Origin of the sequence: Polaribacter sp. HL-MS24 (assembly GCF_032758595.1) — a bacterium.
Classification (GTDB): domain Bacteria; phylum Bacteroidota; class Bacteroidia; order Flavobacteriales; family Flavobacteriaceae; genus Polaribacter.
On the sequence record NZ_CP136415.1, the window covers coordinates 1,350,760 to 1,408,430 of the forward strand.

A 57,671-nucleotide genomic window follows, 5' to 3' on the forward strand; every position below is an offset into this window, starting at 1 on the left:
GAAATTCTTGAGGGTGGTATTTATGATAGAAGCAATTTTGTGCATCAGCAAATAGCCTCAGCGAAAACACAAATCGTAAAAATTGGATATCCTATTCTTTGGGGAATATGTTCTTTTATATTTCTGATTATCGGTATTAGAAAAGAATGGAAAAATATTCGAATTATTGCATTGACATTGTTGGGGATTACGATTGTAAAACTATTTTTGTACGATATTAAAAATGTTTCAGAAACTGGAAAAATTATTGCCTTTATTCTATTGGGTGTTTTAGTTTTGGTAATTTCTTTTGTATATCAAAAAATTAAAAAATTAGTCGTGGATGAAACCACCGAAAGAAAGATTGAAGATGAAAAAAATTAGCCTTTTATTCGCATTTTTTACTGCTTTAGTAGGATTTAGTCAAGATTTTACGGGGAGAATTTCTCCTGTTTCGAAAGAAGGGCTGCACCGTTTACTTCTGGGACCAGAAATTCGATCTGCTGCTCAGGAAGCGCTCCATACGATCCGAATTGTGGATTCTCAAAATGTGGAAGTTCCCTATGTATTAATTTCCAATACAGACAAGCGCTTTTCTACCTTTCAACCAGTTTCGATTTTTTCTAAAAAAATGGTTAAAGACTCCATTACCTCTATTGTGATCAAAAACACAGCGGGTATTTTTCAAGAAAGGATTGCTTTACAAATAGCCAATACAAACAGTTCAAAAAATTATACGGTCTATGGCAGTAATGATCAACGCACTTGGTATGGATTGATCACAGAAGGTCAGCTGACGGGGTTGAATTCTCAAAATAGTACCACAGTTGAAAAATCAATTGATCTTCCATTGCATTCCTATCAATTCATAAAAATTAATTTTAAGGATCATCAAACACTTCCAATAAATATTTTGAATGTTGGAGTCTATAAAAGTTCTTTTTTCATCTCAAAGCCCATCGAAATAAGTGCTTTTAAACAAGAGGTGCTTCCTAAAACAAAGAACAAAAGCACTCGGATAAAATTTAGGGCACCAACAGCACACAAGGTCAATCAGATTTCGTTTGACATTCGGACTCAGTTTTTTTCTCGAAATGCCAGATTGTTGGTTCAGAGAACCCGAAAAATAAAAAAGCGTGAAGAAGTCATCGAAGTTGAGGTTGCTCAATTTCAGTTGCATTCAGAAAATGACAATACTTTTGTACTGTATAACTTGAATGAAAAGGAATTTGTTTTGGAAATTGACAATCAAGACAATCCACCCCTACAGATAGAAAGGGTTCGCTTGCTTCAGAAACCCATCTATTTGATTGCTCAGTTACAACCTCAACAAAACTATCAGCTACATATAGATCCAACTTTAAGTAAACCTTCTTATGATTTGGAAAATTTTATTTCTAGCAATACCAAAGTGATTGGCGATAGTACCGTAGATCGTTTCTCTAAAAGTTCAACTGAAAGTGAGGCCTTGCAGCCACTAGCATTTTGGCAAACTCCTCTTTTTATGTGGATTTGTATTGCCTTTGGTGTTATTTTTATTGGTTACTTTGCCTTCGGATTATTAAAGGAAATGAACAATGAAGATGCAGCCTAAGCAAGAATGTTTTGTAAATTTTAGAAAGCCGAATTAATAGGAAATGCCAACAAAATATAAAGTATTAAAGAAAATCCTCATCTGGAGGTATAAACATATTTCAGAAAGACAGTTCATTTATGTGTTGAGTGTCTTAGTGGGCCTATTGGCGGGTTTAGGAACCTATATTTTAAAAGATTTAACCTTTTTAATCGAAAGGTTGTTGCAGGGAAAGCTCATCAAAGAATATCAATATTCATTGTATTTTATTTTTCCAATCATTGGGTTGTTTTTAGTCTACCTCATCAAGAAGCTGGTCATTAAAAAAGAAATCGGTCATGGAATTTCTACCACCCTACATGCCATTTCAAAACGAAACGGAATGATAGAACGGTCTAAGATGTTTGCATCGCTACTTACTGCTCCTTTAACAGTAGGTTTTGGAGGATCTGCGGGGCTACAAGGGCCAGCTGTAAGTACAGGAGCTGCTTTGGGATCCAACATTGCACAACTGTTTCATATGAATGCTAAAACCAGAATGCTACTCATTGGTTGTGCCACTGCTGGTGCCATGTCTTCCATGTTTCAAGCACCGATTGCTGCCATTATTTTTGCGGTAGAAATTTTTAGTTTAGACCTTGCTTTTGCCTCTTTGGTGCCCCTGTTGTTGGCGTCTGTTGCTGCAGTAATTACCTCCTATTTTTTTGTGGGAACCGATGTGTTGTTTGGGTTTCAATTGGTAGATATTTTTCAAGTTCGTGACATTCCTTTTTATATCGTTTTGGCATTTTTAACTGGAATGGCCTCTGTGTATTTTTCTAAAATGTATTTTCAAATTACACGTTTTTTCGACTCATTCAAAAGCCCCTTCAAAAAGTTATTGATTGGCGGAGTTGCCATTGGAATCATGTTGTATTTTATTCCTCCATTATATGGGGAGGGCTATGGTTTGATGACCAATTTGTTGGAAGGAAACACTGCAAAAGCACTCAAAGACATTCCCTATAATATCGATTTACAAAATGTCTATATGGTGGTTGCAATGTTGCTAATCATTGCAATTTTTAAAGCCATAGCAATGACAACGACCTTTGCCGCTGGAGGTGTTGGAGGAATTTTTATCCCGACCTTGTTTATGGGTTCTGCCCTTGGAAATGCAATTGCAAAAATCATTAATCAGTTGGGCTTTTCGGTTTCAGAGTCCAATTTCACTCTAATTGGAATGACCGGTTTAATGGCAGGGGTTTTACACGCCCCCTTAACGGCCATTTTCTTAATCGCTGAAATCACAGGAGGGTACGAGCTTTTTGTGCCCTTAATGTTGGTGTCGGCCATTAGTTTTGCCTTTACAAAGTACTTTATATCAAATTCGATTTATACTGTAGAATTGGCAAAAAGAGGAGAGCTCATTACGCACAACAAGGATAAAAATGTTTTGATGATGATGCGAATTGATACCTTGATAGAAAAAAATTTCAAGCCCATTTCACCCGAAATGAGCTTGGGAGAAATGCTTAAGAAATCGGTAGCAAAATCACAAAGAAATATTTTTCCAGTGTTGGATCAAGAAAAACGATTTTTAGGAATTGTTTTGTTGGACGATATCCGTTCCATCATGTTTCATCAAAAAGAGTATGAAACTACCTTTGTTTCCGATTTCATGAAGTCTGCCCCAGAAATTATTTTCCATGACGACTCTGTAGAGGAGGTCATGAAGAAATTCAAGGAGAGCAATGCGTGGAATTTACCTGTGGTAAAAAATGAAAAATATGTTGGATTTATTTCAAAATCGAAATTGCTAACCGCTTATCGAAATAAGTTGATAGCAGTAACAACATAGGATTGCAGCTGATTGTAGAGAATTAGAGCGGGAACTCCTCAAACCCGAATAATTTCATTTTGGTTTCAGCATTCAATAAAGAAAGAACTTTTGTAAATTTGTAGGATGAAGTACCTTTTAAAAATAATGTTTATCATTTTTGTTGTTTGGATTGCTATTGGAATCTATTTGATACAGATGGAACACCCAAAAGCACACATTGTGATGGGGTTAGGGATTTTCTATTTTTCCTTTCTATTGATGCCAATTTTTATTTATCACAGATACAAAGATGGCAAGTACAAGAAATACATTTTAAACGATCAGAAACTTCGAGATGCCTTTCAAAAGCAAGGGAAAAACTAACTTCTTCTGAGTATATTCACTACGGAACTCATTTTTCTACAAGCCTTTTTGATCTTCACCAAAGAACAGTTGTGGGTTCGAAAACACGATTTCATAACCCTAGGGGTGCATTTTGGTAACATTAAGATTACTTGAAACTTCAAATGAAGGCGTATGTTTGCACTGTAATGTTAGCCTGATTGATAAAAAAGGAATTAAAAAAGAAGAATAGAAAGAAAAAGTACCCTTTGAGTTCGTTCAAAAAACCCCAATATCATATTGGGGTTTTTTGTATTGAAATAATAAGATTTGGTTTACTTTTGTAGCCTATGATAGATCAAAGAGAAGCAATCTCCGAAAAAGCCGTTTTAATTGGTGTTATTACTCAATTACAAGACGAAACAAAATCTGAAGAGTACCTAGATGAGCTAGAGTTTTTGACTGAAACTGCTGGAGGGCTTACTGTAAAACGCTTTGTTCAAAAGATGGAAAAACCCAACCCGAAAACATTTTTAGGAACTGGAAAATTGGATGAAGTGAAAAGCTATATTGAAGCACACGGAATCGGTACCGCTATTTTTGATGATGAACTGTCTCCTGCTCAATTAAGGAATATTGAAAAAATTCTAGATTGTAAAATTTTAGACAGAACCAATTTGATCTTAGACATTTTTGCACAAAGAGCACAAACTAGCTCTGCAAAAACTCAGGTTGAACTAGCACAGCACCAATATCTTTTACCTCGTTTAACAAGGCTTTGGACACACTTGGACAAGCAAAAAGGAGGAATTGGTTTGCGTGGACCTGGAGAAACAGAGATTGAAACAGACCGACGTATTATTCGAGACAAAATAGCCGTTCTTAAAAAGAAGTTGCTCACCATTGACAAACAGATGGCTGTGCAAAGAAAAAATCGTGGACAAATGGTTCGGGTTGCATTGGTAGGCTATACCAACGTTGGAAAATCGACTTTGATGAATGTTATTAGTAAAAGTGATGTTTTTGCAGAAAACAAATTATTTGCAACTTTAGACACTACGGTTCGGAAGGTCGTGATTAAAAACATTCCTTTTTTAATGACCGATACTGTTGGATTTATTCGAAAATTACCCACCCAATTGGTCGAATCGTTCAAGTCTACTTTAGACGAGGTTCGAGAAGCGGATCTCTTGTTGCATGTGGTTGATATTTCGCATCCCAATTTTGAAGATCATATCGCTTCAGTAAATGTTGTGTTGGCCGATATTAAGTGTGCAAACAAACCTACTGTAATGGTCTTTAATAAGATAGACGCTTTTGAACACGAAACGATTGATGCCGATGATTTGATTACCGAAAAAACGAAAGAACACTACACTTTAGAAGATTGGGAAAAGACCTGGATGAATGATTACGAGATCGAAAGCATTTTTATTTCTGCACTGAATAAAGACAATTTGGAGGATTTTAAAGAGAAAACCTACAATGAGGTCAAAAAGATTCACATTGAACGCTTTCCATACAATAACTTTTTATATGACGAATTTTCTGAGTAAATCGAATTCAGAAGCTACTCAGATCAACGTGATTTTTTAGAAAGAATAACTCATTCCTAACAACCAATAGGATTGTAACTTATTGGTTACAGTATTGAAGTCAGCATTTGGATTTGTCATTAATGCGTTGTTCAATGCCTCTTGCTTATTTTGACGAAGTCCAAGCTCAAAGCCCAATCCAATACCTTTATACAAATTGTACCCAAAAGTGTTTGTCCATGTCCAGTTAGATAAATTATCTGTTCTATAACTTTGATACATCGATAAATTCGATTGTATACTCAGTTGATCAATTTTGGTCTCATAGTTCGCTACCAATTTAGCTCCTAAAGAAGATTCAAAAACAGTCTCTCCTTTGCTGAAAACAAAATTGTAGTTTCATGGGTGAATTACCACCCTCAATTGATTCATAGGAGTCCATGTAAAACCAACTCCAAAATCTAAATATCCAGGATCGTTAAAGTTGTCAATAATGGATGTTCGATATTCCATCAAAGCAGAAGCTGCCCACTTTTTATTGATGCGTTTTCCATATAATGACGAAATGGTAAACACGTCGGTTGCAGTTTCAAAATCTTCGTCACCTTTTATAGATTTATCATTCAATTTGACCCATCCTAAATTTAAGGTTCCCGAGTTTTTCCAAAAGAATCCTTTTTGAATTAAATTTGCATAGCCGTTCACTGTAATTCCAATATTTCCGGCTGCCGCATTGGGTGCTGTTCTCGAGTACCAATTGTTAAATCCAGAGAGGCTTCCTCCAATGGTTCCAAAAGCACCAATTCTCCAGCCTGGTAGGGCGTCAATTTTTGCTTGTAAAGCGGCAACTTCTCCTTGTAGTTTTTTGATTTCTAATTTTTTAGGAGCTTGTTTTTGTTTCAATTCTAGGACGGTTTGTGCCTGTATACAAAAACTACTGCCTACCAACAAAAGGGAGCATAGGTATTTTTTCATTTTTCAGTTTTAAAATCGGCAACAAAATATTTTTTTTAAAAAAACGAACAAAGCAATTTAGACTTTTTTTACTGAAACGATTTCGTGTGTTTCTAATACAATTTAGAATAAAATCAACACCAACTTATTTTTTTGATTTGTAAAGCGGAACGGTAGAGCATGCCTCCCCGAATAAGATAGAGCTTGCGAGGGGTTGTAATTTTCCTATTAAAAATGCAAAAGCACTATTGGGAATCGGTTTTTCAGCGCATCCTTTGATGATTACCGGTGCATCTGTAAAGGGTTCAAAATCGATAAATTCGATCAGTTCTTGATACAGAACCGTTTCTAATAGTTCCAAATTTCCAATGACTACTTTGTTTGCAAAAGGAGTAACTTCAGCGGCAATCAACATAAACGCCCAGGAAGGGATGATGGCATCAGCAGAGCATTGAATCGCCACAAAACAATTTTTGTATTGAGACCAATCGTGGTTTTTTACTGAAATTCTGAAATCAACTTCTTTTAAAATAATTTCTTCAAACAACCAGTCTTTGATATCAAATTGCACTCTTTTTCCTTCGGGATATATTTCCTCTAAATCAAAGGTTTTTAATTTGCTGTTTGCGACTCTATTGATAATTTCTTTTTTCATGGAGGCTTGAAGTACGAGGTTTGAAGTATGAAGTTTGAAGTACGAAGTTTGAGGTTTGAAGTAGGAGTTTTTTTTGAAAAAAATTACCTACAGCATTCCCAATTCTAATTTTGCTTCTTCGCTCATCATTTCTTGTGTCCAAGTAGGGTCGAACGTGATTTCTACTTCACAACTATTGATTTCTTTTATCGACGCTACTTTTTCTTCAATATCAACTGGCAAACTCTCGGCTACTGGACAGTTTGGAGAGGTTAACGTCATTAATATTTTGGCATTGTTTTCTTCCGAGACAAACACGTCATAAATCAAACCCAATTCGTAAATGTCTACAGGGATTTCTGGGTCATAAATGGTTTTTAAAACGCGAACAATTTTATCACCAATCTCTTCTAATTCTTTGTCTGTCATTGTGTAAGGAATTTAATTTATAATCGCGTTTGCTGTGCAATTGCGTACATTTTTATTTGTTTGATCATCGATACCAGTCCATTTGCTCTGGTAGGGCTTAAGTGTTCTTTGAGGCCTATGGCATCAACAAAATCGGTCTCTGCGCTTAAAATATCTTTGGGTTGTTGTCCCGAATACACACGTAGCAATAGGGCAGCGATTCCTTTGGTTAAAATTGCATCACTATCGGCAGTATACTTGATCACCTCGTTTTCTAACTCAGAATACAACCAAACTTTGGATTGGCACCCTTTGATTAAATTCTCATCCAATTTAAATTTTGGATCAATAATCGGCAAAGATTTCCCAAGATCGATGATATATTGGTAGCGATCCATCCAATCGTCAAACATCGAAAACTCGTCAATAATTTCTTCTTGTATTTCTTTGATAGTCATTTTTAAAACTTATTTTTGTGTCTTTAAAAAAAGCGTTTATTCTGCTTTGCAAAATTACGTATAAAATCTAAGAAATGAGTAAATTATTAGCAGTAGGAACTGTCGCTTTTGATGCAATTGAAACCCCTTTTGGGAAAACAGACAAAATCCTAGGAGGTTCTGGTACTTTCGTTGGTTTGGCAGCCAGCCAGTTTGGGGTACAAACGGGAGTGGTTTCTGTAGTTGGTGGAGATTTTCCTGCTTCTTATCTAGAGATGATGAATGCGAAAGGAATCCATACCGAAGGAATTGAAATCGTAAAAGATGGAAAAACTTTTTTCTGGAGTGGGAAGTATCACAACGATATGAATTCTAGAGACACCCTTATTACAGAACTCAATGTCTTAGAAACATTCTCGCCGATAGTTCCTGAAAGTTTTAAAGACGCTGGAATTGTAATGTTAGGTAATTTACACCCATTGACACAGGCATCCGTTTTAGATCAAATGATTGAAAGACCCAAATTAGTTGTTTTGGATACCATGAATTTTTGGATGGACATCGCCTTAGCAGACTTGCATACCGTATTGAAACGCGTAGATGTGATTACGATTAATGATGAAGAAGCAAGACAACTCTCGGGAGAATATTCTTTAGTGAATGCCGCAAAGAAAATCCATGCAATGGGCCCCAAATATGTGGTCATTAAAAAAGGAGAACACGGCGCTTTGTTATTCAACGAAGGAAAGATGTTTTACGCACCTGCCTTACCATTGGCAGATGTTTTTGATCCAACAGGAGCTGGAGATACTTTTGCAGGAGGTTTTTGCGGATATCTAGCCAAAACACAAGATGTCTCTTTTGAAAATATGAAGAATGCCGTGATTTTTGGGTCGAATCTTGCTTCTTTCTGTGTAGAAAAGTTTGGTACAGAACGCATGCAAACCCTCACTCCAGACGAAGTAAAAACACGTTTGGAAGCTTTTAGAGATTTAACCCAATTTGATATAAAAATAGCTTAATTTTAATCCGTAGTTTCGACTGCGGATTTTTTTTTTAACAACATAAAGACTAACAACACCCAACTAAAACGAAATGACTGATGAGTGACGCTATTAAACACGAATGTGGAATTGCACTTGTTCGATTAAAAAAACCTTTACAGTTTTACAAAGACAAGTACGGAACTGCTTTTTACGGAATCAACAAAATGTATTTATTGATGGAAAAGCAGCACAACAGGGGTCAGGATGGTGCTGGTTTTGCGAGTGTAAAATTTAATGTTGCACCTGGGACTCGATATGTAAGTAGAATTCGCTCTAACAAATCGCAACCCATTCAAGATGTTTTTGGACAAATCAACGACCGACTCAATGGTGTTTTAGAGCAGTTTCCCGAGAAAAAGGACGATGTAGACTGGCAAGAACAAAACATGCCTTATGTGGGAAATTTATTTCTTGGACACGTTCGTTACGGGACCTTTGGTAAAAACAGCATCGAAAGTGTGCACCCTTTTATGCGTCAGAGTAATTGGCGACATCAAAATTTAATCGTTGCGGGAAATTTCAATATGACCAATTCGAAGCAATTGTTGGAAGAACTGGTTGAATTGGGACAACACCCAAAAGAATTTACGGACACGGTGACCGTTATGGAGAAAATTGGACACTTTTTAGAAGATGAAGTTGCCAATTTGTATGCAAGAGCAAAAGAAAAAGGATTTAGTAAGAAAGATGCTTCTCCCTTTATTGAAGAAAATTTGGACTTGCAAAATGTTTTAAAAAGATCTGCAAAAAACTGGGATGGGGGCTATGCCATGGCAGGATTGGTAGGTCATGGAGATGCTTTTGTCTTGAGAGACCCTAACGGAATACGCCCAACGTATTTTTATGAAGATGATGAGGTGGTCGTGGTAGCTTCTGAAAGACCCGTTATACAAACGGTTTTTAATGTACCGATAGCAGCAGTGAAAGAGCTGGAGAGAGGGCATGCCTTGATCATCAAGAAAAATGGAAAAACCTCCATCCAACCTGTTTTAGAGCAAAAAGAAAAAAAAGCCTGTTCTTTTGAACGTATTTATTTCTCAAGAGGAAGTGATGCGAGCATCTATGAAGAGCGCAAAAATTTGGGAAAATTGGTTTTTCCTAAAATTTTAAAATCCATTGATTCAGATATTTCCAACACTGTTTTTTCCTACATTCCCAATACTGCAGAAACCTCATTTTATGGAATGACAGAGGCTGCAGAAGATTTGCTCAATCAACAAAAAACAGCTAAAATATTAGCTGGAGGCAAAGCCTTGTCTGCACAAAGAGTCACAGAGATTTTATCGGAAAGAGCTCGTTTTGAGAAAATAGCGATCAAAGACGCAAAACTACGAACTTTTATTGCTGACGATAGCAGTAGAGACGATTTGGTAGAGCATGTCTATGATGTGACCTATGGAGTTGTCAAATCGACAGACAATTTAGTCATTATCGATGATAGTATCGTTCGAGGTACCACTTTGAAGAAAAGTATTATCAAGATATTAGACCGACTGAGTCCAAAGAAAATTGTAGTTGTTTCTTCTGCGCCACAAATTCGATATCCAGATTGTTACGGCATCGATATGGCAAGAATTGAAGCCTTTATTGCTTTCAAAGCAGCAATTGAGCTGTTGAAAGAGACCAATCAATATGCAATTGTAGATGAGGTATATCAAAAATCAAAAGCACAGCAATCGTTTCAAGATGAAGACATTGTCAATTTTGTAAAGGAAATCTATGCCCCTTTTACCACCGAAGAAGTGTCTGAAAAAATAGCAGCAATGTTAAAAACCAATGACATCAAAGCCGATGTTGAGGTGATTTACCAATCGGTTGAAAGCTTGCACGAAGCCTGTCCTGACAATTTAGGAGATTGGTATTTTACAGGAGATTACCCAACCCCCGGAGGAAATAGAGTGGTCAATCAAGCCTTTATTAATTTTTATGAAGGAAATGACAAAAGAGCCTATTAGTTCGATTTGACGCTTTGATGGAAATTTGCTATCTTTGAATAAACTTAAATTTATATCATATGACGCCAACAATTATCATTATAGGAGTTATTGCGATTGTACTTGTCCTATTGGTTTCACTGTACAACCGATTGGTAAAACTTCGCAACAATCGAGAAAGTGCTTTTGCAGATATTGATGTTCAATTGAAGCAACGGTACGATTTAATTCCTCAGTTGTTAGAGACCGTTAAGGGCTATATGAAACACGAAGAAAAAGTGTTAACTGCGGTTACAGCTGCCAGAGCAGGAGCTTTAAATGCCTCCACGATTGACGAGAAAATTGCTGCAGAACACCAGATGTCCTCAGCATTAAGTGGACTGAATATTGCGGTAGAAGCCTATCCTGATTTGAAAGCAAGTACAAATTTTTTACAATTTCAGGAAGAGATTTCCGATATTGAAAATAAATTATCTTCTGTCAGAAGGTTTTTCAATTCTTCTACAAAAGAGTACAACAATGCCGTTGAAACCTTTCCATCCAACTTGATTGCTGGAATGTTTTCTTTTCAAAAAGGATCGATGTTTGACTTGGGGGGTTCGCAAAGAGCCAAACTCGATGAGGCACCTACTATTGGCTTTTAACCCATGAAATATGTTGGTTTACAATCTCAAATAAATCGGAATAATTACAAGTCCATTGCACTCCTTTTAGCCTTTCCACTCTTGCTTTTGGGATTGGTATGGCTCTTTTTTTCTTTACCTATTCAGGAAGCACCGATGCTGAACTTCCGATGGCTGCCATTCACGAAGCTTTTTGGGGAGCGACCCCCTTTGTTTTGTGCATTGTTGGGATTTGGTTTTTAATTGCATGGTTTTCCCATTCTTCAATGATTCAACGTGCAACAGGTGCCAAACCTTTAGAGCGGAAAGCCCACAAACGCGTATACAATTTGGTAGAAAATCTGTGCATGTCGCAGGGGATGAAAATGCCCAAAGTTTATGTGATTGAAGACGGTTCATTAAATGCGTTCGCTAGTGGACTCAGCCAAAAAACCTATGCGGTGACCTTGTCAAGAGGGATCATCGAAAAATTAGACGACAATGAATTGGAGGCTGTCATTGCCCACGAACTCACCCATATTATCAATCGAGATGTCCGACTTTTGATTGTGTCAATTATTTTTGTAGGGATCTTTTCTTTTGTTACCGAGTTGGCCTTCCGTTCTGTGTTGTACGGTGGAGGAAGAGGTTCAAAAAAGAAAGAAGGAGGGGCAATTCTCCTTGTTTTAGGACTCGGTATTTTAGGACTCATTTTGGCCTCTTTGTTTCGATTTTCACTTTCTCGAAAACGAGAGTATCTGGCCGATGCTGGAGCTGCTGAAATGACCAGAAAGCCCTTGGCCTTGGCGAATGCGTTGCGTAAGATTTCGGAAGATCCTGGATAGAGGCCGTCAAAAGAGACGATGTTGCTCAGATGTTTATCGACCATCCAACAAAGAAAAAAGATCAGAAATCGCTGGTTTCATTTTTTAATGGAATGTTTGCAACCCATCCACCCATCCAAAAACGAATTCAAATTCTCGAACAATTTTAACAAAAAACCCGAAGCAGTGCTTCGGGTTTTTGGAACTTGTAAAGTTCAAGAGGGTACTGCTTATTTTGAAGCTGCATATCGAGTTGCTACTTCATTCCAGTTTACTACATTAAAAAATGCATTGATATAATCAGGTCTTCTGTTTTGATAGTTTAAATAATATGCATGCTCCCAAACATCCAATCCTAAAATTGGAGTTCCTTCGCAACCCACACCTGGCATTAAAGAATTGTCTTGATTTGGAGTAGCGCAAATGCTTACTTTTCCACCTTTGTGAACACACAACCAAGCCCATCCAGAGCCAAATTGCGTTGCAGCAGCATTTGAAAATGCTTCCTTGAACGCCTCTTCAGATCCAAAAGCAGCTTCAACAGCCTCTTTCAATTCTCCGGCAAGTGTTCCTTTGTTGTTGGGATTCATTACAGACCAGAATAATGAGTGATTGTAAAAACCACCCCCATTATTTCTAACAGCTCCATTGCTCAAGTCCAGGTTGGTTAAAATTTCTTCTATAGATTTTCCTTCTAAAGCAGTTCCTTCAATCGCTGCGTTTAATTTTGCAGTATATCCACCATGGTGTTTTGTATGGTGAATTTCCATTGTTCTTGCATCAATATTTGGTTCTAATGCGTCATATGCATATCCTAATTCGGGTAATTGAAAAGCCATTTTTTTATCGTTTAAAAGTTAGTATCATTTTACGAGTGTAAATTTAGCCATAATTAAACGGTTTGACAAGTAGTTTGTTTTTTGAAAATTGATAGTGACATAGAAATCTCTTATTCTTGAAATGCGTTCATAAATTCTTCGGCTTTGGCAACCATGTTTTTACTACCACAAACAAAGGGAACGCGTTGGTGTAATGCGGTAGGTTCAATTTCTAAAATTCGCCGATACCCGTCAGAAGCCAATCCATTGGCCTGTTCTGCAATAAAAGCAATCGGATTGCATTCGTACAACAAACGCAATTTTCCTGTTGGATTTGTAGAACTTTTCGGGTACAGATAGATGCCTCCTTTGATCATATTTCGATGAAAATCGGAAACCAAAGACCCAATATATCTGCTGGTATAGGGTCGATTGTCTTCTACTGCTTGGCAGTATTTGATGTATTTTTTGATGCCTTCTGGGAAATCCAAGTAATTTCCTTCGTTCACAGAATAAATTTGGCCATCCTCGGGGAACTGTATGTTGGGATGCGATAAATACCAACTTCCCAAAGCAGGATTTAGGGTAAAGCCATTGACTCCTTTTCCAGTGGTATAGACCAACATGGTTGAGGTTCCATACACAATATATCCTGCAGCAACTTGTTGCGCTCCCCGTTGTAAAAAATCCTTCGGTTGTACTGGAGTTCCTACGGGAGTGACCCGCCTAAAAATTGAAAAAATAGTTCCTACAGAAACATTCACATCAATATTGGAAGAGCCATCGAGCGGATCGATCAACACCACATATTTATTTTGATGATTGGCATCTTGACTATTGATTGCAATAAAATCGTCCTCTTCTTCACTGGCAATTCCACAAACAATATTCCGATCGGTGATGGTTTGGATAAAGGTGTCGTTGGCATAGACATCGAGTTTTTGTTGGTCTTCGCCTTGAATATTGGTATCTCCTGCTGCTCCTGTGATGTCCACCAATCCGGCCTTGTTTACTTCGTGGTTGACCACCTTTGCCGCCAGACGAATTGCGTTTAACAATCGGGAGAGTTCTCCGGAAGAATAGGGGAAATCGTTCTGATTTTCAATAATAAACTCCCCAAGGGTTTGATTTTTTTTAGCCATTTTGAACTGCCTTTTCGTTCCACAAAGATGCTATTTATTTTTCAAAACTACATCGATTTCGTTCCGATTTTAAATTTTAAACAAAAGTTTTTTTCTTGTTATTATTCTGTAGAAATTTTTGTTTGCTTCCAAATCGATTACCTTTGATTTTTAAAAAGTATCCCATGAGTTTTACAACCCGAGAAGCGACCCGAAACGATGTCCCTTCTGTCCTCAGTTTAATCAACGAATTGGCCGTTTTTGAGAAAGAACCCAACGCCGTAGAAGTCACCATTGCCGATCTTGAAAGAGATGGTTTTTCGGACAGCCCAAAATTTAAGATTTTTGTCGCAGAAGAAGGTGCCACCATTATTGGTATTGCCTTCATTTACATGCGATATTCTACCTGGAAAGGACCCATTGTGCATTTGGAAGATCTCATTGTAACTCAAGAAAAAAGAAAATTGGGCGTTGGCATGGCCCTGTACACCCAAGTGATGAAATATGCCCACGCCCTAGGAGCCAAAAGAGTTTCTTGGGAGGTCATTGATTGGAACACCAATGCCATTGAATTTTATAAGTCTACTGGAGCAAGCATTTTAAATGATTGGTCTGTAGTGCAAATGAACGAAGAGAATTTAGAAAAATTTGTACAAAATCATTAGCAATGAGAATTTTTAAGTTTGGAGGCGCCTCTGTAAAAGATGCACAGGGCGTTCAAAATGTGGCCAAATTATTACAAGATCAAGGCGTAAAAAATACTTTGGTAGTGATTTCTGCCATGGGAAAAATGACCAATGCTTTTGAAGAGTTGATCGATGCCTATTTTTACAAAACGGAGGAATTGAACAACAAGAAAGCTCAGATTGTTGCCTTTCATCAAGAGCTGATGGACGACTTGTTTGAAAAAGGACACCCTGTGTTTCATACCGTTGAGGTCCTCTTTGACGAGTTGGATTGGTTTTTAGAACGAAACACTTCCCAGCGCTACAATTATGTCTACGATCAAATTATTTGTTTTGGAGAACTTCTTTCCACTCGAATTGTCAGTGGCTATTTATCGCTGTTAGATATTGAAAACCACTGGTTGGATGTGCGAAATTTTATCAAAACCGACAGCAATTACAGAGATGCCAAAGTCAATTGGGAGTTGACACAACAACTGATCACCGAGCAGATCGATGTGCAGAAGCTCCATATTACCCAAGGTTTTTTGGCAGGAAATGATACTGAAAACACGACCACGCTAGGAAGAGAAGGTTCCGATTATACTGCGGGAATTTTCGCCTATTGCTTCAATGCGGAAAGCGTTACGATTTGGAAAGATGTTCCGGGCGTCCTCAATGCAGATCCGAGAGTTTTTGAAGAAACCACCTTATTGACACAAATTTCCTACGAAGAAGCCATCGAGATGGCATTTTATGGCGCTTCGGTGATTCATCCAAAGACCATACAGCCTCTTCAAAACAAAGAGATTCCCCTGTATGTCAAATCCTTTATTCAGCCCAATGCATTGGGTACTCGAATTTCAAAAGGCACCCATTTGGAACCCGATATTCCTTGTTTTATCATCAAGAAAAATCAAATTTTGCTGTCCATTTCTGCCAATGACTTTTCGTTTATGGTCGAAAATAATATCAGCTATATTTTTAAAAAACTCCACGATTATAAATTGTCTGTAAATTTAATTCAGAATTCTGCCATTAGTTTTTCTGTCTGCGTCGACAACAAATATGGAAATTTTGATGCCTTCTATATTGAACTGAAAAATGAGTTTGCCATTGATTTTCAAAAGGAGGTCGATTTGTACACCATTCGTCATTTTAACGAAGCGACAAAAGCGGCCATTTCACAGCGTGGAACCACTTTGTTATCGCAGACCAACAAAGAAACCATTCAGATTGTTTTACAAGAGTTTTAAATAAAAAAACAGTATTTTTGCTGGGGTTTAATATAAACATATGGCATTAGTAACAGCAAAAGAGGTTTCTCAAGTAATTGGTTTAAAGCGTTTTGGGTTTGTAGGCAATTTTATAGGTTGGTTGTTGCTTCGTGTTTTGCGGATTTCTGCCATCAATGCAATTTACAACAAGAACAAACACAAAACATCCCTGGATTTTTTAAACGGAATTTTAGAAGACTGCAATATTGATTTTGAAATTCCTGAAGAAGACCTCCAAAGAATTCCCAAAGAGGGGCCTTTTATTACGATTTCCAACCACCCCCTTGGTGGGATAGACGGGGTCCTTTTGTTGAAACTCTTGATTGAAAAAAGAGCCGATTATAAAATCATTGCCAATTTTCTTTTGCATCGCATTGCGCCGCTCAAACCTTATGTGATGCCGGTCAATCCTTTTGAAAACAGAAAGGATGCCCACTCCAGTATTGCGGGTGTCAAAAGTGCACTCCTGCACCTGAGAGAAGGTAAGCCCTTGGGAATTTTTCCAGCAGGGGAGGTTTCTACCTACAAAGATGGCAAGTTAAAAGTAGACAAACCTTGGGAAGAGGGTGCAGTTCGGTTGATTCAAAAAGCCAATGTGCCGGTCATTCCAATTTATTTTCATGCCAAAAACAGTCGCCTTTTTTATGTCTTGTCGAAAATTAGCGACACCCTGCGAACGGCAAAATTACCTTCCGAAGTAATTTCTCAGAAAAATAGGGTCATTAAAGTCCGAATTGGGAAACCGATTTCGGTTCAGGATCAAAGCGCCTATCCCGATATTCCTTCGTTGTACGAATTTCTTCGCAAGAAGACCTATATGCTGGCAAACCCTTTTGAAAGCAAGAGCCCCTTGCTTTCTACCCAGCATATGAAAATTAAAAAACCAGTAAAAAAGATCACTCCTCAGAAAAACAACGCAATGTGCATTCAAGAAGTTGATGCCCTGCGGGCTTCCGATGGGCGCTTGTTGGAAAGCAAAAACTATGAGGTGTTTTTTGCAAAAGCCACCCACATTCCCAATCTTTTGCAAGAGATTGGACGCCTGCGCGAAGTGACGTTTAGGGCCATTGGCGAGGGAACCAACAAAGCGATCGATTTGGACGTCTATGACCAGTACTATTCCCACCTATTTTTGTGGGACCGAGTTGCACAGTGTTTGGTGGGTGCCTATCGAATGGGGATCGGGAAGGAGATCTATAAAAATCATGGGATCAAAGGGTTTTACATTCAAACCCTCTTTAGAATTGAACCCGAATTGCATCCCATGATGCAAAAAACCATCGAAATGGGGAGGGCCTTTATCATTCAGGAGTACCAACAAAAACCCATGCCTTTGTTTTTGTTGTGGAAGGGCATTGTACATGTTACCTTGCGGTATCCAGACCATACCTTTTTAATGGGCGGTGTTTCGATCAGCAATCAGTTTTCTGATTTCTCCAAATCCTTAATGATTGAGTTCATGCGATCGCACTATTACGATCCGTATTTGGCGCAGTACATACAGCCCAAAAAAGAATACAAGGTAAAGCTCAAAGATGCCGACAAGGATTTTGTTTTTGATGCCAGCAAAGCCGACCTGCAAAAGTTTGACAAAATCATTGACGAAATAGAGCCCGGTGCACTGCGAATTCCTGTATTGATTAAAAAATATGTCAAACAGAATGCCCGCTTGGTGGCCTTCAATGTAGACCCTAAATTCAACAATGCCGTCGATGGCCTGATGTACATTAAAGTGTCCGACATTCCCGAGAGTACGGTACGACCCGTAATGGAAGAATTTCAAGCAGCTCTGGAGGGCAAATCCAACAACAGCAAAGCCTAAAACGTTCCTGGCCGTTCTCCTTCTGCAGGGCAGTAAAGCGGTTTCAGCAGTGCCCCACAACAGCCTGAAACGAAACAGCCCCTCCACCTGGAGGGGCTGTTTTCTTAGTCTTTTTGAACGGCTTTTTCCAAAGCCTCAATTCGTACTGGTAGTGAATGCCTGCTAAAACCTGTTTTACACTACAAAGCGACCTAAAGTAGAGAAAAAAATCCATCAACAACGGTTAAACAGTCGATTACTTAAAAATTAATAGCTTACCCCAATTACTATGCAGAGAAACACTACTTCCCAGTATATAACTGGATTGTATGACAGTATCCAATTCACTCTGTTTAAAAAGAAAGCGAACTATCGTCGTATCATCTCTACGAGCGACAATATTAATTCCATAAGTCCCTGAAAACTGAAGTGTAACTCCTAGTATTCCAGCTATTTTATTTAAGGTATCTGAATTGGAATTTGCAATCAAATCGAGTAATTCATCTTCTGAAATTAAGTCATTAATTGTCTTTCCTGATGCATCTAAAGCTGCTTGAAAGGTGCCTGAAGCTGTTGTTAGAAAGCTAGTATTAGCATTAGTCAAAGTATAAGATGATTCAGTCTGGGTTGCATTGGAACATACTGCGCCAAAATTACTCCAATCACCGTTCACATCAAGTGCCCCAGTAGTTGCTGCAACACCAGAAAACGAATAGGTGATGATCTGACTTTGTCCGGCTGATAAAGTTACCAATGTGCTGGGACTTACCCCAGAAACAGTCACTGTACCCAAACCAGGACCACTCAGCGTAAGATCCGTAATACTTGGGGTAAGTGACAAGGTTGCAAAGCCAGTATTCGTGATTTCAACACGAAAATCAACACCCGTTGCATCGGTTGGACCTAAAGGAAATGCATCCGAAAAACCAGTACAGTTGGTCACAGTCAATTGCTGATTGAACAACAAAAGAGCACTATATTCTGTCCCGTTATGAATGTATGGCGCAGCAGGAGCACAGTCCGTAAAATAGACCATCAAACCTGCAACGGGGTTGATAATGGCTAGCATTTGAGCTTGTGTCATCCTAGGTGGTAAAAAGCCTTTGTGGGTAGAACGAAGTTCTAAAATCGCAGATTCATTCGGAGTGTTGGTCCCTATCCCTTTTTGGGCAAAAAGCCCAATGTTCGTGATCAAAACGAAAATTAAACAGCTCCTTTTCATCATTTAAAGTTTCTAAGTAGCATCGATTTCAATCGATGCTGGTATGAACATAGAATTCAGTTATTACAATTTGATACAGCGAAACACTACGGATACTAGAGCTAGTCTTTCAGAGCTTTTTCCAGAGCCTCAATCCGCGCTAGTAGTGAATGCCTGCTAAGCACCTGTTTTACATTACAAAGTATTTCAATATCCGATAGAAAACAAAGCCAACAGGAATGATGGAACAGTCGATTACTTAAAAATTAATACCTTAGCCCAACCACTTGTTAAATTAACACTATTTACATTTAAGGGTATTATGTCTGTTATGATACTATTCAATTGGCTTTGCTGAATTATATAGCGTACTATCGTCGTATTATCTCTACGAGCGATAAGATTAGTCCCATCAGTCCCTGAAAACTGAAGTGTAATTCCTAGAATTCCAGCTATTTCATTTAAGGTATCTGAATTGGAATTAGAAAGCATATCGGCCAAATCACCTTCTGAAATCAAGTCATTAATTGTGTTTCCTGATGCATCTATAGCTGCTTGAAAGGTGCCTGTAGCTGTTGTTTGAAAGCTAGTATTAGCATTAGTCAAAGTAAAAGGTGGTTCAGTCTGAGTTGCATTGGAACATACTGCGCCAAATCTACTCCAATCACCGTTCACAGCAAGACCCCCAGTAGTTGATGCAACCCCAGATAACGAAAAGGTGATGACCTGACTTTGTCCCGAAGTCAGTGAAACCGGACTGGGACTTACCCCAGAAACAGTCACTGTACCCAAACCGGCACCACTCAGCGTAAGATCCGAAATGTTTGGTGTAAAAGTCATGGGTGCAAAGCCACTATTCGTGACTTCAACACGAAAATCAACACCCGTTGCATTGGATGGGCCAGTAGGTAAGGTCTCTGAAAAACCAGTACAGTTGCTCACAGTCAATTGCTGATTGGCCAACAAAAGAGCACTATATTCAGTCCCGTTATGCATGTATAGCGCAGCAGGAGTACAGTTCGTACAATAGACCATCAAACCTTCAACGGGGTTGGCAATGTTTAGCATTTGAGCTTGTGTCATCCTAGGGGGCAAAAAGCCTTTCTGGGTAGAACTAAGTTCTAAAACCGCGGATTCACTTGGGTTGTTGGTTCCTATTCCTTTTTGGGCAAAAAGTCCAATGTTCGTCATTAGGAGTAAAATTAAATATCTAGTTTTCATAATTTGAAAATTTTTGTTTTATGTTAATCTATTTGTATCCATTCAGTTCCCGTGTTTACGATCCGTATCCGTTGATAGCCATAGTTCAAAGAAAGTGTTGCAATACCATCTATCGTTTCACCACCATTCGGGTCTATTGTAATATTATCATTGGTACCAATATATGTTCCTGAGCGCTTAATGACCAATTCAAAGCCTGTGGGATAGCTGGATACAGAGGCCAATGCTACTGTTGTGTCTGCCCCTAGGTTTACCAATACCACACTACTTTCAATAGCAGGTGTGCCAGTGCTGGTTAGGGTTTCAATTAAATGTATCGTACCCAATTTGACAGCCCCAGAAGCTTCGGTCGCGTTAAAAAAGTAACTTGTTAAGTTTTTTGTAATATGGCAGAGATAGCGGGTATTGGCTTTTAGGGTGAGTCCACTAACTTGTTCAGTGATGTCCCCCCCGTTTCTCAAGTAGGCTCCCGCAAATCCGGTAAAGTTCAGTGTACGGTCTGCAGCCGTGGTGTTGGTGATGTAGAAATTGGTTGCGTCGTTCACAAAGGTATTGGTAATACTCAAATCTCCTGTACTTTCTATGTGGATGTCGGCATTGTTGTGACTTTCTTCGGTAATGGCCAGTACGGTGGCAACGTTATGGTGAATGGTTCTGTTTCCAAGAAAGTTGTTTGAAACAACATCCCATTTCACTGTACCAGCGTTATCCGTCGTCAATACCTTATTAAAAGTCGTAGAGGGCTTTATTTTTGTGGTGGTGACGGCAGCTGCTTTGATATCTTCAGTTTGAATGGTTTCATTCAATATTTTATCAGTGGTGACGGCATCGTCAGCCAATTTCTCCTTAGTTACATTTAAATCTAGAATTTTTGTGGTGGTGACGGCATCGGCAGCCAATTTCTCCTCGGTTACATTTAAATCTAGAATTTTTGTGGTGGTGACGTTGGCGTCCAAAATCTTCGCGGTAGTGACGGCATTGTCAGCAATCTTTACCGTAGTAACAGCATTGTCAGCTAGTTTTCCTTCGGTTACATTTAAATCTGCAATTTTCGCGGTGGTAACGTTGGCGTCCAAAATCTTCGCGGTGGTAACGGCATCGTTAGCCAGTTTCCCATTGGTCACATTTAAATCTGCAATTTTTGTGGTGGTAACGTTGGCGTCTAAAATCTTCGCGGTGGTAACGGCATCGTTAGCCAATTTCCCATTGGTTACATTTAAATCTGCAATTTTTGTGGTGGTGACGTTGGCGTCCAAAATCTTCGCGGTGGTAACGGCATCGTTAGCCAGTTTCCCATTGGTCACATTTAAATCTGCAATTTTTGTGGTGGTAACGTTGGCGTCTAAAATCTTTGCGGTGGTAACGGCATCGTTAGCCAATTTCCCATTGGTTACATTTAAATCTGCAATTTTTGTGGTGGTGACGTTGGCGTCCAAAATCTTCGCGGTGGTAACGGCATCGTTAGCCAATTTCCCATTGGTCACATTTAAATCTGCAATTTTAGCGGTGGTTACATTGGCATTCGCAATCATGGTAGTAACAATCCCCAGGTCTTTCACTTTGAAGGGACTAGCAGTGGTTCCTGCTCCTTCGATAGAAGTTCCATCTGCTACGGCTCCAAAGCCAGTTTTATCCAACCATGCCACGTTTCCACTTCCGTCGGTCACCAATACTTGATTGATGGTACCTGAAGGTGCAATTTTAGCAGCAGTTACATTGGCATCTAAAATCTTCGCGGTGGTAACGGCATCGTCAGCCAATTTCCCATTGGTCACATTTAAATCTGCAATTTTTGTGGTGGTAACGTTGGCGTCTAAAATCTTCGCGGTGGTGACAGCATCGGCAGCCAATTTCTCCTTGGTTACATTTAAATCTGCAATTTTAGCGGTGGTTACATTGGCATTCGCAATCATGGTAGTAACAATCCCCAAGTCTTTTACTTTGAAAGGGCTAGCGGTGGTTCCTGCTCCTTCGATAGAAGTTCCATCTGCTACGGCTCCAAAGCCAGTTTTATCCAACCATACCACGTTTCCACTTCCGTCGGTCACCAATACTTGATTGATGGTACCTGAAGGTGCAATTTTAGCAGCAGTTACATTGGCATCTAAAATCTTCGCGGTGGTGACGGAATCGTCAGCCAATTTCTCCTTGGTTACATTTAAATCTGCAATTTTAGCGGTGGTTACATTGGCATTCGCAATCATGGTAGTAACAATCCCCAAGTCTTTTACTTTGAAAGGGCTAGCGGTGGTTCCTGCTCCTTCGATAGAAGTTCCATCTGCTACGGCTCCAAAGCCAGTTTTATCCAACCATGCCACGTTTCCACTTCCGTCGGTCACCAATACTTGATTGATGGTACCTGAAGGTGCAATTTTAGCAGCAGTTACATTGGCATCTAAAATCTTTACCGTAGTAACAGCATTGTCAGCTAGTTTTCCTTCGGTTACATTTAAATCTGCAATTTTTGTGGTGGTAACGTTGGCGTCTAAAATCTTCGCGGTGGTGACAGCATCGGCAGCCAATTTCTCCTTGGTTACATTTAAATCTGCAATTTTAGCGGTGGTTACATTGGCATTCGCAATCATGGTAGTAACAATCCCCAGGTCTTTCACTTTGAAGGGACTAGCAGTGGTTCCTGCTCCTTCGATAGAAGTTCCATCTGCTACGGCTCCAAAGCCAGTTTTATCCAACCATGCCACGTTTCCACTTCCGTCGGTCACCAATACTTGATTGATGGTACCTGAAGGTGCAATTTTAGCAGCAGTTACATTGGCATCTAAAATCTTCGCGGTGGTAACGGCATCGTCAGCCAATTTCCCATTGGTCACATTTAAATCTGCAATTTTAGCGGTGGTTACATTGGCATTCGCAATCATGGTAGTAACAATCCCCAGGTCTTTCACTTTGAACGGACTTACGCTGGTTCCTGCTCCTTCGATAGAAATCCCATCTGCTAAGGCAGCTGCGGACAGGCTGGTTTTGTCGATCCATGCCACGTTTCCACTTCCGTCGGTTACCAATACTTTTTCATTCCTGGGGAAGCAATATCTTCCGCTAGGATGGTTGCATTCAATATTTTATCTGTGGTGACGGCATCATCAGCCAATTTCCCATTGGTTACATTTAAATCTGCAATTTTAGCGGTGGTTACATTGGCATTCGCAATCATGGTAGTAACAATCCCCAGGTCTTTCACTTTGAACGGACTTACGCTGGTTCCTGCTCCTTCGATAGAAATCCCATCTGCTAAGGCAGCTGCGGACAGGCTGGTTTTGTCGATCCATGCCACGTTTCCACTTCCGTCAGTCACCAATACTTTTTCATTCCTGGGGAAGCAATATCTTCCGCTAGGATGGTTGCATTCAATATTTTATCTGTGGTGACGGCATCGTCAGCCAATTTCTCCTTGGTTACATTTAAATCTGCAATTTTTGTGGTGGTGACGTTGGCGTCCAAAATCTTCGCGGTGGTAACGGCATCGTTAGCCAATTTCCCATTGGTTACATTTAAATCTGCAATTTTTGTGGTGGTAACGTTGGCGTCTAAAATCTTCGCGGTGGTAACGGCATCAGTAGCAAGTTTCCCTTCGGTTACATTCAAATCTGCAATTTTTGTGGTGGTAACGTTGGCGTCTAAAATCTTTGCGGTGGTGACAGCATCTGCAGCAATCTTTACCGTGGTAACGGCATCAGTAGCCAGTTTCCCTTCGGTTACATTCAAATCTGCAATCATGGTAGTAACAATCCCCAGGTCTTTCACTTTGAACGGACTTACGCTGGTTCCTGCTCCTTCGATAGAAATCCCATCTGCTAAGGCAGCTGCGGACAGGCTGGTTTTGTCGATCCATGCCACGGCTCCCGTGTTGTCGGTCACCAATACTTTTTCATTCCTGGGGAAGCAATATCTTCCGCTAGGATGGTTGCATTCAATATTTTATCTGTGGTGACGGCATCGTCAACCAGTTTCCCTTCGGTTACATTCAAATCTGCAATCATGGTAGTAACAATCCCCAGGTCTTTTACTTTGAACGGACTTACGCTGGTTCCTGCTCCTTCGATAGAAATCCCATCTGCTAAGGCAGCTGCGGACAGGCTGGTTTTGTCGATCCATGCCACGGTTCCACTTCCGTCAGTCACCAATACTTTTTCATTCCTGGGGAAGCAATATCTTCAGCTAGGATGGTTGCATTTAATATTTTATCTGTGCTGACGGCATCGTCAGCCAATTTCTCCTTGGTTACATTTAAATCTGCAATTTTTGTGGTGGTGACGTTGGCGTCCAAAATCTTCGCGGTGGTGACGGCATCGGCAGCAATCTTTACCGTGGTAACGGCATCAGTAGCCAATTTCCCTTCGGTTACATTCAAATCTGCAATTTTTGTGGTGGTAACGTTGGCGTCTAAAATCTTTGCGGTGGTGACAGCATCTGCAGCAATCTTTACCGTGGTAACGGCATCAGTAGCCAGTTTCCCTTCGGTTACATTCAAATCTGCAATCATGGTAGTAACAATCCCCAGGTCTTTCACTTTGAACGGACTTACGCTGGTTCCTGCTCCTTCGATAGAAATCCCATCTGCTACGGCTCCAAAGCCAGTTTTATCCAACCATGCCACGTTTCCACTTCCGTCGGTCACCAATACTTGATTGATGGTACCTGAAGGTGCAATTTTAGCAGCAGTTACATTGGCATCTAAAATCTTCGCGGTGGTGACAGCATCTGCAGCAATCTTTACCGTGGTAACGGCATCAGTAGCCAGTTTCCCTTCGGTTACATTCAAATCTGCAATCATGGTAGTAACAATCCCCAGGTCTTTCACTTTGAACGGACTTACGCTGGTTCCTGCTCCTTCGATAGAAATCCCATCTGCTACGGCTCCAAAGCCAGTTTTATCCAACCATGCCACGTTTCCACTTCCGTCGGTCACCAATACTTGATTGATGGTACCTGAAGGTGCAATTTTAGCAGCAGTTACATTGGCATCTAAAATCTTCGCGGTGGTAACAGCATCGGCAGCAATCTTTACCGTGGTAACGGCATCAGTAGCCAGTTTCCCTTCGGTTACATTCAAATCTGCAATTTTTGTGGTGGTAACGTTGGCGTCTAAAATCTTTGCGGTGGTGACAGCATCGGCAGCAATCTTTACCGTGGTAACGGCATCAGTAGCCAGTTTCCCTTCGGTTACATTTAAATCTGCAATTTTCGCGGTGGTAACGTTGGCGTCCAAAATCTTCGCGGTGGTGACAGCATCGGCCGCCAATTTCTCCTTGGTTACATTTAAATCTGCAATTTTTGTGGTGGTAACGTTGGCGTCTAAAATCTTTGCGGTGGTGACAGCATCTGCAGCAATCTTTACCGTGGTAACGGCATCAGTAGCCAGTTTCCCTTCGGTTACATTCAAATCTGCAATCATGGTAGTAACAATCCCCAGGTCTTTCACTTTGAACGGACTTACGCTGGTTCCTGCTCCTTCGATAGAAATCCCATCTGCTACGGCTCCAAAGCCAGTTTTATCCAACCATGCCACGTTTCCACTTCCGTCGGTCACCAATACTTGATTGATGGTACCTGAAGGTGCAATTTTAGCAGCAGTTACATTGGCATCTAAAATCTTCGCGGTGGTGACAGCATCTGCAGCAATCTTTACCGTGGTAACGGCATCAGTAGCCAATTTCCCTTCGGTTACATTCAAATCTGCAATTTTTGTGGTGGTGACGTTGGCGTCCAAAATCTTCGCGGTGGTGACAGCATCGGCCGCCAATTTCTCCTTGGTTACATTTAAATCTGCAATTTTTGTGGTGGTAACGTTGGCGTCTAAAATCTTTGCGGTGGTGACGGCATCTGCAGCAATCTTTACCGTGGTAACGGCATCAGTAGCCAGTTTCCCTTCGGTTACATTCAAATCTGCAATCATGGTAGTAACAATCCCCAGGTCTTTCACTTTGAACGGACTTACGCTGGTTCCTGCTCCTTCGATAGAAATCCCATCTGCTACGGCTCCAAAGCCAGTTTTATCCAACCATGCCACGTTTCCACTTCCGTCGGTCACCAATACTTGATTGATGGTACCTGAAGGTGCAATTTTAGCAGCAGTTACATTGGCATCTAAAATCTTCGCGGTGGTGACAGCATCTGCAGCAATCTTTACCGTGGTAACGGCATCAGTAGCCAATTTCCCTTCGGTTACATTCAAATCTGCAATTTTTGTGGTGGTGACGTTGGCGTCCAAAATCTTCGCGGTGGTGACAGCATCGGCCGCCAATTTCTCCTTGGTTACATTTAAATCTGCAATTTTTGTGGTGGTAACGTTGGCGTCTAAAATCTTTGCGGTGGTGACGGCATCTGCAGCAATCTTTACCGTGGTAACGGCATCAGTAGCCAGTTTCCCTTCGGTTACATTCAAATCTGCAATCATGGTAGTAACAATCCCCAGGTCTTTCACTTTGAACGGACTTACGCTGGTTCCTGCTCCTTCGATAGAAATCCCATCTGCTACGGCTCCAAAGCCAGTTTTATCCAACCATGCCACGTTTCCACTTCCGTCGGTCACCAATACTTGATTGATGGTACCTGAAGGTGCAATTTTAGCAGCAGTTACATTGGCATCTAAAATCTTCGCGGTGGTGACAGCATCTGCAGCAATCTTTACCGTGGTAACGGCATCAGTAGCCAATTTCCCTTCGGTTACATTCAAATCTGCAATTTTTGTGGTGGTAACGTTGGCGTCTAAAATCTTTGCGGTGGTGACAGCATCTGCAGCAATCTTTACCGTGGTAACGGCATCAGTAGCCAGTTTCCCTTCGGTTACATTCAAATCTGCAATCATGGTAGTAACAATCCCCAGGTCTTTCACTTTGAACGGACTTACGCTGGTTCCTGCTCCTTCGATAGAAATCCCATCTGCTAAGGCAGCTGCGGACAGGCTGGTTTTGTCGATCCATGCAACGGCTCCCGTTCCGTCGGTTACCAATACTTTTTCATTCCTGGGGAAGCAATATCTTCCGCTAGGATGGTTGCATTCAATATTTTATCTGTGGTGACGGCATCGTCAGCCAATTTCTCCTCGGTTACATTGGCATTCGCAATCATGGTAGTAACAATCCCCAGGTCTTTCACTTTGAACGGACTTACGCTGGTTCCTGCTCCTTCGATAGAAATCCCATCTGCTAAGGCAGCTGCGGACAGGCTGGTTTTGTCGATCCATGCAACGGCTCCCGTTCCGTCGGTTACCAATACTTTTTCATTCCTGGGGAAGCAATATCTTCCGCTAGGATGGTTGCATTCAATATTTTATCTGTGGTGACGGCATCGTCAGCCAATTTCTCCTCGGTTACATTGGCATTCGCAATCATGGTAGTAACAATCCCCAGGTCTTTCACTTTGAACGGATTAGCAGTGGTTCCTGCTCCTTCGATAGAAATCCCATCAGCTAAGGCAGCTGCGGACAGGCTGGATTTGTCAATCCATGCCACGGCTCCACTTCCGTCAGTGACCAATACTTTGTCAGTCCCTCCGGTAGCAATATCGGCAGTTGTGATGGTATTGTTTGCGATTTCATCTGTGGTAACGGCATTGTCAGCAATCATGTCTACAAGAATCCCGTCATTTTTCACTTTGAAAGGATCTGCGGTGGTTCCGGAACCCTCGATCGAGTTTCCATCTGCGACGGCAGCTGCGGACAGGCTGGTTTTGTAAATCCACTCAACGGCTCCCGTTCCGTCGGTCACCAATACTTTGTCAGCCCCTCCGGAAGCAATCTTGGCGTTTGTGATTGCATTGTCCGCAATGTCGGCGGTTGAGATGGTGGCATCCACTATTTTGGTGGTCGTCACCGCATCGTTGGCAAGTTTTGCTTCGGTAATTGTTTCGTTTAAGATTTTAGTGGTGGTAATTGCATTGTCCGCAATGTCGGCGGATGTGATGGTTTCATCCAATAGTTCATCGGTGGTGATCGCGCCCGAAGCAATGTCTTCTGCTAGGATGGTTTCATCCAATATTTTAGCGGTGTCTACCGCATCGTTGGCAAGTTTTGCTGTGGTTACATTTTCATCGGCTATTTTGATTGAAGTGACTGCGTAATCTGCAAGCATGATGGTGGTAATTCCTGAATCTGGAACATGGAAAGGATTGGGAACGTAAAGAATTTTTCGCGAATCCAAAAAAGTAAAGCCCTCATTGTTTTTTATGATATTGATTTCAACATTGAGATATTTGGCCTGACCATTCCAAACAATGTCGCTAAAACGGAACCGAAGAGGGGTTCCTTCCCCAACCGTCAAGGAGACCATTCCATTGGCATCCGTGGTTACCGATTGCTCTTCAAGATATTCAAGATCCGTATCGTTAGAAATCGTAAATCGAAAGACGACTTCTTCCAATCCTAAGGGAATCTGATTGGTAGTGATGTCAGTTCCGGGAACTTCTATGGTTTCCGTATTTAAAATAACTGCTTGATAATTGAGTCCTGGTGTTTGTGCATACAAAAATGAGGCACTCAAAAGAAATAAGGAAAGAATTGTTTTATGTACGAGATTCATTGTATGGTGTATTTAAGTTGTTTAATTTGAACTGATGTTAAAAAGGACTCCAATTTGGACGGCCTTGGTTGTAAAATAATATTTTTCTCCAGGTGAAGAATCACCCGATCCATCCTTAAAGCTGGTCGACAGATTGTAGTTGGTAAAGACAGCAATGCGATCGTTTATTTCATATTCGAAGCCAAATCCTCTGTGAAAATTAGTAACCGACCGAGCAATGCTTTTGTCTTCAAAGAGATCTAGAAAGATGTCTTTATAGGTATTGCTTCCGTAGAGCAACCAATCTTTAGAAATGTGCGTATGTACTTGGAGTTTGAGTTTTTTCCAGCGAAGAAGGTTCATTCGAAATCCCACTTTCAATCCCACATAGGAGAGTTCGTAGGTTGTGGGTATTTTACTGCCTCCAGAAATGAAAGCGGTATTGATTTCGTGTTGGTGATACAAAAACCCAGCCTCAAATTTTACGCGTTCTTTGTAAATGTTCATTCGAAATCCACTTTCAAACACATATTTTTCCGGACTGGCATAGCCCGTATCGTCCAAATTAGTTTCACTTTTACTGTTTTCATAATCCTCAAAAGCAGCTCTGCTAAACCCACTACTGATATATACTTGTTGTGCCATTGCTGTACTGCTGAGTACAAAGAATAAAAACAGGAGTGTTGCGTGTAAAATCTTTTTCATGGTCATTATTGGTTTTTGAATATTTTTTCGACATACTTTTTTTCACCACTTACAAGCTGAACAATATAGGTTCCAATGCTAAAATTATTCATGGGAACCACAAAGCGCTTGGCCGCAGGATAGGTTTGATAGGTAAAGACCTTTCCATTGGTATCGTATATTTTCAAATGAATTGGGTGTTTGGTTTTTTCTGCAAAAACAACGTTGATATACTCGGAAAAGGGATTGGGAGAAATGACCACAGGAATGTTGTGATTCAATTCGGGTTGATTGGAATTTTTGATTGAATAGGTTCGAAAGTTGGATAGAAATCCTTGTTGAATTTCCATCGAATTCCCTCCGGTTGTTCCCACAATTCCACTTTGTCCAATACTTTGGAGTACCCTATTTTTTTGACCAAACACAGCCGATGAAGTGGAAGCACTTACCGCAGTGACAGTCGATTTTAAAAGGATGGGGTTGCTTACTTGTGGGTTTCCTATGACACCTTGTGAAAAAGAAAAACTACAAAAAAAAAGCGAGGTAATGAAGAGTAATTTTTTTTTTCATGCATGCAATCGTTTGGGTGCTAAAACAGCGTCATTAATTTCATTTGAAGAGGTTTGTAGATTCAATTCTTTATCAAAATAAATACTATTTTGTCGAATATTTTTACGTGAGTTAATAAGTGGTTGATATTAGGTATAAGTGGATATAATTTAAGAATAAGTGTATTTTTATGCAGACAGAATTGTTGGTTTTTTTCTGAAAAAAGGGACGTAATTTCTCCAGATCGGAGGAGCCAGTTCCTTAGTCATTTGGAACCGCTTTTTCTAAGAGCTCTATCCGCTCCAGTAAGCGCTCTAAGATTTGAATGCGTTTGAGCAAAGCTTTGTTGTTCGTTTCCAAATTTTCAATTTCAACAGCCAGTTCTTTGATGGCATTGATGCTGGTCCAGACCAATTCCGAGGCATCAAACTGTCGTTTGTCGGACAAGCCACTAGGTCCTTGGCGGTCGTCGTATTTCGTAACCGTTCCGGGCAGGACCTGTTCGATCTCTTGGGCAATGACCCCCACATAGTCTTTGGTGAGTTCGCGATATCCCGATTTTTCGGTATAGTTAAAGCGAACTGGACGCACGAGCTTGAGCTTGTTCAGCCCCTCCGTATAGTTTCGGACATTGTCTTTGACGCGTCTGTCTGAAAAAGTTGCCCAGGAACCTCCTCCCGTTTTGGAGGCATTTCCATTGACACTCAGTTTTTGATCAGGAGCCGCTGTTCCTATTCCTAGAAACCCAGCACTTGTATCAACCACCAAATCGTCGGTATTGATTGTAAAGTCTCCTGTTCCATTTGGAGCGATTTCAATATTCCCATTGGAAACGGAGATTATTTTCTTCCCATTGACATCCAAATCTCCTCCTAGCTCAGGGGTGAGGTCTAGGACTACTTCAGAAAATGGATCGACCCAGTCGGTCCCCGTTCCCGTGCTTGATAAAACCTGTCCAGCGGTTCCTGTTTCAATATTTGCATCTTCATAAACACCGGTATTGTGAATACTTCCGATACGGATCTTTCCGTTCTTATCCCAGAGGTACTCGATCACCTCCGCAACCTTGATGATCTCTTCAATCGGAGTTGTGGTAAGGTTATTTTTGGTCCTAGTAATTCTCACCAAATAGTTTCCTCCACTCGCCACCCAGGAGGGGGTGTCATCACTCAACCATGCAAGGACTCCAGAGTTTTGCATCCCATTGGTTCCATCGGTCGGTGTAAAAGGGAGCCATGTGCCCACTCCAGTTGAATATTCAAAGGTTGGAGCAATTCCTCCGCCAGAGGCAGGTGTGTCGAATAAAAATTCAATTTCTTCAAATTTTGAAGTCAAACCTACTGTTAGGGTTTCATTGTCATTGGAGAATATTCCAACGTCAGAAGCACTTGAAATAAAAGCAGCTAGCTGATCCGCTCCATTCACGAGTCCAATGCTAGGATTTGCAAATGCACCCGCCAATTGGATAAGCGGATTGATTCCTACTCCTGCATCCACTCCATACAAATTTGCGTTTCCTTCTGTTCCCAAAATTTCCAGCCCAATGATGTTTCCTCCAAGAGAGGCAGACTCATCGACATTGATCAGTATCACACTTTCGTCATCACCTTGCGTAATTGCGCCTGAGGTATACACGATGTCAAGTGCTTTGGAATCTCCAAAACCTGCTGCATTATAGTCAATTTCTTGAGCATGATCATTGTCTTGGGTGGCAGTATGGGTAAGGTTGAATCCATCGGTAACATGAAAGGAGTCCAGTGGGGCAGGGGTGTTAATCCCCACATGCCCGAGTTCATTGATGACCATTCTTTCAATTCCTGCAGTATCAAAACGAATGCTGTCATCGTCAGCGGTTTCTTCTACCTGAATACGGGTGTCGGTATCGGCATCCGTAAAACTGGTTTCGCCTCCACTCACAGCTTCGGTAGCATTAAAATAGAAGTTTCCGCCATTGTTGGTAATGTGAACCAAATAGCGGGTGTTGGCTTTTAGGGTGAGTCCGCCTGTGGCAACATCAGCGATCGTTCCACCGTTTCTTAGATGAGCGCCCGTAAATCCTGAAAAAGTGAGCGTTCGGTTTGCCGCCGTGGTATTGGTGATGTAAAAGTTGGTTGCATCGGTAACATCGGTATTGGTAATGGATACATTTCCCGTATTTTCTAGGTGAATGTCGGCATTGTTGTGGAGTGCCTCTGTAAGGGCAAGTGTAGAAATGGTGTTGTGGTAGATGGTTGAATTGCCCAGCCATGAGTTTTTTATGAGTTGCCATGTTGTTCCGTCGTACACCTTGGCAATCCTATTGTTAGGATCGGTAGTGTCAAACCAAACATCGCCTTCTAAAGGACTTGTAGGTGCCAATGCAGCTGTGGTTACTTGGCTGTTGTTGATATTGGAGATGGTTCCTTTATTGTCAATCACTCGGACTTGTTGGGCCTGCGTTTGAACACAGAGGAACCCAAACAATACGAATCCAATTATTTGTGCTTTCATAACGTGTGATTTGATATTGATCTATAGACTTTTGGTCAGTAACTTTTTTCAATAGGGCAACCCTATTTCAATTGAAATCATTCCTGGATTGAACGATGCTGGAGCTCCCTCAGAAAACATTGTATGCAATCTCAGCCGCTTTGTTTTGGGAAAAGCAGCTGAGAGGTATAGAAGTAAATGTTCTGAATAAAATACAGTCTAGTCCCCTGGACAAGGTTATTTGATATATTGTATTTCAACAACATCTCCTGCATACATTGGTAAATCTGCAGCAGAGTAGGTAATAGTTACAGTATCCGCTGTCGCTACAAAATCAGTACCGGATCGTAATTTTGCACCATTTCTATACACAAATAATTTAGCAAGTGTAGTCGTAGCTGTTAAAACAGGCAAGCCTGTAACTGTAATGGCAACATCTGCCACTGCATCCGCAACCTGTGGATATGCTTTATAAATTCCACTTATTAAATCTGTTGCCAATAACTTTTTCAACTCGCCTGTATCCTCGTCTCTAACTATTAAGGCCCAACCAGTATCCGTTGAAGTTGCCGCATCAGAACCGTCTGGTGCACTTGTTGCTGCAGATCCGGTTTCTAATTGTAATCCGTCCAAGGCAAAAACATTTGCATTTACATCAATATAGGTATCATCAGTTAACGTACCACCCAACTGCCATGTGGTAGTGGTGGCACTACCTGCTGTGGTAGAGGTAATCGAAGTGATTCCGTTGTTGGTTTGCAGGTATTTAATGGTACCCTTGTTGTCAATCAATTTGACAGAGACTCCGTCTCCTGCATCTTTCACCAAACTTGCGTCAGTAGCTGAGGTAGTTTGTGCTTGCAGGGCTGTTCCTGCGATCATTGTGAGGACTAAAAGACCTCCTTTTAAGAATTTGTTTTTCATGGTTTTTATGTATTTAATTATGGTTCAATTAATTGGGAATTTGTACAATTCGGATTTCATCTCCTGTATAGCAGATTGCTTCCGGTTCTAGTTCTATGGTTGTGGCGTCTATTTGAACAAAGCCAATTCGCGCTCCATTTCGATAGACATCAATTTTTTCTGTAGACAAAATGGGGCTTGGGGTCGCAAAGCGAAGTTGCCCATCAATAGCAGAGAAAATAACTTGTTGTCGTTGCAACAGCGATTCCAACGACCTTTTTTGGATAATGGCAGTTTCTGGGTCTATCGTAAGGATTTCATCGCTGGAAGCAGTACTTTCTTGTAAATTTTTAATGGCCAAGGTGTTGATTGCACTGGTATGAATTTCGGTAGGCGCATCTAAATCTCCCCCCAACCGTATCTGATTATTAATCATTTGTACCCCATTTGCTGCTGAAAGCGTAGCTGTACTTGTGGCAATCCAAACGGTTCCGTCAAAGACCTCTATACAACTACAAGCCTGATTCCAAACTTGATCTCCAGCAATAGCAGGATTAAATTGAACGTCTCGAACAGCAGCATTTGCCACTACAGAAAGGCCCAATTCATTTTTTGCATCATAATCATTAGAAACTGGAATCCAGTTGGTTCCGTTAAAGATTAGCAACGCTGGGTTTTGACTTTGACCATAATTGGCGACCCAAATTAAATCGCCCGCTTGATGGGAGGTTGTTATGGAGCCTACAGTACTTACCATGGCTACTTTACTAGGCCCAGGGATGTAGAGAATTTTTTGAGAATCTAAAAACGTAAACCCTTCGTTGTTTGCCAGAATATTGATTTCAACATTCAGGTATTTTAGTTCGCCATTCCAAACAATCTCGTTGAAATTGGATTGGATTGCCGTTCCTTCTCCAACGATCAACGAGACCATTCCATTGATATCGGTGGTGACTGATTGCTCCTCCATATATTCAACAATCTCATTGTTTGTAATGGAAAAACGAAAGAGGACATCTTCGAAACCGAGGGGTGTCTGATTTTCTTTCACATCCGTTCCAGGAATTTCTATGGGGGTATTGTTTAAAATAAGTGCCTGATAATTGAGCCCTGGAGTTTGTGCATACAAATAAGGAGCACTCATAAGAACTAGAAAAAAAAGTAGTTGATGCTTGATTCTCATTTTGAATTGTTTGTCGTTGGAATTTCTTGCACTAGAGTCCTACTCAGGAAAAGCCCTGCCAAATGTCTTTTACTTTTAAAAAGCTGCTGCCACACAGGTGTGTTTGCTATCACAAACAAAACAAACAGGACACTGGAGTGAAGGCTCTTATTTTTCATGGGTTTATTGGACTTTAAATATTTTTTCCACATACTTGTTTTGACCACTGACCAGACGAACGATATAGCCACCAATGCGATATTTTTTCATGGGAACTGTGATGCTCTTTGCAGATGGATAGGTTTGATGGCTAAAGACTTTTCCATTGAGATCGTAAATTTTTAAATGAATTGGATACTTGGTTTTTACTGAAAATTCAATCTGTATATAGTCTGTAAATGGATTGGGCGAAATAACGATTGGAATACTTTGGTTCCATTCGGGTTGGTCTGTGTTGTTGACTTCATAAAAGCGAATATTGGTCAGGAATCCTTGTTGAATTTCCATTGCATCAAATGTAGAAGTCGCTATGATACCGCTTTGACCAATACTTTCAAGAACCCTATTTTTTCCTCCAAAGACCACCATCGAAGTTTCTGAACCCACAGTAGAAATTGTAGATTTTAGGAGCATGGGTTTTTTCATCTCGTTGTTTTCGAAAGTACTTTGCGAAAACAGTAGAAGATTAAAAAAGAGGAGGGGAATACGGAAGAGCAATTGTTTTTTCATTCAAATAGATGCTAAATCAGTTTATAGTTCACAACAAAGAGCGTGGTAATTTTTAGTTATTTGGCAGCTAGATTAATAAGTGGCATTAATTAGGTGTAAGTGTATCAATTTTTGGTATAAGTGGTTTTGAAAGAAGACATTAGTTGCCCAAATTGGGGCATTACAACCAAATCTATTTTAAAAGATCTTGGTTTTGAAGGGCCGATGCACCTGGGTCATTCGCGAAGAGCGAAGAGGCATTCGCCAATCGCCAACAGCCAATCGATAATTGTTTATGGGTCAGTGATAATTGAACCGTTTAAACCTTTGTAGAGTTGATTAAAATGAGTAGTTTTGCAGTCGATTTTTTAAGAACTGAAGCCTAGAAAAAAATGAAGATTACTAAAGAAAACATTGATGCGTTAAACGCAGTTGTAAAGATTGAGATTGTTGCAGAAGACTATCAAGCCAAAGTAGATACCCTTTTGGAAGACTACCGTAAAAAGGCTGACGTTCCTGGATTTAGAAAAGGGCACGTTCCTTTGGGAATGATCAAAAAGCAATATGGAAAATCGATCATGATCGATGAGGTAAACAAGCTTTTACAATCCTCTTTGAATAGCTATTTAGCAGAAGAAAAATTAGACATTTTAGGAAATCCAATCCCTAGAATGCAGGAAGACTTTAATTGGGAAGCAGCTCCTTTTTCATTCGAATTTGAACTCGGTCTAGCACCAGAATTTGATGTAGATTTAAAAGCGAAGAACAAAGTAACTCAATACGAAATCATTGCAACCGATGATTTGATCGACAAAGAGATCGAGAATATCCAATTGCGTTATGGAAAAATGAATGCTATTGAGGTAGTTACCGAAGGGGCTACCATAACCGGTACCTTTGTCAATGCTGAAAAAGAAATCGAGAACAAATCTTCGGTTTCTTTAAAAGATATTCAAGGAAAAGCAAACTTAAAAAAACTGGTAGGTGCAAAAGTAGGCGATGTGATTGAATTGAAAACAAAAGGATTGTTTTCAGACGAGCACAAGTTGGAAACGGTTTTAGGAATTTCTCATGAAGCAGTTCACGGTTTAGAGATCAATGTAGCCTTTACTTTGGAGGAAATTACAGAAACCATACCTGCAGATTTAGATCAAGAATTATTTGACAAATTATTTCCTGACGGAAGCGTAACTTCTGTGACCGAAGTAAAATCGAAAATAAAAGAAGATGCAGAAAAGCAATTCAATCAACAAGGAGATCAACAATTATTGAATGCTGTAACCGCCTATTTGGTTGAAAACACCAAGTTTGATCTGCCTGCCGCATTCTTACAAAAATGGTTGGCAACAGCTGGAGAAAAGCCTTTGTCTGCTGAACAAGCAGCTGAAGAATATGCAAAATCTGAAAAAGCATTGCGTTACCAATTGATCGAAGGAAAGATCATGCAAGAAAACAATATCCGTTTAAGTCAAGCCGAATTGGTTGACTATGCAAAAGGATTTATCCGCACGCAAATGGCACAGTTTGGAAACATGAATCCAGAAGAAAAAGAATTGGACGATATTGCAACAAGAATCTTGTCCAATCAAGAAGAAGCTCAAAAATTACAAGCACAGTTAATCAGTCAGAAATTATTGACTTTTTACAAAGAGACGATGAGCTTTAAAACCAAAGAAGTTTCTTACGAGGACTTTATCAAAGCGGTTTATAAATAAGCATTCATTGACTGTTTGGATGCAGAGCTCACCGGTTATAAACATCGCTGCGTTCTCATCAATTAGTTCATAGAAATAAAAAAAACCTGAATGGATCAATTCAGGTTTTTATGCCTTATAGCGCAACAAAATATTAAGAGAATAGTTCTTATCTTTACAATCAAACATTAAAAGAATCATTAGCATGGATTACGGAAAAGAGTTCGAAAAATACGCAACAAAACATCACGGAATCAACAGTACCTACTTGGGGAAAATCACCAGTAGTTTGACTCCGTATATTATGGAAGAACGTCAGATGAACATCACCCAAATGGATGTGTTCTCACGATTAATGATGGATAGAATCATCTTTTTAGGAACAGGAATTAACGATCAAGTAGCCAATGTCATTCAGGCACAATTGTTGTTTTTGGAAAGCTTAGACGCGAATAAAGACATTTCAATTTACATCAATTCTCCAGGAGGAGGGGTTTATGCTGGTTTGGGTATTTACGATACCATGCAGTTTATCAAACCCGACATCGCTACCATTTGTACGGGTATGGCCGCTTCCATGGGAGCCGTATTGATGTGTGCAGGAGCAAAAGGGAAGCGCTCTGCTTTGCCACACTCAAGAGTGATGATTCACCAACCTTTAGGAGGTGCACAAGGACAAGCTTCAGATATTGAAATCACCACAAGAGAGATTTTGAAATTGAAACAAGAACTGTATGCAATTATTGCAAATCACTCGGGGCAAACCATCGAAAAAGTTCATCAAGATTCTGACAGAGATTATTGGATGAAAGCCGACGAAGCAAAAGCGTATGGGATGATTGATGAAGTTTTGGCCAGAAAATAAAAAGAACAAAAGCCTTTAACCGAAAGCCATTTGTGGAACGTTAAGCGCAAAAAGTCATTAAAATGTCGAAAGAAGAAAATTTAGAGTGTTCGTTTTGCGGACGAAAGAAAGCAGAAACCGACTTGTTAATTGCCGGTGTAGACGCACATATTTGTGACAAATGTATCGAGCAAGCACATGGAATTGTTGAAGAAGAAGTGTCGGACGCAAAAGATAGCGACCTCTCTAAAGATTTGTTGCTAAAAAAACCAATAGAGATCAAAGCCTTTTTAGATCAGTACATTATTGGTCAGGATGAAACCAAACGCGCCATGGCTGTTGCAGTGTACAATCACTACAAAAGATTGTTGCAAACCACAGATGATGAAGACGAGGTAGAAATTGAAAAATCAAACATCGTATTGGTGGGTGAAACGGGAACCGGAAAAACCCTAGTAGCACGAACCATTGCTAAAATGCTCAATGTTCCTTTTTCCATCGTAGATGCGACTGTACTTACTCAAGCGGGTTATGTCGGTGAAGATGTAGAAAGTATTTTGAGTAGACTCCTACAAGCCGCAGATTACGACTTGGAGAAAGCACAAAGAGGAATTGTTTTTATTGATGAAATTGATAAAATTGCAAGAAAAGGAGACAATCCATCGATCACAAGAGATGTCTCTGGAGAAGGGGTTCAACAGGCCTTATTGAAGTTATTAGAGGGAACGGTGGTCAATGTAGCACCCAAAGGAGGAAGAAAACACCCAGAGCAAAAATTTATTGAGGTTGATACCAAAGAAATTTTGTTCATTGCTGGAGGTGCTTTTTCAGGAATTGAAAGAATCATCAGCAAACGATTGAACAGACAAGCGGTTGGATTTGGTGCTTCTTTAGATGATGACAAAATTGACGAAGACAACTTATTGCAATACATCATTCCATCTGACTTGAAAGCTTTTGGATTGATTCCTGAGATCATTGGGCGTTTGCCAGTATTGAGTTATATGAATCCTTTAGATGCGGTGACTTTACGCGCCATTTTAACCGAACCCAAAAACTCAATCATCAAGCAATATTCAAAACTGTTCTCGATGGACGAGGTCGATTTTACCATTGAAGAAGCGGCGTTGGAGTATATTGTTGAAAAGGCAGTTGCCTACAAATTGGGGGCAAGAGGATTGCGTTCTTTGTGTGAAGCAATATTTACAGACGCAATGTTTGAATTGCCAAGTTCAGAAGATAAAACCTTCAATGTAACCAAAGAATATGCGGAAGCAAAACTCACAAACACCACCTTGAAAAAGTTACGAGCAGCTTCTTAATCAGAATCTAAAACAAAAGACCTCACAGATTTTACAGACTTGTGAGGTCTTTTTTGTTCCAAAAAAAATCAACTAGAAAATCAACGTTCAAATAAGTATCTTTGGGTTTCTAAAATAGCTGAATAATCAATGATTTCTAGAAGTACCATAGACCGTGTGTTCGAATCTGCAAGAGTAGAGGAGGTTATTGGTGAATTTGTTCAGCTGAAAAAAGCAGGGAGTAATTTCAAAGGTCTGAGCCCGTTTACAGATGAAAAGTCACCCTCATTTATGGTCTCTCCTGTAAAGCAAATATGGAAAGATTTTTCTACAGGAAAAGGAGGGAATGCAGTTTCATTCTTAATGGAACACGAGCATTATTCCTACCCAGAGGCCTTAAAATGGTTGGCAAGAAAATACAATATTGAGATTGAAGAAACCGAGCAATCGGACGAGCAGAAAGCCCAATTGAATGAACGAGAAAGTATGTTTTTGGTATCAAATTTTGCCAAAGACTATTTTCACGATTTGATGTTGAATACCCTAAAAGGGAAAGCCATTGGATTGTCGTATTTTAAAGAGCGGGGTTTTACCGATGAGATCATCAAAAAATTTGACTTAGGATATTGTAAAGATGAGTGGGACAATTTCACAAAAGCTGCTCTGGCAAAAGGATACGATCTTAAGTATTTGGCAGCCACAGGACTTACCATTGTCAAAGAAAACAAACAATTCGATCGATTTAAAGGAAGAGTCCTCTTTCCAATCCATTCGATGTCAGGTAGAATTTTAGGGTTTGGAGGACGTATTTTAACCAGCGATAAAAATGCTGCCAAGTACTTAAACTCTCCTGAAAGCGATATTTATCATAAGAGTAAAGTTTTATACGGAATTTATCAAGCCAAAAAAGAAATTGCCAAACAAGACAATTGTTTTTTGGTTGAAGGATATACCGATGTGATTTCCTTTCACCAATCGGGAGTTGAAAATGTAGTTGCTTCTTCAGGAACAGCATTGACTGCCGATCAAATTCGATTGATTAGTCGATTGACTAAAAACATCACCGTTCTTTTTGACGGAGATGCGGCAGGAATTCGGGCTTCCATTCGTGGTATCGACTTGATTTTGGAGCAAGGAATGAACGTCAAAGTAGTTCAGTTTCCAGATGGAGAAGATCCCGATAGCTTTGCAAAGTCGCATTCCGACAGTGAGTTAAAAACCTACTTAGAAGATGCAGCGCAAGATTTTATCAACTTTAAAGTTTCTCTTCTTTTAAAAGATTCCAAAAACGATCCGATAAAAAAAGCAGGAGTCATTCGAGATATTGTACTGAGTATTTCTAAAATCCCAGATGGGATTCAGCGAGAAGTTTATGTACAAGAATGTGCTCGAATTATGGATATTTCCGAGCGTGTTTTATTCAGTGAATTGGCACAAATGCTCAGCAAAGAATTGAACGCAAAAGCGTCGAGAACTTCTAGCCAAAGAACATTCAATCCAGCCAAAGACCCTAATCAGCCACCACCTGAATATTTCCAGCAGCAAGAACAAGCGCAAATGGGTTTGGTAAAAGGGGGTGCAATTTCTACTCAGAAAATAGATCAGTTGTCCATTTTAGAAAAAGAAATTATTCGAATTTTACTACTCTTTGGAAATGAAACGGTCGATTTTATAGAAGACGTTTCAACAATTGATGAAGAGGGGCGCGAAATTTTTTCAAAAAGAAAATATCAAAATTTAGTGAGTTCGGAAGTCTACCTACATTTACAAGACGACGAGATCGAATTTACCAATCCCATTTTTCAAGAGATCTACACGGAGATGATTCATCAATTGAATCAAGCTCAAAAATTAGAAATTGATATTTTTGTAAATCATGAAAATCCAGAAATTTCAAAGACGGTCACGTCCATTTTAATGGATGAGGAAAAACATCTGTTGAGCAATTGGCAAAGTAAAAATATTGAAGTAAAATCGGCCACAGAAGTCTTGGACAAATTAGTCATCGACGCTGTTTTCAACCTGAGACGTATTTTGATCGGAAAGAAGATTGACGAAATGTTAAAGGCGGCCACAGAAAACGACTCTACTTCTGTCGACCTAGAGTCGATTAAAGATTACACTGGGTTAAAAATGAAACTCTTTGAAAAACTAAATCGAGTGGTATAAGCAGATCTCAAAGTGGATGTTTGTTCTGAAACCTTCGTAGTTGAAATTTTGAATGGAGCAAAGAGAAGGCCTCTTGTAAGAATTAAAAAAAAACAATGGAAGCTGCTATTTAAAGCAATTCTGTAGGGATTTCACACACAGGAATTGGGCGCATCTTATGTTGATTGATACGGTTCAGTCGCGTGTAAATTTCAAAAACTTCCTGTTCTCTTCCCGTAAATTCTTCAGCAGTTTTTTGAAGGTCTTGCATTTTCATAGCCCATTCCAATTCATCGTAGGAAGCTCCAATTTGATCTTCATCGGTTCTGCTGTCTCCAAATAAACCGTCTGTCGGTTGTGCTTTTTGAATGGATTCTGGAACGCCTAAATAGGCTGCAATTTCAAAAACTTCCGATTTCATTAAGTCAGCAATCGGACTCAGGTCAACTCCTCCGTCACCATATTTGGTGTAAAACCCTACACCAAAATCTTCTACTTTATTTCCAGTTCCTGCAACCAAATATGAATGCAGTCCTGCAAAATAATAGAGCGTAGTCATTCGTAAGCGAGCTCGCGTGTTTGCCAAAGACAAGTCTACCCTTGGCGATGGAGTAACGGTTGGAACACTCTCGATAAAATTATCAAAAGCACTCGTCAAATCGACTCGAACCTTAGAAACATTTGGATAGCGTTTTTGTAATTGTGCAAGATGTTCTTCAGCTCTTGATACCTGATTTTGTGCCTGATGAATAGGCATTTCCACACATAAGGTAGGAAAACCAGTGGCTGCGCATAAAGTAGATGTCGCTGCAGAATCAATTCCGCCAGAGACCCCTACAACAAAACCTTGTACGCCCGCTTTTTCGGCGTAGGTTTGTAACCAATTTACAATATGTTCTGTTACCTTTTGAGCATTCATACACAAACTATTTTAGTACTTTTGTCGTTTCTATTCTTGAACAGCAAGATACACATATTATGAATTTTTTTTTAAGGATTTTTATTATTTCTCTCATTTTTTTATCCTGTACTCAGGATCCAAAAAATACAGTTGATGTTTCGGAAGTAGCAGTCCAATTCGAACTTGAAAGGTTTGATCAAGCTTTTTACAGTGCTTCTAAAAAAACGTTAGGGACTTTGAAAGCAACGTTCCCCTTCTTGTTTCCCTTGGGAGTCACGGATAGTGTTTGGTTGTCAAAAATAAAAGATACAGAGGAGCAAGAACTGTTTGCAGAAACCCAAAAAGTGTATCCCGACTTTAGGGAGGTAGAAGAGCAGCTGGTTTCCTTGTTCAAACATGTCCGATATTATCATCCGAGATTTAAGTCGCCAAAAGTGATTACCCTATTGTCGAATTTAGATTATGAAAATAGAGTCGTTTATGCAGACAGTTTGTTGTTGATCTCTTTAGACGCATACCTCGGAAAAACCCATCCGTTTTATGACGATTATCCAAAGTATATCAAAGAAAATAACACCAAAGAGCATCTTATCGTGGATGTTGCAAATGCAATTATTGATGCACAATTCCCACCTTCTCGCGAACGAAGCTTTTCTTCAAAAATCATTGCAGAAGGAAAAAAAATGTACTTTTTAGAGCGGTACCTCCCAAGGGTTTCCGACAAAGAAAAAATGGGGTATGCTATGGAGAAATTTTTATGGGCACAACAACAGGAAGAAAGTGTTTGGAAATTTTTTATCGAAAAAGAATTGCTTTACAGCACCGATTCCGAGTTGAACAAACGATTTATTGAGAATGCTCCTTTTTCAAAATTTTATACTACTGTAGACAATCAGTCTCCAGGCAAAATAGGCGTTTATATGGGTTGGAAAATTGTCCAATCTTTCATGAAACATAATGACGTATCTTTGCAAAAACTAATACAAATAGACGCACAAAGTCTATTGGAAAATTCTAGATACAAACCCAAAAAGTAATGGCAGTAAAACATACATCGGATATCAAGTTTACAATTGGCTTAGATGAAAACAGAGTACCAGAAGAAATTTCATGGACTGCAAAAGAAGGAGGAATCAATGCAATGGCCTCTAAGGCAATTATGCTCTCTGTATGGGATCATCACGATAAAGATACTTTGCGTATGGACTTGTGGACCAAAGACATGCCTGTAGATGAAATGAAACAGTTCTTTCACCAGAGTTTAGTTTCGATGGCAGAGACTTTTGAAAAAGCCACTAATGACGAAAAAATGAGCGCTACCATGCGTGATTTTTGTGAGTATTTTGCGGAGAAATTAGAACTCAAAAAGAAGTAATTCTTTGAAAACAGAATGATAAAGAGGAAACTGCAGTTGCCTCTTTTTTTTTTTGGATCTATTTTTAAAGGAGTTGTTTAATGACTACTGATCTGACGGATGATCTCTGTGTAATCACTTTTGTTGTCTACGAAATCCAATTCAGAGACATCAATGGTCAAAATGGTTAAATCTTGCTCGGTTTTGATAAAGTTTGAATAACCATCCTGAATACTTTTTAGATATTCTTTTTCAATATTTTGTTCGTATTCTCGACCTCTTTTTTGAATGTTTTCCAGCAATCGATCCGTGTTTTGATACAAATAGACATACAAATCGGGCTTTGTGATTTCTTTATACATCAGGTCAAACATCTTACGATACAGCAAATATTCATCTTTGGACAAGGTTACCTGTGCGAAAATCAATGATTTGAAAATATAATAATCGGAAACGATGAAGTTTTTAAACAAGTCAAACTGTGCCAAGTCATCGCTTAATTGTTGATATCGATCGGCTAAAAAGCTCATTTCTAAAGGAAAGGCATAGCGCTCTTTGTCTTCGTAAAATTTTGGCAAAAAAGGATTGTCTGCAAAGCGTTCTAAAACCACTTTTGCATTGAATTCATCCGACATCATTTTTGCCAAAGAGGTTTTTCCAGCACCAATATTTCCTTCAATAGCAATGTAATTGTATTTTTCAGACAATGGTATGGGACGCACTAATTCTTCTGCAATGCGCTCTATTTGTAAAGGATCTTCACAATGTTGCAAACAATGTTCGATTTTCATTTTTTCAATAGGATGCAGTAGGGTTGGAGCAATATCATTCAAAGGAACCAAGACAAACTTCCGAGACAGCATTTTTGGGTGTGGAACAGTCAAGGTTTTTGAGAAAATGATTTCATCATCAAATAATAAGAGATCAAGGTCGATGATTCTATTTTGATATTCGGGTTGGTCGTTTCGAACCCGGCCAATTTTTTTTTCAATTGCTAAAAGAGAATTCAGCAGTTTTTCGGGTGCTTGATAGGTGGAAATTTGAATACACGTATTGTAAAAATCGTCACCGTCAAAACCCCAAGAGGGTGTTTTGTATACAGGAGCTATTTTTAGGATGGCACCCACTTCGTTTGCAATCAAATCAATGGTCTTTTGCAGGTTGTCAAGTTTATCTCCTTGATTCGTCCCCATAGAGACATATATGATGCGTTGAATTTTCAGAAAAATAGATTTTAAAAAACCTCACGAGTTTTAAAGCAAGTGAGGTCTTTATTGCTTTTAGCAAAGAAACGAAAAAGCATAAAAAAATCGCCAACAAATGTTGGCGATTTTTAAGAGCTATAGCAAAAGAGCTTATTCTTCTTTTCTAGGTTCTCTTGGTTTTCTGTCGTCACGTCCGCGATTATCTCTGCTTCTGTTATCACGTCCTCCACTTCTATTGTCGTCTCTTGGTGGTCTTGCCACAAAACCTTCTGGTTTTGGCAATAAAGCCTTACGAGAAACTTTTTCTTTACGAGTTCTTGGGTCTAAACCAAAGTACTTCACATCAAAAACATCTCCCATCTTTACAACGTCAGAAACATTTTCTGTACGTTCCCAAGCCAATTCACTAACATGTAATAAAACTTCATTTTATGGTGCATCCATATATTCTACAACGGCACCAAAATCTAACATTTTAATTACTTTTACCTCGTATGCACTTCCAACGGTTGGTTTGAATAGCATAGACTCAATACGAGTTATTACTTTTTCGATTCCTGCTGGATCTGTTCCTAAGATCTCAATAATTCCTTCTTCAGTAACTGCATCTTCTGTAATAACAATTGTCGTTCCAGTCTCTTTTTGCAATTCTTGAATGTGCTTTCCTCCGGGTCCAATAAAGGCACCAATTAAGTCATTCGGAATTCTTTTGTTAATCATTTTTGGAGCATGCGCTTTTACGTCCTGGTTAGGAGTCGTAATCGTGTCTGTTAATTTCTCTAAAATGTGTAAACGACCGTCTCTTGCTTGTTTTAGTGCATTCACTAAAATTTCGTATCCAAGTCCTTTTACTTTAATATCCATTTGACAAGCTGTAATTCCTTCTGAAGTCCCTGTTACTTTAAAGTCCATATCTCCTAAGTGATCTTCATCTCCTAAAATATCAGACAATACTGCATAACGATCTCCGTCAGAAATTAATCCCATGGCAATTCCCGAAACAGGTCTTATCATTTGAACCCCAGCGTCCATCAATGCCATTGTACCTGCACAAACTGTTGCCATTGAAGAAGAACCATTCGATTCTAATACTTCAGATACAACACGCACTGTATACGGGCAATCTGCTGGAATCATTCCTTTTAATCCACGCTGTGCCAAGTTTCCGTGACCAACTTCTCTACGAGAGGTTCCTCTTAACGGTCTTGCTTCACCTGTACAAAAAGGAGGGAAGTTATAATGTAAATAGAAGTTTTCTTCACCTTCATATGAGGGCATGTCTATTTTATTTGCATCTCTTGAAGTTCCAAGAGTTACCGTTGCCAATGCTTGAGTTTCTCCACGGGTAAAGATAGAAGAACCATGTACTGAGGGTAAGTAATCTACTTCACACCAAATAGGTCTAATGTCTGTCGTTTTACGACCGTCCAAACGCAATCCTTCAGTTAAAGTCAATTCACGAATGGCTGATTTTTGAGATTTGTTGAAATACTTTCCAACCAAATCACCATACGTTTCAATTCTTCTTCTGTTAATGAAGCGATTAATGCTTCTTTTATTTCTGAAAAAGCAGCAGTACGCTCTTCTTTTGAAGTTCCTTTTTTAGCGATGGCATAACATTTGTCATAGGTAAAGTCATTTACTTTTTCCGCAAAGGCTTCATCTTCTCTTTCACCTTCATATTCTCTGGTTGCTTTTTTCCCAAAAGCTTCGGCCAAACGAACCTGAGCTGCACACTGAACTTTGATTGCTTCATGTGCAAATTTGATAGCATCAGCCATTTCTTCTTCAGAAATTTCATCCATTTCACCTTCCACCATCATCACAGAATCTGCAGAGGCTCCAATCATCATATCGATGTCAGATTCTGCCAATTGTGCTCTGTTCGGGTTGATCACAAATTCTCCATTGACTCTTGCTACACGTGCTTCAGAAATTGGACATTCAAAAGGAAAATCACTCAATTGAATCGCTGCGGATGCTGCTAAACCTGCTAGTGCATCTGGCATCACTTCTTCATCATGAGACATTAGCTGAATCATTACTTGAACTTCTGCATGGTAATCTTTTGGAAATAATGGACGCAATACACGGTCTACTAAACGCATGGTCAATACTTCTCCATCACTTGGTCTTGCTTCTCTTTTGAAGAAACCTCCAGGGTACCTTCCTGAAGCAGCAAATTTTTCTCTGTAGTCTACCGTTAAAGGCAAGAAATCTACAGGACTTTGTTTGTAATTAGATACAACTGTACATAATAACATTGCTTTTCCCATTTGAACAACAACTGAACCGTGAGCTTGTTTTGCTAATTTACCGGTTTCTAATGAGATGGTTCTTCCATCTCCAAGGTCTATAACCTCTCTAAATACTTTTGGAATCATAAATTTTAATTCTAATGTTTAACTACTGTGTGTTGTTGTGTTGTTGTTTGTTGTTGCAATGGAAATTCAAAAATGCTGTTAAAATTTTTGATTTTTTATGTTCTTTAAAGTTTGTTACTCTTTAAAGAATTTGAAACTCATTCTTTTCATAAGAATGAACTTTGACTATTTTGAAGTTTGACTTCAAGGTTTTTTTACATAAAAAAAGAGGCACGTTTATAGAGCCTCTTTTTGATAAGAATTATTTTCTAATTCCTAATTCTTTGATAATCGAACGATACCTGTTGATATGTGTTTTCTTTAGATAATCTAATAGACTTCTACGTTTACCAACCATCATTACTAACGAACGCTCTGTATTGTAATCTTTACGATTTCTCTTTAAGTGTTCTGTTAAATGGTTAATTCTGTGCGTAAATAACGCAATTTGACCTTCTGAAGTACCAGTATCGTTTTTTCCTTTACCGTGTTTTTCGAAGATGCTTTCTTTTACTTCTTTTGTTAAGTACATGCCAATATTATTTAAATGATTATTATGTATGTCAATGAAACTTTCATTGAGGGTGCAAATATACTATTATTTATTCACTTCTTACAGGAATATTCTGGATTAAATCGATGTACAAGTTTACTTGCTTCTTTAAATTTTTCCGTTCGTAAATTCCATCTAAAAATCCGTGTTCCAATACAAACTCAGAACGTTGAAAGCCTTCTGGGAGGTCTTTTCCGGTAGTGTCCTTTACAACTCTTGGTCCAGCAAATGCAATCAAGGCATTTGGTTCTGCAATATTGATGTCTCCTAACATTGCAAATGAAGCAGTGGTTCCACCTGTCGTAGGATCGGTACATAATGAAATGTATGGAATTTTAGCTTCCGCTAATTGTGCCAATTTTACAGAAGTTTTTACCAGTTGCATCAAGGAAAGCGAGGCCTCCATCATTCTGGCACCTCCCGATTTTGAAACCATTAGAAACGGAACGCGATGTTTTATTGAATAGTTAATGGCTCTTGCAATTTTTTCTCCAACAACACTTCCCATCGATCCACCAATAAAAGCAAAATCCATTGCAGCAATAACGATGTCTTTGCCCATTGATTTCCCAACAGCAGTTCGGACAGCATCTTTTAGATTGGTTTTTTCCTGAGCTGCTTTTACACGCTCTGGGTATTTCACAGTGTCTTCGAAGTTTAACGGGTCTTTAGAGGTTAGATTTTGGTCTAATTCTTTAAATGTATTGTCATCAAAAAACAATTCGAAATATTCTTTACTTCCTATTCGTACATGGTATCCATCTTCTGGACTCACATATAAGTTCTTTTTGAGCTCTTCAGTATCAATGATTTTACCGCTAGGGGTTTTATACCAAAGACCTTTTGGAGTGTCTTTTTTGTCCTCTGTAAGGGTGTGAATCCCTTTGTCTGTACGTTTAAACCAAGCCATGATTAGTATATTTTATGTGGTTGTTTGTCTCTTTTTTACTTCTATTTTAAAAAAACAGCTAGCTACAAATGTAAAAGTTTTTTGTGAACTTTAAGTTTTTTCTTTTTTAAGAATTCTTTTTTGAATAGAAAAAGCATCTTGACCTTACATCAAAATGCTTTTATTCAGAATGTTAAATGTAAATTTATAGTGTATTTACATTGTTTAAATCTTCGAATGCTTGTTTTAAACGAGCTTTAAAAGTTAGCTCGCCTTCTCTTAACCATTTTCTAGGATCGTAGTGTTTTTTGTTCGGTTGGTCTGCTCCATCAGGATTTCCGATTTGCGAAGAAACATAGTCCTTATTGTCTAACATGTAGTCGCGAATTCCTTCTGTAAATGCATATTGTAAATCGGTATCAATATTCATTTTGATCACTCCATATCCAATAGCTTCTCTAATTTCTTCTAGGGTAGAACCAGAACCACCATGAAAAACAAAATCAATAGTGTTGTCTGCTACCTTGTATTTTTCAGAAATATATTCTTGAGAATTCTTTAAAATTTTTGGAGTTAATTTTACATTTCATAGCTTGTAAACTCCGTGTACATTTCCAAACGCAGCAGCTATCGTAAACTGAGGAGATACCTTTAGTAACTCTTCGTATGCATAAGCAACTTCTTCAGGTTGTGTATATAATTTAGAAACATCCACATCAGAATTGTCAACACCGTCTTCTTCACCACCTGTAATTCCTAATTCAATTTCTAAGGTCATTCCCATCTTACTCATACGAGCTAAGTAGGTTTTACAAATCTCGATATTCTCTTCCAAAGGCTCTTCAGAAAGATCAATCATATGAGAGCTATACAATGGCTTTCCAGTTTCTTTAAAATGTTGCTCACTTGCATCTAATAAACCGTCGATCCAAGGCAATAATTTTTTAGCGGCATGATCAGTATGTAAAATTACTGGAATTCCATATGCTTCAGCTAATAAATGAACGTGCTTTGCACCTGCAACTGCACCAGCTATTGCTGCTTTTTCATTTTCATTTGACAAACCTTTCCCAGCATTGAATTGTGCTCCACCATTTGAAAATTGAATAATCACAGGAGCATTTAAATCTCTTGCAGTTTCTAAAACTCCATTAATAGTACTTGAACCAACTACATTTACAGCAGGGATCGCAAATGCTTTTTGTTTTGCTAAATTAAAAATTTCTTGAACCTCTTTTCCTGTGGCTACTCCGGGCTTGATCATAAAAAAATGTTTTTGTTTATTTCTTTGCAAAATTACATGTTTTTTTACGTAAAATTAAAAAAAAGCAAGTAGTTTACTAAAACGTTTTAGTCTTTGAAGATTGGCTTAAAATGGGTAGTTGATCCCGATATTATAAACGGCACTCGGAAAGTTGTAGTTTTGAAACCATTTATTTCCGTCAAGATACGGTTCATGGGTTTTGAAACCAACGTCAAATCGAAGAATTAAAAAATTAAAATCCAAACGTGTTCCAAAGCCCGTTCCAACAGCAAAGTCGTTGATGGATGAAAATCCATCGAATTTTGCATCTAGATCTACAAAAGATGAATTGCTAATGTCCCAGATATTCCCTGCATCTGCAAAAACAGCTCCTTTGAGTTTTCCAACAATATCAAATCGAAATTCTAAACTGGTGAGAAACTTTAAACTTCCAACATTGTATTCCAAGCCCGTATTTCTTCTTCCGGGACCCAGATCATAGGTTTGCCATGCTCGAATATCATTGGACCCTCCTGCAAAATAACTTTTAGTAAAAGGGATATCCGAATTGTCATAGGTAATAATGGCTCCTAAAAAACTACGAATACCCAAAACAGAGGTAGGACTTACGCTCCAAAATTTCTTGTACTCAAGATCCGTTTTAAAATATTGTGCCAATGGAATCTTTAAAAACGTTTTTTTACCATTTGCATTGAGCTTGTCGGAAAGTAAGCCTAAAATATTTCCAGAATTTGCGATACGAATCTTGAAAAATGAAAATTGATTGTCTTTAAAGTTTGACTGATTGTTGTAGGTAAATGAGTAGGCTATGGTTGGAATTAAAAAATCGGAGGTGATGATATTGTACCGGTTAAGTAGATCTAGGTTGTTGTTAAATTCGGTTGGGTTTGAGGCCCGAAAATCACTGCTTCCTGAAACTTCCTTCATCAGGCTTAAGGTTTTTTGAGCTCGTGTTTCATCGTTGGGAAAGTCAAAGGAGGGATCTCCTTTGTAAGCTCGAGCAACAGTGGTTAGATTGGTGAATTCCGAACTATACACATTGAAATATTTGTCAACATTTTGATTCTGAACATATTGGGTATTGAAAACTTCTAGCTGAATGGTTTTTGTAGCGTTGTACTGCCACTTGTAATCGGTAAAAAGAGTAAAGATTTGTCGGTCTAGCCCAATGTTTTTTTGAATACTTGTTCCCACAGAAAATAGGGTTCTCGGTGACATCTCCTTTGGAACCATTCTGCTCAATCCAAAAGGAGCTACAAATCTTGGTATTTCTATTGAGGCATCTGTACCAATTTCCCAATCAGGACGATTATTGGCGTTGAACCAAGAACCTAAAAAAGAGACCTTTAACAATTCAGCACCCCTAAAAACATTTCGATCTGTAATAGAAAATTTTGCAGAAGTACCAACATCTCTAATGTTGGAATGTGTTAATTCTGTTTCAAAGCCTAAGGTGTATTTTTCGATCGGCGATAACAGAATGCTCATTTTTAACTCTTCGTCATTTAATTCTTCAAATTGAATGCTTGTAGACTTAAAGTTATTCAATGATTTCAAATGATTTCTCGTCAAATTTCTCAGGGTATCTTTGTATACCTCATAAGGTTTTAAGAAAATGGATTGAGAAAGGTATTTTGGATTGTATTTTACCTTATCGTATCCTATAAAACGAATGCCTTCATAAGAAAGAGTATCTTGGTATTTTTCGCCCTTTTTGGCAAAAGAATAATCAGTTATCACACTGACCTCTTTGATTTTTTGAACCTTGAAAGGTTTGTTGATATACGCTCCATTTTCCTCAAGAATACGTTCTCCAGAAATAATGAAATCAACATTTGTTTTGTAATCGTTTCGTGTAGAGTCAACATAAAAGCCCAAATAATTTTCGGCAAAATGATAAATTCCGTTATTTCGATACAATTTGATGACTTGTTTTGCTTCGTCGATAAAGGTTTGATTTTTATATTGATCTCCATTTTTCAACAGAGAGACTGTTGCGGAATTTTTATATATTGAATCTAAAACAGGCGATGCTATTGAGATCGAGATGGTGTCTAGAAAGGTTGGTTTTCCAGATTTGATATGGTAGGCAACAGTTGCTTTTTTGGCTGCATCTTTTTTGTCAATCACGGTGTTTACCGTAGCTTCAAAATACCCTTGAGTTTTATAGTATGCCAACAAGTTATCGGCAGTTTTTTTGATCTTTCTTTGGTTTACAATCACGGGTTCATCATTGTCTAAAAACCAATTATTGATACCAATAAATGTATTTGCATAGGCAATACTTTGTTTTTCAGAAAAAAATGTTTTGATGAAACGATACGAATGGATGTTTTTATCGCCCCATTCTTTAGCTGTTTTTGGTTTTGAATGACTTCCTAAATTATGAAGGTACAACCCAAAAGGAATTCCAAGAAATCGTGAATTCGGTTTCTGTAAAACGTATTTTTGCAGCTCACTGTTTTTATTTTGGACACTATCTACAAAAATATAATTCTGTTTGAGCATGTGCATGTCTTCGGCAACATGCTTTGTCGAATTACAAGAAGCAAAAAGAATCATCAGTAAGAAAAAAAGCGTGAGTTTTTTCATTAAGTTTGCAAGGCTATTTGACCCAAAAATAGTATTTTTCCATGGTATATTTTCAATTAGAATCAATAAATGAGTATTTCTAAAAATCAACTGAAACTGATAACTAGTTTATCGCAAAAAAAGTATCGGATCAAGCATCAAATGTTTATTGCCGAAGGGGTTAAGGTTGTTGAAGAAATTTTGAAGTCTAATTTTAAATTACACGCTCTTTTTTGCATGGAAGATTTTCCATATTCAGTTCCAGAGGATCAAGTTTTTTTCATCTCAGAAAATGAGTTAAAAAAAATCAGTAAGTTGAAAACACCCAACAAAGTTTTTGCCATTTTTCATACTCCAAAGGAATTAAGTCTTCAAAACGATGGACTTGTTGTGGCCTTGGATGCAATTAATGATCCAGGAAATTTAGGCACGATTATCCGTCTGTGCGATTGGTTCGGAGTTCGACAATTGGTGTGTTCTTTAGATACGGTAGATTGTTACAATCAAAAAGTAGTACAAGCCTCTATGGGTTCTTTGACAAGGGTTTCTATTCGGTATACCGATTTGAATCATTATCTAAAAGAAACCACATTGCCCACTTTTATTGCAGATATGGAAGGGGAGAATGTGTACAGGTCATCTTTGCCAAATGAAGCTGTCTTAATTATGGGAAATGAAGCAAATGGAATTTCTGAAAAGATTCGGGAGCTTGTTTCTCATAAAATTACCATTCCTAGATTTGGAAGAATTCAAGAAACAGAAAGTTTGAATGTAGCTACTGCTACTGCGATATTATTGAGTGAGTTTAAAAGAGAGCTGTAGGTTTTACTTCAATAGCCAAACTTAATGGCAGCTACTCGAAAGCAAAATTTATAAAAAGACCCCGAGTTCCCATGAAGTTGATTGGGTCGGTCCATGGACTCGCACCATTGGCTTCATTGTCGAATTTTATTTCATTTGTCAAAGAGAAAACACCTCGAATCGATGGAGAAAACTTAAAGTAATAGAAGTAGATGTCAATTCCAATTCCCAATTCATACATGAAGTTGTGAGTTTTCATTCGAAATTCTCCAGAAAAATTGTCATCTTGATTTTTCTCATTACTTGACAAATTAAAGTCATAAGAAATACCCGCTAAAAGATAAGGACGAATATTCTGATACCTGTCAGTACTCATTTTAAACACAAGCGGGACGTGTAAAAAAGTTGAGCTTGCTTCTCGAATACTGTCTTTAGGGTTGTCTAAAGCATTGAAAATAATTTTTTTGGTATTGCTTATCAATCCAGGCTCAAAACGAAGATTTAAGTTCTTGTGCAAACGCATATCAACAATCAGTCCTACATTAAATCCAGTAGTGGGTTCAATGGTAATGTTTCTTGGTTTTACTCCAAAAGAGTTCTCTTTGATGTTAAGTTTGAAGTCATTTTGATTGAGCCCCAAGTAAAAACCATAGTGCAAAATTCTTTTATCAAAAGTTGGTAAATTTTCTACCCGATCCTTTTGTGAAAAAATTGCTGTAGAGATCGCCAAAAAACCAATAAAAATCAAATACTTCTTACTCATTAGATTCGTGCAGTATAAATTGTAGCAACCCCAAAAGTGACTGGTTGGTCTTCTGCAGTTGTAAACCCATTTTTTTTCAAAATATTGTTGAAGGCTTCTCCAAAAGGAAAAGAATTGGCACTTTCAGACAAATACGAATAGGCGACTTTGTCTTTCGAAAACAGTTTTCCGACTATTGGTAACACCAAATGAGTATGTAATTGATATCCTTGTTTAAAAGGAAATTTGGTAGGGTTAGAGGTTTCTAAGATCACCAATACTCCACTTGGTTTTAAAACGCGTGCAATTTCTTTCAAGCCTTTGTCTAAATTCGCAAAATTTCGGACTCCAAAAGAAACAGTAATGGCGTCAAATGTGTCATCCTCAAAAGGCATGTCTTCAGAATCACCCACAATCATTTCGATCTTATCGGAAAGGTTTGCTTTGGCAATTTTTTGTTTCCCTACTTCTAGCATTCCGCTAGAAATATCCAAACCTACAATTCGATCTGGATTCAAGTTGGACATCATCAAGGCCAAATCTCCAGTTCCAGTAGCAATGTCTAAAATTTGTTTTGGATTGTTTTTACCAACAATAGCGACCACTTTTTTACGCCACTTTACATCTATTCCAAAAGAAATTACACGATTTAAACCGTCGTAATTTGTAGAAATAGCATCGAACATTTTTGCAACTTGTTCTTTTTTTCCTAAATCGGAATCTTTATAAGGTTTGATGATTTTTGACATATTGTAGTGGTTGTAGGCGGTTTCTTATCCGTTAATTGCAATTACTTCGTTAATTTGGTTGGGGAGCATTTCTTTTAATAAATTTTCGATACCACTTTTTAAGGTTGCGGTAGAAGAAGGGCAGCCACTACAAGCGCCTTGTAAAACAACACTCACAATTTTACGCTCTTCATCATAAGATCTAAACGCAATATTTCCTCCATCACTAGCTACTGCTGGTTTGATATATTCATCTAAGATGTCTACTATTTGAGCAGAAATTCCTTCCAATGCTACTTTAGGGATTTCGATAACAGCTTCTGGTGAAGTTTCTGGAGTTGGCAATTCTTTAATTATGGTTTTCCCATCGGCCAAATATTCTCTGATAAAGCTTCTTAATTCAGGATAGACATCCTCCCATGCAACCATGTCGTATTTTGTAACAGAAATATAATTATCAGAAATAAATACTTCTTTTACAAAAGGAAAAGTGAAAATGGCTTGTGCCAAAGGAGATGATTTACTCGCCTCTTCGATGTTTTTATATTCCACATCGGTTTGGGTCAATGCTTTGTTCGAGCCAAATTTCATCACTGCAGGGTTGGGAGTTACTTCAGCATAGATTTCAATAGCCTCTTTTTTTGATGTTGCGGAAGATTCGTTCACAACGGTATTTCCATCATTGATGAATGCTTCGATTTGTTGAGCCACTTCTTGTTGTACATCGCTCCATTTTACAATGTCAAAACGTTGAATTGCAATAAAATTTGCAGTGATAAATACTTTCTTTACAAATGGTAAATAAAATAATTCTTGTGCCAACGAAGAGTTTTTAGCTTCATCGATATTGTTAAACTCGTAACTCCCTCCATTTATTAAAATTTGATTGCTTACAAATTTTATAATGCTGTCATTAGAAGTTTCTTGTATGGTAATTTGTGTGTTTTTCATGATCAAAAAATGATTTGCAAAATTAAGGCAAAAAAGGGGAAATGAATCTCTTTTATTGGAAAAGTTAAAAACGCTGCGAGACCTCACTTTTTTGTGATTGAACTTGCAGCGTTTTCTGTTTTTGGAAGAACTCTTTATAAATTAAATGTAAGCGTTGCTGTGATTGTTTTGTTGTCTGTAGTCAACTTTGCAGCATTGATAGCGTTGAATTGTGCGTAGAAATTGTAGGCAGTATCTCGGTTGCTATTGCTAAAAGAAAGGTCTAGTTTTGTGTTTCCAAAATGGTATCCACCCCCTACAGAATATCCTGTAATATTTTCAGTGTTTGACCCCTTTTTTAAAGGACTTTGTTCATAGGAATACCCACCACGGATACTCAGTCGATCCATTCGCCACTCGGTTCCAATAGTTAGGTTGTGTGTATTTCGAAGTTCATTTTGAAAAAATTGATTTTCCTGAGAAAAATTCTGTTGTGTTAATTTTATGCCAGAGAAATTTTTATGGGTATAGTCCATACTGACCAATCCTTTTTTCCCAAAGACAAATGCACCACTAGCGGTAAATTTACTAGGAGTTTTTAATCTGTAGGCAATAAGTTGTCTGTCATTGTATTCAGTATACGGGCGATTATCTCCTTCAATATACGTTGTTTCTCCTTGAAAAAGATCAATATCAATTTGGTTATTACGATCAAAACCATAATTGGTGTCTTGTAAAACTTCTGTAAACCAGGTTGGAGTTTGATAGGCAAGACCCATTCTAAAATTTTGAGTGAGTTTGTAAATGAACCCTGCATTTAAAGAAATTCCGGTTCCTGTAGTGTTATTTTCTTGATACAATGTAGCGTTTAAATTATTGCCATTTCCATCTGTATTGTATTCTGTTAACAGAGTGCTTTGGCTCAAATTTAAATCATAGGTATTGAAACCACCTCCAATGTATAATTTGTGATCATGCACTGCCGAGAAAGCAATATTGATTTCGCTTAAGTCACCAGTGGTTCTACTTGAGAATTGTTGTTCTTTTCCAAGGTGATAGTCAACGGGAATTGTATTATTATCCAACGGATATTGTGTGAAAGTGGCTATACCACTATTGCCATCCGCTAAAAAACCATCCCTAAAATCTTTTGAAACTCGGAAGTTAACTCCAACAGCAACTTTGGTCCATCCATTGTCCTGTCCTGAATCGAAAACGAAAACTCCACCCGCTTGTGAAAGATTGAAAAATTGTTCTTCGGTAGTTTGAATGCTGTTGTAATAATTGGCTGTATTGCTTGTATTTCTAGAATTCAATGTTGCTGAAAAAGCAGAAGTTGTATAGACTGCAATTCCTGCGGGATTGATATTGATTGCAGAGATGTCTCCTCCAACAGCTCCAAAAGCACCGCTCATTCCTGTAAATCGAGCTGATCCATTTTGATTGTTTTCAGAAAACAAGAGTGCTAAGTCTTGATAGTTCAACGATTGAGAATAGGATGCAAGGGTTGCTGCGAATAGCATCGCTATGGTGAAAAAATGTTTCATTTTTGTAAATTAAAAATTGTGATAATTTTAGTTTCCTCTTCTAGAAGACCTTCCAGAGCTTCTGCTAGCGGAACGACCACTGCTTCGAGTGTTGCTGCTTCTACTAGGAGATGAACTTCGGGTGTTGCTATTTCTACTCGGCGAAGAACTCCTTATGCTTCTATTGTTATTAGGAGTCACAGATCGATTTGGTGTAGAACTTCTTCTGCTTGTTCTAGGCGTAGCCACTCTGGTGCTTCTGCTGGATCTTGTTGGACTTGCAGTTCGTGTGTTTCTTGAGGTTCTAGATTCAATTCTGTTACGTGTGGATGCGCTACGATTTCTAGTTGTTCTAGCAGATCTATTGACACTGCGGGCATTATTATTTCTAGTAGATCTAATGGTTCTTTTGTTTCTTAGACTGTATCTATTGTCGCCTCGATTGAAACTGTTGTAGGCAGTTCTTCTTCCAAATCTTGAATTCCGATAATTGTTATATCTGTAAGGATTGTATCGATATGGGTGGTATCGATACGGATAGTTTCCGTAAAAATAAGGATCGTAAACTCCCCATCCCCAAGCATATCCAGGACTCCAAAAGGGATCGTAAAATCCTCCTCCAAAAGCCCATCGATTTCTCCATCTCCAATTCCAGTTGTTGAATCCCCAACCATTGTAAACCCCCCATCCAGTATT

The 57,671-nt window shown here is 38.9% G+C and carries 51 protein-coding genes and 2 pseudogenes (2 of these 53 only partly in view); 19 read left to right on the forward strand and 34 right to left on the reverse strand.

Annotation, left to right across the window (positions count from 1 at the left end):
• From RRF69_RS06380 to hflX, 5 genes are all read left to right on the forward strand, one after another.
• Positions 1 to 363 carry the end of a DUF2339 domain-containing protein gene (locus RRF69_RS06380; protein WP_316939011.1) on the forward strand. Its footprint begins 2,121 nt before the window's first position, so only the last 363 of its 2,484 coding nucleotides appear in the window; its start codon lies off the left edge, out of view; the stop codon is at positions 361 to 363.
• Positions 350 to 1,573: a DUF3999 family protein gene (locus RRF69_RS06385; protein WP_316939012.1), complete on the forward strand. Its 1,224-nt coding sequence runs from the start codon at positions 350 to 352 to the stop codon at positions 1,571 to 1,573. The genes RRF69_RS06380 and RRF69_RS06385 overlap by 14 nt, the downstream gene beginning before the upstream one ends.
• A gap of 43 nt (positions 1,574 to 1,616) precedes the next feature.
• Positions 1,617 to 3,392, forward strand: coding sequence for a chloride channel protein (locus RRF69_RS06390; RefSeq protein ID WP_316939013.1), 1,776 nt, complete (start codon positions 1,617 to 1,619; stop codon positions 3,390 to 3,392).
• A 105-nt stretch (positions 3,393 to 3,497) separates the two neighbouring features.
• Positions 3,498 to 3,737, forward strand: coding sequence for a hypothetical protein (locus RRF69_RS06395; RefSeq protein ID WP_316939014.1), 240 nt, complete (start codon positions 3,498 to 3,500; stop codon positions 3,735 to 3,737).
• A 308-nt stretch (positions 3,738 to 4,045) separates the two neighbouring features.
• Positions 4,046 to 5,251 carry a GTPase HflX gene (gene hflX / locus RRF69_RS06400; protein WP_316939015.1) on the forward strand — a complete coding sequence of 402 codons (1,206 nt, stop codon included), beginning with the start codon at positions 4,046 to 4,048 and terminating at the stop codon, positions 5,249 to 5,251.
• A 36-nt stretch (positions 5,252 to 5,287) separates the two neighbouring features.
• Here hflX and RRF69_RS06405 read toward each other — a convergent pair whose 3' ends face one another.
• The 5 genes from RRF69_RS06405 to RRF69_RS06425 form a co-directional block, all read right to left on the reverse strand.
• Positions 5,288 to 5,569 (reverse strand): hypothetical protein, encoded by a 282-nt coding sequence (locus tag RRF69_RS06405; RefSeq protein ID WP_316939016.1) that lies wholly within the window; start codon positions 5,567 to 5,569, stop codon positions 5,288 to 5,290.
• A gap of 60 nt (positions 5,570 to 5,629) precedes the next feature.
• Positions 5,630 to 6,205 carry a DUF3078 domain-containing protein gene (locus RRF69_RS06410; RefSeq protein WP_316939017.1) on the reverse strand — a complete coding sequence of 192 codons (576 nt, stop codon included), beginning with the start codon at positions 6,203 to 6,205 and terminating at the stop codon, positions 5,630 to 5,632.
• Between the two features lie 124 nt (positions 6,206 to 6,329).
• A complete protein-coding gene (locus RRF69_RS06415) occupies positions 6,330 to 6,839 on the reverse strand; it encodes a DUF2480 family protein (RefSeq protein WP_316939018.1) in 510 nt (169 codons plus the stop codon).
• An 87-nt stretch (positions 6,840 to 6,926) separates the two neighbouring features.
• Positions 6,927 to 7,247: a DUF59 domain-containing protein gene (locus RRF69_RS06420; protein ID WP_316939019.1), complete on the reverse strand. Its 321-nt coding sequence runs from the start codon at positions 7,245 to 7,247 to the stop codon at positions 6,927 to 6,929.
• A 17-nt stretch (positions 7,248 to 7,264) separates the two neighbouring features.
• The gene (locus RRF69_RS06425; protein ID WP_316939020.1) at positions 7,265 to 7,684 is read right to left on the reverse strand and encodes a SufE family protein; all 420 of its coding nucleotides are present in this window, start codon (positions 7,682 to 7,684) and stop codon (positions 7,265 to 7,267) included.
• Between the two features lie 74 nt (positions 7,685 to 7,758).
• Here RRF69_RS06425 and RRF69_RS06430 point away from each other — a divergent pair, with 74 nt between their 5' ends.
• The 4 genes from RRF69_RS06430 (at position 7,759) to RRF69_RS06445 (ending at position 12,090) form a co-directional block, all read left to right on the forward strand.
• Positions 7,759 to 8,685, forward strand: coding sequence for a PfkB family carbohydrate kinase (locus RRF69_RS06430; RefSeq protein ID WP_316939021.1), 927 nt, complete (start codon positions 7,759 to 7,761; stop codon positions 8,683 to 8,685).
• 80 nt (positions 8,686 to 8,765) lie between these two features.
• A complete protein-coding gene (locus RRF69_RS06435; protein ID WP_316939022.1) occupies positions 8,766 to 10,664 on the forward strand; it encodes an amidophosphoribosyltransferase in 1,899 nt (632 codons plus the stop codon).
• A gap of 59 nt (positions 10,665 to 10,723) precedes the next feature.
• A complete protein-coding gene (locus tag RRF69_RS06440) occupies positions 10,724 to 11,287 on the forward strand; it encodes a LemA family protein (RefSeq protein ID WP_316939023.1) in 564 nt (187 codons plus the stop codon).
• A 98-nt stretch (positions 11,288 to 11,385) separates the two neighbouring features.
• On the forward strand, positions 11,386 to 12,090 hold the full coding sequence (locus tag RRF69_RS06445; RefSeq protein WP_316939024.1) for a M48 family metallopeptidase: 705 nt from the start codon (positions 11,386 to 11,388) through the stop codon (positions 12,088 to 12,090).
• Positions 12,091 to 12,299: 209 nt separating this feature from the next.
• Here RRF69_RS06445 and RRF69_RS06450 read toward each other — a convergent pair whose 3' ends face one another.
• On the reverse strand, positions 12,300 to 12,908 hold the full coding sequence (locus RRF69_RS06450; protein ID WP_316939025.1) for a superoxide dismutase: 609 nt from the start codon (positions 12,906 to 12,908) through the stop codon (positions 12,300 to 12,302).
• Between the two features lie 110 nt (positions 12,909 to 13,018).
• Positions 13,019 to 14,029: a class 1 fructose-bisphosphatase gene (gene fbp, locus RRF69_RS06455; protein WP_316939026.1), complete on the reverse strand. Its 1,011-nt coding sequence runs from the start codon at positions 14,027 to 14,029 to the stop codon at positions 13,019 to 13,021.
• Between the two features lie 164 nt (positions 14,030 to 14,193).
• Between fbp and RRF69_RS06460 the strand changes: the two genes are divergently transcribed.
• Genes RRF69_RS06460 through RRF69_RS06470 form a run of 3 tightly spaced genes read left to right on the forward strand, consistent with a single transcriptional unit; the run spans position 14,194 to position 17,772 of the window.
• Positions 14,194 to 14,673: a GNAT family N-acetyltransferase gene (locus RRF69_RS06460; protein WP_316939027.1), complete on the forward strand. Its 480-nt coding sequence runs from the start codon at positions 14,194 to 14,196 to the stop codon at positions 14,671 to 14,673.
• Positions 14,674 to 14,675: 2 nt separating this feature from the next.
• A complete protein-coding gene (locus RRF69_RS06465; RefSeq protein WP_316939028.1) occupies positions 14,676 to 15,929 on the forward strand; it encodes an aspartate kinase in 1,254 nt (417 codons plus the stop codon).
• Between the two features lie 40 nt (positions 15,930 to 15,969).
• A complete protein-coding gene (locus tag RRF69_RS06470; protein WP_316939029.1) occupies positions 15,970 to 17,772 on the forward strand; it encodes a lysophospholipid acyltransferase family protein in 1,803 nt (600 codons plus the stop codon).
• A gap of 235 nt (positions 17,773 to 18,007) precedes the next feature.
• On the opposite strand, the gene RRF69_RS06475 is transcribed toward RRF69_RS06470, so the two are convergent.
• From RRF69_RS06475 to RRF69_RS06545, 15 genes are all read right to left on the reverse strand, one after another.
• Entirely contained in the window at positions 18,008 to 18,946 is a 939-nt protein-coding gene (locus RRF69_RS06475) for a hypothetical protein (RefSeq protein ID WP_316939030.1), read from the reverse strand.
• Positions 18,947 to 19,207: 261 nt separating this feature from the next.
• Positions 19,208 to 20,173, reverse strand: coding sequence for a hypothetical protein (locus RRF69_RS06480; protein WP_316939031.1), 966 nt, complete (start codon positions 20,171 to 20,173; stop codon positions 19,208 to 19,210).
• Between the two features lie 23 nt (positions 20,174 to 20,196).
• Entirely contained in the window at positions 20,197 to 23,193 is a 2,997-nt protein-coding gene (locus RRF69_RS06485) for a hypothetical protein (RefSeq protein ID WP_316939032.1), read from the reverse strand.
• Complete coding sequence (locus RRF69_RS06490) at positions 23,187 to 23,483, reverse strand: hypothetical protein (protein WP_316939033.1); 297 nt, start codon at positions 23,481 to 23,483, stop codon at positions 23,187 to 23,189. Before RRF69_RS06490 ends, RRF69_RS06485 begins: the two co-directional genes overlap by 7 nt.
• Positions 23,480 to 24,046 carry a hypothetical protein gene (locus RRF69_RS06495; RefSeq protein ID WP_316939034.1) on the reverse strand — a complete coding sequence of 189 codons (567 nt, stop codon included), beginning with the start codon at positions 24,044 to 24,046 and terminating at the stop codon, positions 23,480 to 23,482. Before RRF69_RS06495 ends, RRF69_RS06490 begins: the two co-directional genes overlap by 4 nt.
• Positions 24,043 to 24,309, reverse strand: a complete 267-nt coding sequence (locus tag RRF69_RS06500; RefSeq protein WP_316939035.1) for a hypothetical protein — start codon at positions 24,307 to 24,309, stop codon at positions 24,043 to 24,045. Before RRF69_RS06500 ends, RRF69_RS06495 begins: the two co-directional genes overlap by 4 nt.
• Positions 24,306 to 27,140: a hypothetical protein gene (locus RRF69_RS06505; protein ID WP_316939036.1), complete on the reverse strand. Its 2,835-nt coding sequence runs from the start codon at positions 27,138 to 27,140 to the stop codon at positions 24,306 to 24,308. Before RRF69_RS06505 ends, RRF69_RS06500 begins: the two co-directional genes overlap by 4 nt.
• Entirely contained in the window at positions 27,134 to 27,403 is a 270-nt protein-coding gene (locus RRF69_RS06510) for a hypothetical protein (protein ID WP_316939037.1), read from the reverse strand. The genes RRF69_RS06505 and RRF69_RS06510 overlap by 7 nt, the downstream gene beginning before the upstream one ends.
• The gene (locus tag RRF69_RS06515) at positions 27,397 to 28,707 is read right to left on the reverse strand and encodes a hypothetical protein (protein WP_316939038.1); all 1,311 of its coding nucleotides are present in this window, start codon (positions 28,705 to 28,707) and stop codon (positions 27,397 to 27,399) included. Before RRF69_RS06515 ends, RRF69_RS06510 begins: the two co-directional genes overlap by 7 nt.
• Before the next feature lie 21 nt (positions 28,708 to 28,728).
• A complete protein-coding gene (locus tag RRF69_RS06520; RefSeq protein WP_316939039.1) occupies positions 28,729 to 29,391 on the reverse strand; it encodes an outer membrane beta-barrel protein in 663 nt (220 codons plus the stop codon).
• Between the two features lie 5 nt (positions 29,392 to 29,396).
• Complete coding sequence (locus RRF69_RS06525) at positions 29,397 to 29,795, reverse strand: T9SS type A sorting domain-containing protein (RefSeq protein WP_316939040.1); 399 nt, start codon at positions 29,793 to 29,795, stop codon at positions 29,397 to 29,399.
• A 385-nt stretch (positions 29,796 to 30,180) separates the two neighbouring features.
• Positions 30,181 to 32,409, reverse strand: coding sequence for a tail fiber domain-containing protein (locus tag RRF69_RS06530; protein WP_316939041.1), 2,229 nt, complete (start codon positions 32,407 to 32,409; stop codon positions 30,181 to 30,183).
• A gap of 216 nt (positions 32,410 to 32,625) precedes the next feature.
• A complete protein-coding gene (locus RRF69_RS06535; RefSeq protein ID WP_316939042.1) occupies positions 32,626 to 33,312 on the reverse strand; it encodes a hypothetical protein in 687 nt (228 codons plus the stop codon).
• 28 nt (positions 33,313 to 33,340) lie between these two features.
• On the reverse strand, positions 33,341 to 34,474 hold the full coding sequence (locus tag RRF69_RS06540) for a hypothetical protein (RefSeq protein ID WP_316939043.1): 1,134 nt from the start codon (positions 34,472 to 34,474) through the stop codon (positions 33,341 to 33,343).
• 162 nt (positions 34,475 to 34,636) lie between these two features.
• The gene (locus tag RRF69_RS06545; protein WP_316939044.1) at positions 34,637 to 35,098 is read right to left on the reverse strand and encodes a T9SS type A sorting domain-containing protein; all 462 of its coding nucleotides are present in this window, start codon (positions 35,096 to 35,098) and stop codon (positions 34,637 to 34,639) included.
• A 455-nt stretch (positions 35,099 to 35,553) separates the two neighbouring features.
• On the opposite strand from RRF69_RS06545, the gene tig reads away from it, so the two are divergent.
• The 4 genes from tig (at position 35,554) to dnaG (ending at position 41,169) form a co-directional block, all read left to right on the forward strand.
• On the forward strand, positions 35,554 to 36,876 hold the full coding sequence (gene tig / locus RRF69_RS06550; protein WP_316939045.1) for a trigger factor: 1,323 nt from the start codon (positions 35,554 to 35,556) through the stop codon (positions 36,874 to 36,876).
• 184 nt (positions 36,877 to 37,060) lie between these two features.
• Positions 37,061 to 37,720 carry an ATP-dependent Clp endopeptidase proteolytic subunit ClpP gene (gene clpP / locus RRF69_RS06555; RefSeq protein ID WP_316939046.1) on the forward strand — a complete coding sequence of 220 codons (660 nt, stop codon included), beginning with the start codon at positions 37,061 to 37,063 and terminating at the stop codon, positions 37,718 to 37,720.
• Positions 37,721 to 37,782: 62 nt separating this feature from the next.
• Complete coding sequence (gene clpX, locus RRF69_RS06560; RefSeq protein ID WP_316939047.1) at positions 37,783 to 39,021, forward strand: ATP-dependent Clp protease ATP-binding subunit ClpX; 1,239 nt, start codon at positions 37,783 to 37,785, stop codon at positions 39,019 to 39,021.
• A 129-nt stretch (positions 39,022 to 39,150) separates the two neighbouring features.
• Positions 39,151 to 41,169 carry a DNA primase gene (gene dnaG, locus RRF69_RS06565; RefSeq protein ID WP_316939048.1) on the forward strand — a complete coding sequence of 673 codons (2,019 nt, stop codon included), beginning with the start codon at positions 39,151 to 39,153 and terminating at the stop codon, positions 41,167 to 41,169.
• A gap of 109 nt (positions 41,170 to 41,278) precedes the next feature.
• Here dnaG and nadE read toward each other — a convergent pair whose 3' ends face one another.
• Positions 41,279 to 42,067, reverse strand: a complete 789-nt coding sequence (gene nadE, locus RRF69_RS06570; RefSeq protein WP_316939049.1) for an NAD(+) synthase — start codon at positions 42,065 to 42,067, stop codon at positions 41,279 to 41,281.
• Positions 42,068 to 42,126: 59 nt separating this feature from the next.
• On the opposite strand from nadE, the gene gldB reads away from it, so the two are divergent.
• Positions 42,127 to 43,086 carry a gliding motility lipoprotein GldB gene (gene gldB, locus RRF69_RS06575; protein ID WP_316939050.1) on the forward strand — a complete coding sequence of 320 codons (960 nt, stop codon included), beginning with the start codon at positions 42,127 to 42,129 and terminating at the stop codon, positions 43,084 to 43,086.
• Positions 43,086 to 43,424, forward strand: a complete 339-nt coding sequence (gene gldC / locus RRF69_RS06580) for a gliding motility protein GldC (RefSeq protein ID WP_316939051.1) — start codon at positions 43,086 to 43,088, stop codon at positions 43,422 to 43,424. The genes gldB and gldC overlap by 1 nt, the downstream gene beginning before the upstream one ends.
• 77 nt (positions 43,425 to 43,501) lie before the next feature.
• On the opposite strand, the gene folK is transcribed toward gldC, so the two are convergent.
• From folK to RRF69_RS06610, 6 genes and pseudogenes are all read right to left on the reverse strand, one after another.
• Positions 43,502 to 44,626: a 2-amino-4-hydroxy-6-hydroxymethyldihydropteridine diphosphokinase gene (gene folK, locus RRF69_RS06585; protein ID WP_316941116.1), complete on the reverse strand. Its 1,125-nt coding sequence runs from the start codon at positions 44,624 to 44,626 to the stop codon at positions 43,502 to 43,504.
• A 132-nt stretch (positions 44,627 to 44,758) separates the two neighbouring features.
• Positions 44,759 to 46,992: pseudogene (locus RRF69_RS06590) on the reverse strand (polyribonucleotide nucleotidyltransferase).
• A gap of 241 nt (positions 46,993 to 47,233) precedes the next feature.
• Entirely contained in the window at positions 47,234 to 47,503 is a 270-nt protein-coding gene (gene rpsO / locus RRF69_RS06595) for a 30S ribosomal protein S15 (protein WP_316939052.1), read from the reverse strand.
• A gap of 70 nt (positions 47,504 to 47,573) precedes the next feature.
• On the reverse strand, positions 47,574 to 48,434 hold the full coding sequence (gene accD / locus RRF69_RS06600) for an acetyl-CoA carboxylase, carboxyltransferase subunit beta (protein ID WP_316939053.1): 861 nt from the start codon (positions 48,432 to 48,434) through the stop codon (positions 47,574 to 47,576).
• Positions 48,435 to 48,618: 184 nt separating this feature from the next.
• Positions 48,619 to 49,677: pseudogene (gene fbaA, locus RRF69_RS06605) on the reverse strand (class II fructose-bisphosphate aldolase).
• Between the two features lie 105 nt (positions 49,678 to 49,782).
• Entirely contained in the window at positions 49,783 to 52,269 is a 2,487-nt protein-coding gene (locus RRF69_RS06610) for a BamA/TamA family outer membrane protein (protein WP_316939054.1), read from the reverse strand.
• Positions 52,270 to 52,338: 69 nt separating this feature from the next.
• Between RRF69_RS06610 and RRF69_RS06615 the strand changes: the two genes are divergently transcribed.
• On the forward strand, positions 52,339 to 53,070 hold the full coding sequence (locus tag RRF69_RS06615; RefSeq protein ID WP_316939055.1) for an RNA methyltransferase: 732 nt from the start codon (positions 52,339 to 52,341) through the stop codon (positions 53,068 to 53,070).
• 31 nt (positions 53,071 to 53,101) lie between these two features.
• Here RRF69_RS06615 and RRF69_RS06620 read toward each other — a convergent pair whose 3' ends face one another.
• The 5 genes from RRF69_RS06620 to RRF69_RS06640 all read right to left on the reverse strand — a co-directional run.
• The gene (locus RRF69_RS06620) at positions 53,102 to 53,812 is read right to left on the reverse strand and encodes a porin family protein (protein ID WP_316939056.1); all 711 of its coding nucleotides are present in this window, start codon (positions 53,810 to 53,812) and stop codon (positions 53,102 to 53,104) included.
• Entirely contained in the window at positions 53,812 to 54,540 is a 729-nt protein-coding gene (ubiE, locus tag RRF69_RS06625; RefSeq protein ID WP_316939057.1) for a bifunctional demethylmenaquinone methyltransferase/2-methoxy-6-polyprenyl-1,4-benzoquinol methylase UbiE, read from the reverse strand. The genes RRF69_RS06620 and ubiE overlap by 1 nt, the downstream gene beginning before the upstream one ends.
• A gap of 24 nt (positions 54,541 to 54,564) precedes the next feature.
• Positions 54,565 to 55,470: a NifU family protein gene (locus RRF69_RS06630; RefSeq protein ID WP_316939058.1), complete on the reverse strand. Its 906-nt coding sequence runs from the start codon at positions 55,468 to 55,470 to the stop codon at positions 54,565 to 54,567.
• A gap of 134 nt (positions 55,471 to 55,604) precedes the next feature.
• Complete coding sequence (locus RRF69_RS06635; RefSeq protein ID WP_316939059.1) at positions 55,605 to 56,996, reverse strand: OmpP1/FadL family transporter; 1,392 nt, start codon at positions 56,994 to 56,996, stop codon at positions 55,605 to 55,607.
• Between the two features lie 27 nt (positions 56,997 to 57,023).
• Positions 57,024 to 57,671: the 3' portion of a hypothetical protein gene (locus RRF69_RS06640; protein WP_316939060.1), read on the reverse strand. 21 nt of this gene lie beyond the right edge of the window; 648 of the gene's 669 nt are visible here — the last part of the coding sequence; its start codon lies beyond the right edge, outside the window — the gene reads right to left on this strand; its stop codon occupies positions 57,024 to 57,026.

Coding starts and splice junctions, on each gene's coding strand:
- hflX (WP_316939015.1), top strand. CDS start 4,046: ATGATAGATCAAAGAGAAGCAATCTCCGAAAAAGCCGTTTTAATTGGT.
- RRF69_RS06545 (WP_316939044.1), bottom strand. CDS start 35,098: ATGAAAAAACCCATGCTCCTAAAATCTACAATTTCTACTGTGGGTTCA.
- dnaG (WP_316939048.1), top strand. CDS start 39,151: ATGATTTCTAGAAGTACCATAGACCGTGTGTTCGAATCTGCAAGAGTA.
- gldC (WP_316939051.1), top strand. CDS start 43,086: ATGGCAGTAAAACATACATCGGATATCAAGTTTACAATTGGCTTAGAT.
- RRF69_RS06635 (WP_316939059.1), bottom strand. CDS start 56,996: ATGAAACATTTTTTCACCATAGCGATGCTATTCGCAGCAACCCTTGCA.
- fbp (WP_316939026.1), bottom strand. CDS start 14,029: ATGGCTAAAAAAAATCAAACCCTTGGGGAGTTTATTATTGAAAATCAG.
- RRF69_RS06620 (WP_316939056.1), bottom strand. CDS start 53,812: ATGAGTAAGAAGTATTTGATTTTTATTGGTTTTTTGGCGATCTCTACA.
- RRF69_RS06540 (WP_316939043.1), bottom strand. CDS start 34,474: ATGAGAATCAAGCATCAACTACTTTTTTTTCTAGTTCTTATGAGTGCT.
- RRF69_RS06390 (WP_316939013.1), top strand. CDS start 1,617: ATGCCAACAAAATATAAAGTATTAAAGAAAATCCTCATCTGGAGGTAT.
- RRF69_RS06425 (WP_316939020.1), bottom strand. CDS start 7,684: ATGACTATCAAAGAAATACAAGAAGAAATTATTGACGAGTTTTCGATG.
- nadE (WP_316939049.1), bottom strand. CDS start 42,067: ATGAATGCTCAAAAGGTAACAGAACATATTGTAAATTGGTTACAAACC.
- RRF69_RS06460 (WP_316939027.1), top strand. CDS start 14,194: ATGAGTTTTACAACCCGAGAAGCGACCCGAAACGATGTCCCTTCTGTC.
- RRF69_RS06465 (WP_316939028.1), top strand. CDS start 14,676: ATGAGAATTTTTAAGTTTGGAGGCGCCTCTGTAAAAGATGCACAGGGC.
- RRF69_RS06630 (WP_316939058.1), bottom strand. CDS start 55,470: ATGAAAAACACACAAATTACCATACAAGAAACTTCTAATGACAGCATT.
- accD (WP_316939053.1), bottom strand. CDS start 48,434: ATGGCTTGGTTTAAACGTACAGACAAAGGGATTCACACCCTTACAGAG.
- RRF69_RS06520 (WP_316939039.1), bottom strand. CDS start 29,391: ATGAAAAAGATTTTACACGCAACACTCCTGTTTTTATTCTTTGTACTC.
- RRF69_RS06385 (WP_316939012.1), top strand. CDS start 350: ATGAAAAAAATTAGCCTTTTATTCGCATTTTTTACTGCTTTAGTAGGA.
- gldB (WP_316939050.1), top strand. CDS start 42,127: ATGAATTTTTTTTTAAGGATTTTTATTATTTCTCTCATTTTTTTATCC.
- rpsO (WP_316939052.1), bottom strand. CDS start 47,503: ATGTACTTAACAAAAGAAGTAAAAGAAAGCATCTTCGAAAAACACGGT.
- RRF69_RS06530 (WP_316939041.1), bottom strand. CDS start 32,409: ATGAAAGCACAAATAATTGGATTCGTATTGTTTGGGTTCCTCTGTGTT.
- RRF69_RS06515 (WP_316939038.1), bottom strand. CDS start 28,707: ATGAATCTCGTACATAAAACAATTCTTTCCTTATTTCTTTTGAGTGCC.
- ubiE (WP_316939057.1), bottom strand. CDS start 54,540: ATGTCAAAAATCATCAAACCTTATAAAGATTCCGATTTAGGAAAAAAA.
- RRF69_RS06440 (WP_316939023.1), top strand. CDS start 10,724: ATGACGCCAACAATTATCATTATAGGAGTTATTGCGATTGTACTTGTC.
- RRF69_RS06435 (WP_316939022.1), top strand. CDS start 8,766: ATGAGTGACGCTATTAAACACGAATGTGGAATTGCACTTGTTCGATTA.
- RRF69_RS06430 (WP_316939021.1), top strand. CDS start 7,759: ATGAGTAAATTATTAGCAGTAGGAACTGTCGCTTTTGATGCAATTGAA.
- RRF69_RS06420 (WP_316939019.1), bottom strand. CDS start 7,247: ATGACAGACAAAGAATTAGAAGAGATTGGTGATAAAATTGTTCGCGTT.
- tig (WP_316939045.1), top strand. CDS start 35,554: ATGAAGATTACTAAAGAAAACATTGATGCGTTAAACGCAGTTGTAAAG.
- RRF69_RS06415 (WP_316939018.1), bottom strand. CDS start 6,839: ATGAAAAAAGAAATTATCAATAGAGTCGCAAACAGCAAATTAAAAACC.
- RRF69_RS06615 (WP_316939055.1), top strand. CDS start 52,339: ATGAGTATTTCTAAAAATCAACTGAAACTGATAACTAGTTTATCGCAA.
- clpP (WP_316939046.1), top strand. CDS start 37,061: ATGGATTACGGAAAAGAGTTCGAAAAATACGCAACAAAACATCACGGA.
- RRF69_RS06535 (WP_316939042.1), bottom strand. CDS start 33,312: ATGAAAAACAAATTCTTAAAAGGAGGTCTTTTAGTCCTCACAATGATC.
- RRF69_RS06395 (WP_316939014.1), top strand. CDS start 3,498: ATGAAGTACCTTTTAAAAATAATGTTTATCATTTTTGTTGTTTGGATT.
- clpX (WP_316939047.1), top strand. CDS start 37,783: ATGTCGAAAGAAGAAAATTTAGAGTGTTCGTTTTGCGGACGAAAGAAA.
- RRF69_RS06410 (WP_316939017.1), bottom strand. CDS start 6,205: ATGAAAAAATACCTATGCTCCCTTTTGTTGGTAGGCAGTAGTTTTTGT.
- RRF69_RS06445 (WP_316939024.1), top strand. CDS start 11,386: ATGGCTCTTTTTTTCTTTACCTATTCAGGAAGCACCGATGCTGAACTT.
- RRF69_RS06470 (WP_316939029.1), top strand. CDS start 15,970: ATGGCATTAGTAACAGCAAAAGAGGTTTCTCAAGTAATTGGTTTAAAG.
- RRF69_RS06610 (WP_316939054.1), bottom strand. CDS start 52,269: ATGAAAAAACTCACGCTTTTTTTCTTACTGATGATTCTTTTTGCTTCT.
- RRF69_RS06450 (WP_316939025.1), bottom strand. CDS start 12,908: ATGGCTTTTCAATTACCCGAATTAGGATATGCATATGACGCATTAGAA.
- RRF69_RS06480 (WP_316939031.1), bottom strand. CDS start 20,173: ATGAAAACTAGATATTTAATTTTACTCCTAATGACGAACATTGGACTT.